The 57,051-nt window shown below is 56.7% G+C and carries 50 protein-coding genes and 4 tRNA genes (2 of these 54 cut by a window edge); 30 read left to right on the top strand and 24 right to left on the bottom strand.

Translation table 11 applies throughout. From position 1 onward, the window contains the following. Positions 1-426, top strand: the 3' portion of a protein-coding gene (locus tag C7H08_RS16285) for a PQQ-dependent sugar dehydrogenase (RefSeq protein ID WP_106673274.1). It extends 1,902 nt beyond the left edge of the window; 426 of the gene's 2,328 nt are visible here — the last part of the coding sequence; its start codon lies off the left edge, out of view; its stop codon occupies positions 424-426. Between the two features lie 34 nt (positions 427-460). Here the strand turns inward: C7H08_RS16285 and lpxH are convergent, their stop codons facing one another. Next, positions 461-1,192 carry a UDP-2,3-diacylglucosamine diphosphatase gene (gene lpxH / locus C7H08_RS16280; protein ID WP_106673273.1) on the bottom strand — a complete coding sequence of 244 codons (732 nt, stop codon included), beginning with the start codon at positions 1,190-1,192 and terminating at the stop codon, positions 461-463. After that, positions 1,189-1,689, bottom strand: coding sequence for a peptidylprolyl isomerase (locus C7H08_RS16275; protein WP_106673272.1), 501 nt, complete (start codon positions 1,687-1,689; stop codon positions 1,189-1,191). Before C7H08_RS16275 ends, lpxH begins: the two co-directional genes overlap by 4 nt. 158 nt (positions 1,690-1,847) lie before the next feature. Here C7H08_RS16275 and C7H08_RS16270 point away from each other — a divergent pair, with 158 nt between their 5' ends. From C7H08_RS16270 to C7H08_RS16260, 3 genes are all read left to right on the top strand, one after another. After that, positions 1,848-3,527, top strand: a complete 1,680-nt coding sequence (locus C7H08_RS16270; RefSeq protein WP_106673271.1) for a glutamine--tRNA ligase/YqeY domain fusion protein — start codon at positions 1,848-1,850, stop codon at positions 3,525-3,527. After that, positions 3,527-4,912, top strand: a complete 1,386-nt coding sequence (cysS, locus tag C7H08_RS16265; RefSeq protein WP_106673270.1) for a cysteine--tRNA ligase — start codon at positions 3,527-3,529, stop codon at positions 4,910-4,912. Before C7H08_RS16270 ends, cysS begins: the two co-directional genes overlap by 1 nt. A gap of 151 nt (positions 4,913-5,063) precedes the next feature. Next, entirely contained in the window at positions 5,064-7,235 is a 2,172-nt protein-coding gene (locus tag C7H08_RS16260; RefSeq protein ID WP_106673269.1) for a malate synthase G, read from the top strand. A gap of 74 nt (positions 7,236-7,309) precedes the next feature. Here the strand turns inward: C7H08_RS16260 and folD are convergent, their stop codons facing one another. After that, a complete protein-coding gene (gene folD / locus C7H08_RS16255) occupies positions 7,310-8,167 on the bottom strand; it encodes a bifunctional methylenetetrahydrofolate dehydrogenase/methenyltetrahydrofolate cyclohydrolase FolD (RefSeq protein WP_106673268.1) in 858 nt (285 codons plus the stop codon). 255 nt (positions 8,168-8,422) lie between these two features. Between folD and C7H08_RS16250 the strand changes: the two genes are divergently transcribed. The 10 genes from C7H08_RS16250 (at position 8,423) to C7H08_RS16205 (ending at position 17,720) form a co-directional block, all read left to right on the top strand. Then, positions 8,423-8,499: transfer RNA gene (locus C7H08_RS16250), tRNA-Pro, on the top strand. A 32-nt stretch (positions 8,500-8,531) separates the two neighbouring features. Then, positions 8,532-8,608, top strand: a tRNA-Arg gene (locus C7H08_RS16245). Positions 8,609-8,702: 94 nt separating this feature from the next. After that, positions 8,703-8,778, top strand: a tRNA-His gene (locus tag C7H08_RS16240). A gap of 64 nt (positions 8,779-8,842) precedes the next feature. After that, positions 8,843-8,927, top strand: a tRNA-Leu gene (locus tag C7H08_RS16235). Between the two features lie 219 nt (positions 8,928-9,146). Continuing rightward, a complete protein-coding gene (tig, locus tag C7H08_RS16230) occupies positions 9,147-10,451 on the top strand; it encodes a trigger factor (RefSeq protein ID WP_106673267.1) in 1,305 nt (434 codons plus the stop codon). 164 nt (positions 10,452-10,615) lie between these two features. Next, on the top strand, positions 10,616-11,251 hold the full coding sequence (gene clpP, locus C7H08_RS16225) for an ATP-dependent Clp endopeptidase proteolytic subunit ClpP (RefSeq protein ID WP_106673266.1): 636 nt from the start codon (positions 10,616-10,618) through the stop codon (positions 11,249-11,251). A gap of 76 nt (positions 11,252-11,327) precedes the next feature. Then, positions 11,328-12,611 (top strand): ATP-dependent Clp protease ATP-binding subunit ClpX, encoded by a 1,284-nt coding sequence (clpX, locus tag C7H08_RS16220; RefSeq protein WP_106673265.1) that lies wholly within the window; start codon positions 11,328-11,330, stop codon positions 12,609-12,611. Between the two features lie 173 nt (positions 12,612-12,784). After that, the gene (lon, locus tag C7H08_RS16215; RefSeq protein WP_106673264.1) at positions 12,785-15,202 is read left to right on the top strand and encodes an endopeptidase La; all 2,418 of its coding nucleotides are present in this window, start codon (positions 12,785-12,787) and stop codon (positions 15,200-15,202) included. A 237-nt stretch (positions 15,203-15,439) separates the two neighbouring features. Then, on the top strand, positions 15,440-15,712 hold the full coding sequence (locus C7H08_RS16210; protein ID WP_008174603.1) for an HU family DNA-binding protein: 273 nt from the start codon (positions 15,440-15,442) through the stop codon (positions 15,710-15,712). A gap of 154 nt (positions 15,713-15,866) precedes the next feature. Further along, on the top strand, positions 15,867-17,720 hold the full coding sequence (locus C7H08_RS16205; protein ID WP_106673263.1) for a SurA N-terminal domain-containing protein: 1,854 nt from the start codon (positions 15,867-15,869) through the stop codon (positions 17,718-17,720). Positions 17,721-17,774: 54 nt separating this feature from the next. On the opposite strand, the gene C7H08_RS16200 is transcribed toward C7H08_RS16205, so the two are convergent. Continuing rightward, positions 17,775-18,647 carry a MurR/RpiR family transcriptional regulator gene (locus tag C7H08_RS16200; RefSeq protein WP_106673262.1) on the bottom strand — a complete coding sequence of 291 codons (873 nt, stop codon included), beginning with the start codon at positions 18,645-18,647 and terminating at the stop codon, positions 17,775-17,777. A 195-nt stretch (positions 18,648-18,842) separates the two neighbouring features. Here C7H08_RS16200 and zwf point away from each other — a divergent pair, with 195 nt between their 5' ends. The 3 genes from zwf to C7H08_RS16185 are packed head-to-tail and all read left to right on the top strand — an operon-like array spanning position 18,843 to position 21,711. Next, on the top strand, positions 18,843-20,315 hold the full coding sequence (gene zwf, locus C7H08_RS16195) for a glucose-6-phosphate dehydrogenase (RefSeq protein WP_106673261.1): 1,473 nt from the start codon (positions 18,843-18,845) through the stop codon (positions 20,313-20,315). Beyond that, positions 20,302-21,021, top strand: a complete 720-nt coding sequence (gene pgl, locus C7H08_RS16190; protein ID WP_106673260.1) for a 6-phosphogluconolactonase — start codon at positions 20,302-20,304, stop codon at positions 21,019-21,021. Before zwf ends, pgl begins: the two co-directional genes overlap by 14 nt. Positions 21,022-21,054: 33 nt before the next feature. Then, a complete protein-coding gene (locus C7H08_RS16185; protein WP_106673259.1) occupies positions 21,055-21,711 on the top strand; it encodes a bifunctional 4-hydroxy-2-oxoglutarate aldolase/2-dehydro-3-deoxy-phosphogluconate aldolase in 657 nt (218 codons plus the stop codon). 12 nt (positions 21,712-21,723) lie between these two features. Here C7H08_RS16185 and pyk read toward each other — a convergent pair whose 3' ends face one another. Beyond that, a complete protein-coding gene (gene pyk / locus C7H08_RS16180) occupies positions 21,724-23,172 on the bottom strand; it encodes a pyruvate kinase (RefSeq protein WP_106673258.1) in 1,449 nt (482 codons plus the stop codon). A 121-nt stretch (positions 23,173-23,293) separates the two neighbouring features. Between pyk and edd the strand changes: the two genes are divergently transcribed. The 3 genes from edd to C7H08_RS16165 are packed head-to-tail and all read left to right on the top strand — an operon-like array spanning position 23,294 to position 26,696. Beyond that, positions 23,294-25,114 carry a phosphogluconate dehydratase gene (gene edd, locus C7H08_RS16175; RefSeq protein WP_106673628.1) on the top strand — a complete coding sequence of 607 codons (1,821 nt, stop codon included), beginning with the start codon at positions 23,294-23,296 and terminating at the stop codon, positions 25,112-25,114. Then, positions 25,111-26,079 carry a glucokinase gene (glk, locus tag C7H08_RS16170; protein ID WP_106673257.1) on the top strand — a complete coding sequence of 323 codons (969 nt, stop codon included), beginning with the start codon at positions 25,111-25,113 and terminating at the stop codon, positions 26,077-26,079. The genes edd and glk overlap by 4 nt, the downstream gene beginning before the upstream one ends. A gap of 14 nt (positions 26,080-26,093) precedes the next feature. Then, positions 26,094-26,696, top strand: coding sequence for a uracil-DNA glycosylase family protein (locus C7H08_RS16165; protein WP_106673627.1), 603 nt, complete (start codon positions 26,094-26,096; stop codon positions 26,694-26,696). On the opposite strand, the gene glpD is transcribed toward C7H08_RS16165, so the two are convergent. The 5 genes from glpD to C7H08_RS16140 form a co-directional block, all read right to left on the bottom strand. After that, entirely contained in the window at positions 26,688-28,256 is a 1,569-nt protein-coding gene (gene glpD / locus C7H08_RS16160; RefSeq protein WP_106673256.1) for a glycerol-3-phosphate dehydrogenase, read from the bottom strand. The genes C7H08_RS16165 and glpD overlap by 9 nt on opposite strands. A 145-nt stretch (positions 28,257-28,401) precedes the next feature. After that, a complete protein-coding gene (locus C7H08_RS16155; RefSeq protein WP_106673255.1) occupies positions 28,402-29,649 on the bottom strand; it encodes an ABC transporter substrate-binding protein in 1,248 nt (415 codons plus the stop codon). Positions 29,650-29,831: 182 nt separating this feature from the next. Beyond that, positions 29,832-31,556, bottom strand: coding sequence for a diguanylate cyclase domain-containing protein (locus C7H08_RS16150; RefSeq protein ID WP_106673254.1), 1,725 nt, complete (start codon positions 31,554-31,556; stop codon positions 29,832-29,834). 38 nt (positions 31,557-31,594) lie between these two features. Then, positions 31,595-33,397 (bottom strand): PHA/PHB synthase family protein, encoded by a 1,803-nt coding sequence (locus tag C7H08_RS16145; RefSeq protein WP_106673253.1) that lies wholly within the window; start codon positions 33,395-33,397, stop codon positions 31,595-31,597. Positions 33,398-33,469: 72 nt separating this feature from the next. Beyond that, positions 33,470-33,829 carry a phasin family protein gene (locus C7H08_RS16140; protein ID WP_106673252.1) on the bottom strand — a complete coding sequence of 120 codons (360 nt, stop codon included), beginning with the start codon at positions 33,827-33,829 and terminating at the stop codon, positions 33,470-33,472. A gap of 140 nt (positions 33,830-33,969) precedes the next feature. On the opposite strand from C7H08_RS16140, the gene C7H08_RS16135 reads away from it, so the two are divergent. From C7H08_RS16135 to C7H08_RS16110, 6 genes are all read left to right on the top strand, one after another. Then, positions 33,970-34,290 (top strand): TraR/DksA family transcriptional regulator, encoded by a 321-nt coding sequence (locus tag C7H08_RS16135; protein WP_106673251.1) that lies wholly within the window; start codon positions 33,970-33,972, stop codon positions 34,288-34,290. A 39-nt stretch (positions 34,291-34,329) separates the two neighbouring features. Next, the gene (locus tag C7H08_RS16130; RefSeq protein ID WP_106673250.1) at positions 34,330-35,793 is read left to right on the top strand and encodes an SLC13 family permease; all 1,464 of its coding nucleotides are present in this window, start codon (positions 34,330-34,332) and stop codon (positions 35,791-35,793) included. Between the two features lie 222 nt (positions 35,794-36,015). Beyond that, positions 36,016-36,816 (top strand): C39 family peptidase, encoded by an 801-nt coding sequence (locus tag C7H08_RS16125; RefSeq protein WP_106673249.1) that lies wholly within the window; start codon positions 36,016-36,018, stop codon positions 36,814-36,816. 56 nt (positions 36,817-36,872) lie between these two features. Next, positions 36,873-37,883: a flagellar protein FilC gene (locus C7H08_RS16120; RefSeq protein ID WP_106673248.1), complete on the top strand. Its 1,011-nt coding sequence runs from the start codon at positions 36,873-36,875 to the stop codon at positions 37,881-37,883. Positions 37,884-37,921: 38 nt separating this feature from the next. Then, entirely contained in the window at positions 37,922-39,547 is a 1,626-nt protein-coding gene (locus tag C7H08_RS16115) for an OmpP1/FadL family transporter (protein WP_106673247.1), read from the top strand. A 22-nt stretch (positions 39,548-39,569) separates the two neighbouring features. After that, the gene (locus C7H08_RS16110; RefSeq protein WP_106673246.1) at positions 39,570-40,592 is read left to right on the top strand and encodes a MalM family protein; all 1,023 of its coding nucleotides are present in this window, start codon (positions 39,570-39,572) and stop codon (positions 40,590-40,592) included. Positions 40,593-40,597: 5 nt separating this feature from the next. Here C7H08_RS16110 and C7H08_RS16105 read toward each other — a convergent pair whose 3' ends face one another. The 3 genes from C7H08_RS16105 to C7H08_RS16095 are packed head-to-tail and all read right to left on the bottom strand — an operon-like array spanning position 40,598 to position 43,010. Continuing rightward, entirely contained in the window at positions 40,598-41,626 is a 1,029-nt protein-coding gene (locus C7H08_RS16105; protein WP_188445276.1) for a polysaccharide deacetylase family protein, read from the bottom strand. Between the two features lie 46 nt (positions 41,627-41,672). After that, positions 41,673-42,338: a DNA-J related domain-containing protein gene (locus tag C7H08_RS16100; RefSeq protein ID WP_106673244.1), complete on the bottom strand. Its 666-nt coding sequence runs from the start codon at positions 42,336-42,338 to the stop codon at positions 41,673-41,675. Between the two features lie 18 nt (positions 42,339-42,356). After that, positions 42,357-43,010: a TetR/AcrR family transcriptional regulator gene (locus tag C7H08_RS16095; RefSeq protein ID WP_106673243.1), complete on the bottom strand. Its 654-nt coding sequence runs from the start codon at positions 43,008-43,010 to the stop codon at positions 42,357-42,359. Between the two features lie 73 nt (positions 43,011-43,083). Between C7H08_RS16095 and ttcA the strand changes: the two genes are divergently transcribed. Further along, complete coding sequence (ttcA, locus tag C7H08_RS16090; RefSeq protein ID WP_106673242.1) at positions 43,084-43,992, top strand: tRNA 2-thiocytidine(32) synthetase TtcA; 909 nt, start codon at positions 43,084-43,086, stop codon at positions 43,990-43,992. Positions 43,993-44,000: 8 nt separating this feature from the next. Here ttcA and C7H08_RS16085 read toward each other — a convergent pair whose 3' ends face one another. From C7H08_RS16085 to ccoN, 9 genes are all read right to left on the bottom strand, one after another. Next, positions 44,001-44,687, bottom strand: a complete 687-nt coding sequence (locus C7H08_RS16085) for a sulfite exporter TauE/SafE family protein (protein WP_106673241.1) — start codon at positions 44,685-44,687, stop codon at positions 44,001-44,003. Then, positions 44,688-44,921 carry a cbb3-type cytochrome oxidase assembly protein CcoS gene (gene ccoS, locus C7H08_RS16080; RefSeq protein WP_106673240.1) on the bottom strand — a complete coding sequence of 78 codons (234 nt, stop codon included), beginning with the start codon at positions 44,919-44,921 and terminating at the stop codon, positions 44,688-44,690. A 36-nt stretch (positions 44,922-44,957) separates the two neighbouring features. Further along, entirely contained in the window at positions 44,958-47,402 is a 2,445-nt protein-coding gene (locus C7H08_RS16075; RefSeq protein WP_106673239.1) for a heavy metal translocating P-type ATPase, read from the bottom strand. Further along, complete coding sequence (locus C7H08_RS16070; protein WP_106673238.1) at positions 47,399-47,914, bottom strand: FixH family protein; 516 nt, start codon at positions 47,912-47,914, stop codon at positions 47,399-47,401. The genes C7H08_RS16075 and C7H08_RS16070 overlap by 4 nt, the downstream gene beginning before the upstream one ends. 42 nt (positions 47,915-47,956) lie before the next feature. After that, positions 47,957-49,393 (bottom strand): cytochrome c oxidase accessory protein CcoG, encoded by a 1,437-nt coding sequence (ccoG, locus tag C7H08_RS16065; protein WP_106673237.1) that lies wholly within the window; start codon positions 49,391-49,393, stop codon positions 47,957-47,959. 133 nt (positions 49,394-49,526) lie between these two features. Further along, positions 49,527-50,417, bottom strand: a complete 891-nt coding sequence (ccoP, locus tag C7H08_RS16060; RefSeq protein ID WP_106673236.1) for a cytochrome-c oxidase, cbb3-type subunit III — start codon at positions 50,415-50,417, stop codon at positions 49,527-49,529. Further along, complete coding sequence (locus C7H08_RS16055; RefSeq protein ID WP_106673235.1) at positions 50,414-50,605, bottom strand: cbb3-type cytochrome oxidase subunit 3; 192 nt, start codon at positions 50,603-50,605, stop codon at positions 50,414-50,416. The genes ccoP and C7H08_RS16055 overlap by 4 nt, the downstream gene beginning before the upstream one ends. A 4-nt stretch (positions 50,606-50,609) precedes the next feature. Beyond that, positions 50,610-51,218, bottom strand: a complete 609-nt coding sequence (gene ccoO / locus C7H08_RS16050; RefSeq protein ID WP_106673234.1) for a cytochrome-c oxidase, cbb3-type subunit II — start codon at positions 51,216-51,218, stop codon at positions 50,610-50,612. Between the two features lie 13 nt (positions 51,219-51,231). Further along, positions 51,232-52,662 (bottom strand): cytochrome-c oxidase, cbb3-type subunit I, encoded by a 1,431-nt coding sequence (gene ccoN, locus C7H08_RS16045; protein ID WP_106673233.1) that lies wholly within the window; start codon positions 52,660-52,662, stop codon positions 51,232-51,234. Between the two features lie 222 nt (positions 52,663-52,884). On the opposite strand from ccoN, the gene C7H08_RS16040 reads away from it, so the two are divergent. Then, on the top strand, positions 52,885-53,553 hold the full coding sequence (locus C7H08_RS16040; protein ID WP_106673232.1) for an alpha/beta family hydrolase: 669 nt from the start codon (positions 52,885-52,887) through the stop codon (positions 53,551-53,553). Here C7H08_RS16040 and C7H08_RS16035 read toward each other — a convergent pair. Next, entirely contained in the window at positions 53,505-55,397 is a 1,893-nt protein-coding gene (locus tag C7H08_RS16035; protein ID WP_106673231.1) for a sensor domain-containing diguanylate cyclase, read from the bottom strand. The two genes, C7H08_RS16040 and C7H08_RS16035, sit on opposite strands and share 49 nt — an antisense overlap. A gap of 131 nt (positions 55,398-55,528) precedes the next feature. On the opposite strand from C7H08_RS16035, the gene rlmM reads away from it, so the two are divergent. Next, complete coding sequence (gene rlmM / locus C7H08_RS16030) at positions 55,529-56,605, top strand: 23S rRNA (cytidine(2498)-2'-O)-methyltransferase RlmM (protein WP_106673230.1); 1,077 nt, start codon at positions 55,529-55,531, stop codon at positions 56,603-56,605. Positions 56,606-56,615: 10 nt separating this feature from the next. On the opposite strand, the gene C7H08_RS16025 is transcribed toward rlmM, so the two are convergent. Next, positions 56,616-56,909 carry an antibiotic biosynthesis monooxygenase family protein gene (locus tag C7H08_RS16025; RefSeq protein WP_106673229.1) on the bottom strand — a complete coding sequence of 98 codons (294 nt, stop codon included), beginning with the start codon at positions 56,907-56,909 and terminating at the stop codon, positions 56,616-56,618. A gap of 82 nt (positions 56,910-56,991) precedes the next feature. Here C7H08_RS16025 and tusA point away from each other — a divergent pair, with 82 nt between their 5' ends. After that, on the top strand, positions 56,992-57,051 hold the start of the coding sequence (tusA, locus tag C7H08_RS16020) for a sulfurtransferase TusA (RefSeq protein ID WP_106673228.1). 183 nt of this gene lie beyond the right edge of the window; 60 of the gene's 243 nt are visible here — the first part of the coding sequence; the start codon lies at positions 56,992-56,994; its stop codon lies off the right edge, out of view.

The raw sequence follows: 57,051 nt of genomic DNA, 5'->3' as shown, positions 1-57,051 counted from the left end.
GTGGAGGCGCTGCGCGAGCTTCTCTACGCAACCCGCGGGCTTCAGGTGCGCTTTATCCAGGAGCGTGCGGACCAATCTCTCGATGCCGTGGTGAATGCTGCGCCTGTAGCACAGCAAACCGTCATCAGGGAGCGGCTGTGGCAACTGGGGCAAACCCCGGGCGGCGTATACGCCTTGATGGATTATGTGAACTTCAAAGGTGAAGGTCTGGCGCAGACGGAGCGTTATCAGGGCGAGGGCTGGGGCCTGCTCCAGGTACTGCAAGCCATGGATGGAGGCGCCGGGCAGACCGCTCTTGATCGGTTTCGGGAGGCGGCGGGCAAGGTGCTTGCCCGCCGAGCGGAGCTGGCGGAGAACCCGATCGAAAGGGAGCGTTGGTTACCCGGTTGGCTGCGCCGACTGGAAAGCTATCGGGAGCCGAAATAGCCACCGGATGATGATCAAGGCAGCCTCTGGGGCGCTATGGCTCCAGAGGCTGTTTTTTGAGTTCAACCGTTTGGTCGGGCTGGGCGTCCAGCCACCAGAGGTGACTGTGCCAGTCGCCGAGCACGATCCGTCGAGCCGGTCTGCCATTGGCTTCAAACCGATGCACGGCCGGCCTGTGGGTGTGGCCGTGGATCATCAGCTGCACGCCGTGGGCTTCCAGTTCTCTCACCACTTCTGCGGGCGTTACGTCCATGATGGCTTCAGCTTTGCCCTGATTTTGCGCCATCGAAACCTCTCGTAACTGCCTGGCCATTTGCTGGCGGTCTTTCAGGGGTCGGGCCAGCATCATCTGCTGCATCTGCGGGTTGCGCATGGCATTGCGGAATTTCTGGTAGTCCACATCGGCGGTGCACAGACTGTCGCCGTGCAGCAACAGTGCAGGGGTGCCGTACAGGTCGATCATAGTGGGATCGGCCAGCAGAGTGACGCCGGCGCGCTGGCAGAAGTCTTCACCGATCAGGAAGTCGCGGTTGCCGTGCATCAGAAAGATGTCGGTGCCGCTGTCACTGAGTGCTTTCAGGGCACCGGCGACCTGCTCCTGCAGCGGCGTGCGCTCGTCGTCGCCAATCCAGGCTTCAAAAAAATCTCCCAGAATGAACAGCCGTTCAGCCCCGGCCGCTTTTTCCTTCAGGAATGCCAGAAACGCGCCGGTAATGTCCGGGCGCGATTCTTCAAGGTGCAGATCCGAGATAAACAGCGTAGTCACGCGTCCTCCAGAACCTCGGCTTTGACAATAATGACGTCTTCTGCGGGCACGTCCTGGTGGCCTGAGCGCATAGCAGTGCGCACGCCCCGGATTTTGTTGACGGTGTCCATGCCTTCGGCGATTTTACCGAACACGCAGTAGCCCCAGCCCTCGGCATTTTTTGCGGTGTGGTCCAGAAAGCCGTTGTTCTCCACATTGATGAAAAATTGCGCGGAGGCGGAATGCGGGTCCATGGTGCGGGCCATGGCCACGGTGCCCACCATGTTGCTCAGGCCATTGTCGGCTTCGTTCTGGATCGGCTCGCGGGTCTTGCGTGGGGTCATGCCCGGCTCAAAGCCGCCGCCCTGGACCATGAAATTGCTGATCACGCGGTGAAAAATCAGGCCGTCGTAAAAACCGTCGCGAACATACTGTTCGAAGTTTTTGGCGGTTTCCGGCGCTTTTTCGTAGTCCAGTTCCAGTTTGATGTCACCGTGGTTGGTTTGCAGCAGAATCATCAGGGCTTCCTGTAATTTAGGGTACGTGAGTGTAATGAACCTATTGTACGCAAGAGTTTCGTCCGGTGCATGAGTCCGGCAAGCATTTGTGAGTATAATAGGCGGTTTAAGGGAGCACCTTGGTGCGCCCAGGACCCATTCCCTGTTGCAGAGATTGTATGAGCGCCGAGTCGAAGAAAGCCCATAATTTTATTCAGAGCCTGATCGAAGACGCCATCACCAAAGGTGAGCATTCCGGCAAGGTCGTTACCCGTTTTCCGCCCGAGCCCAACGGTTACCTGCACGTTGGGCATGCCAAGTCTATTTGTCTGAACTTTGGCATCGCTGAGACCTTCGGTGGTGAGTGCAATCTTCGCTTTGACGACACCAATCCGGAAAAGGAAAGTCAGGAGTATATCGACGCCATCAAGCAGGACGTCGAGTGGCTTGGCTATAAGTGGGTTGAGGAAGTGCGTTATGCCTCGGATTACTTTGACCAGATTTACGGCTTCGCCGAGGAGTTAATCGAAAAGGGCAAAGCCTACGTGTGCGCTTTGAGCGCCGATGACATGGCGGCCTACCGCGGTTCGCTGAAAGAGCCGGGTAAGAACAGTCCGTATCGTGACCGCCCCGTGGAAGAAAGCCTGCAGCTGTTCCGGGACATGCGTGCCGGCAAGTTCCAGAACGGTGAACTGGTGCTGCGAGCGAAGATTGATATGGCCTCGCCAAACATCAACCTGCGCGACCCGATCCTGTACCGGATCCGCTACGCCGACCACCATCAGACCGGCGACAAGTGGTGCATCTACCCGATGTACGACTTCACCCACCCGATTTCTGATGCGCTGGAAGGGGTGACCCACTCCCTGTGTACCCTGGAATTTGAAGATCATCGTCCGCTCTATGACTGGGTGCTGGATAACATCACCATTCCCTGTCACCCGCGCCAGATCGAGTTTGCCCGGCTCAACCTGAACTACACCATCACCAGCAAGCGCAAGCTCAAGCGCCTCGTGGACGAAGGTGTGGTTGATAGTTGGAACGATCCGCGCATGCCCACCATCTCCGGGATGCGTCGCCGGGGCTTCACCCCTGAATCCATTCGCACCTTCTGCGACATGATCGGGGTCAACAAGGCTGGCGGCACGGTGGATGTGGGCATGCTTGAACATGCGATCCGGGAAGATCTGAACACCCGTTCGCCCCGGGCCATGTGTGTGATGCGCCCGCTCAAGATCACCCTGACCAATTACCCGGCCGGGCAGACCGAAACTCTGACGCTGCCGGTACACCCGCAAAATCCGGACATGGGTGAGCGGGACGTGACCTGGAGCCAGACTCTGTACATCGACCGCGAAGACTTTGAAATGGAGCCGCCGCGCAAGTGGAAGCGGCTGGCGCCGGATCAGGCAGTACGCCTGCGTGGTGGTTACGTGATGACCTGCCGGGAAGTGGTGCGCGATGACTGCGGCGAGATCACCGAGCTCAAGTGCGAATACGATCCGAACACCCTGGGTGTCAATCCGGAGGGCTACAAGCCCAACGGCGTGATTCACTGGGTATCGGCGGACGACAGCGTTGAAACCGACATCAACCTGTACGATCGGCTGTTCAATCACGAATCACCGGACAGCGATAAAGACGGTGATCTTATGGATCACGTGAATCCGGAGTCTCTGGTGGTGCTCAGTGGAGCCCGGGTTGAGAAAAGTCTGGCGCAACCGCGTACCAACCTGCCGTATCAGTTCGAGCGGGAAGGTTATTTCTTCTGTGATCAGGAACTGACGGCGGCGGCCGGCAAGCCCGTGTTCAATCGCACCGTCACCCTGAGAGATTCCTGGGGCAAGGGAGGCAAGTAATGCGGATCTACAACACGCTGACACAGCAAAAGGAAGAGTTTAAGCCCATCGAACCCGGCAAGGTGCGGATGTACGTGTGCGGCATGACCGTCTACGACTACTGCCACCTTGGCCATGGCCGGGTGCTGGTGGCGTTTGATGTGATCAGCCGTTACCTGCGCCATCGCGGTTATGACGTGCACTACGTGCGTAATATCACCGATATCGACGACAAGATCCTGGCCCGGGCTGATGAAAACGGCGAGGTCTATTCCGATCTGACCGGGCGTATGATCCGGGCCATGCACGAAGACGAAGCCCGCCTGGGTGTGCTGTCACCGAGCGAGGAGCCCAGGGCGACGGCCTTTATCGATGAAATCATTGCGATGATTCATCAGCTTATCAGCGGTGGTCATGCCTACGCTGCCGACAATGGCGACGTGTACTTTTCGGTCGATTCCTTCCCGGATTACGGCAAGCTCAGCAAGAAGAAGCTGGAAGATCTGGTGGCGGGTGCCCGCGTCGGGGTGCAGGAAGCCAAGCGCAGCCCGGCGGATTTCGCGCTGTGGAAAGCTGCCAGGCCGGGAGAGGTAAGCTGGGCGTCACCCTGGGGTGACGGTCGCCCGGGCTGGCACATCGAGTGCTCGGCCATGTCCACCAAATGCCTGGGTGATACCTTTGATATTCATGGCGGCGGGCCGGATTTGTTGTTCCCGCATCATGAGAACGAGATCGCCCAGTCCGAGTGCGCCACGGGCCACAAATTTGTTCACACCTGGATGCACGCCGGTGCGATCCGTGTGAACAAAGAGAAGATGTCCAAGTCCCTGGGCAACTTCTTCACCATCCGGGAGATTCTGGAGACGTACCAGGCGGAAGTGGTCCGCTACTTCCTGGTGTCCAGTCACTATCGCAGTCAGGTGGATTATTCCGAAGACAGTCTGGCGGAAGCGGGTCGCACTCTGACCAAGCTCTATCATGCGCTGCGCGGCATTACCCCGGCCAAAGAAGGTGATGTAGCGGAAACCGAGCACGACCGCCGGTTTGCCGAGGTGATGGACGATGACTTCAACACCGCGGGTGCCATTGCCGTGCTGCACGCGGTGGCTAACGACATCAATCATCACCGCCGTGAGGGCAACGACGACCTGGCAGCCCAGAGCGCGGCCGTGCTGGTGCGTCTGGGCGGCGTTCTGGGCCTGCTGCAGCAGGACCCGGAAGCTTTCTTTCAGGCCGACACCGGTGGTGAGCTGAGCGCGGAAGACATCGAGGCGATGATTCAGGCCCGCGCCGACGCTCGTAAGGCCAAGAACTTTGCTGAAGGTGATCGCATCCGGGACGAGCTGCTGGAGCAGGGCATCATTCTGGACGACAGCCGCGAGGGCACCACCTGGCGTCGCGCTTGAGCCTGAAAATTCGCAGAAAGTCGCATTGTGCTGACCGGGAATGACCTTGTAGGGATTCTCACGTATAATGCGGCGCTCAAATCATAGTGTCCCCGCACTGTAAGGTGCACTGAGGGGAGTCGGGAAACGTAACCCATTGAGGCAAGCAACAATGACAGAACGCGTACAAATTGGCGGCATTCAGGTCGCGAAGAATCTGTATGATTTCGTAAACAACGAAGCGATCCCAGGCACCGGTCTCGACGCAGACAAATTCTGGGCAGAGTTCGACAAGATCGTGAACGAGCTGGCCCCGCGCAACCGTGAGCTGCTCGCCAAACGCGACGCCATTCAGGAAAAACTCGACACCTGGAACCGGGACCACAAAGGCCAGAAACTGGACATGGCCGAGTACAAGTCGTTCCTGAAAGACATTGGCTACCTGGTTGACGAGCCTGGCGAGTTCAAGATTTCCACCTCCAATGTTGACCCGGAAATCGCCACCATGGCCGGCCCGCAGTTGGTGGTGCCGGTAATGAATGCCCGGTTTGCACTGAACGCCGCTAACGCTCGTTGGGGCAGCCTGTACGACGCGCTCTACGGCACGGATGCACTGTCAGAAGAAAACGGCGCTGAGAAAGGTCGTGGCTATAACCCGGTACGTGGCGCCATGGTTATCGAGTGGGCCCGTAACCTGCTGGACAGCTCCGCGCCGCTGGCGTCAGGCAGTCACAAAGATGCCGCCTTGTACTATGTAGATGGCGGCAAGCTGGCGGTCAAACTGCAGAACGGCGACGTAACCGGTCTGAAAGACGAGTCCGGCTTTGCAGGTTTTGTCGGCGCTGCCAACGAGCCGACCGGGCTGTTGCTGGTCAAGAATGGCATGCACTTTGAAATTCAGATCGATGCCAGCCATCCGATTGGCAAGGATGACGGTGCCCACGTCAAAGACGTGCTGATGGAGTCGGCCCTGACCACCATCATGGACTGTGAAGACTCCGTTGCCGCGGTGGATGCGGAAGACAAGGTATTGGCCTACAAAAACTGGCTGGGCCTGATGAAGAGCAATCTGGAAGAGTCGTTCGAGAAGGGCGGGCAGCAGATGACCCGTCGCATGAATCCGGACCGCAGTTACACCGGCGCAGACGGCAGTGAGTTGACCCTGAAGGGGCGCAGCCTGATGTTCGTGCGCAACGTCGGCCACCTGATGACTAACCCGGCGGTTCTGCTGAAAGACGGCAACGAAATTCCGGAAGGCCTGATGGACGGTCTGCTGACCTCCCTGATCGCCATCCACGACCTGAAGGGCAAAGGTCAGTTCCAGAACAGCACCAAGGGTTCTGTGTACATTGTTAAGCCAAAGATGCACGGCCCGGAAGAAGTGGCGTTCACCAACGAGTTTTTCGGCCGTGTTGAAGATGCTCTTGGTCTGCCGCGCTTCACTCTGAAAGTGGGCATCATGGATGAAGAGCGTCGCACCACCGTTAACCTGAAAGCCTGTATCCACGCGGCCAAAGATCGTGCCGTGTTCATCAACACCGGCTTCCTGGATCGCACTGGCGATGAGATTCACACCTCCATGGAGCTGGGTCCGTTTATCCGGAAAGGTCAGATGAAGCAGGCGGCCTGGATCAACGCCTATGAGCAGTGGAACGTCGATATTGGTCTGGAAACCGGCTTCTCTGGTGTGGCCCAGATAGGTAAAGGCATGTGGGCCATGCCGGATCTGATGGCGGGTATGCTCGAGCAGAAGATCGGCCATCCGAAATCCGGCGCCAACACCGCCTGGGTTCCGTCACCGACTGCCGCTACTCTGCACGCGACACATTATCACCAGGTCAGCGTGTTTGATGTTCAGAAAGAGCTGGCCAGCCGTCAGCGCGCGGCTCTGGACGACATCCTGACCGTGCCGGTGATGGAAGACCCGTCTTCTCTGACCGCTGAAGAAATTCAGCAGGAGCTGGACAACAATGCTCAGGGCATCCTGGGTTACGTTGTGCGCTGGATCGATCAGGGCGTTGGTTGCTCCAAGGTGCCGGACATCAACGACATCGGCCTGATGGAAGATCGCGCAACTCTGCGCATCGCCTCCCAGTTGCTGTGCAACTGGTTGTACCACGGCATCTGCAGCGAAGAGCAGATCCTGGAAACCATGAAGCGCATGGCGGCGGTTGTGGATCGCCAGAACGCCGGTGACCCTGCCTACCGCAGCATGGCCCCGAACTTTGACGGCATTGCCTTCCAGGCAGCGCTGGATCTGGTTCTCAAGGGCCGTGAGCAGCCCAGCGGCTACACCGAGCCGCTGCTGCACGCGTATCGCCTGAAGGTGAAAGCTGGCCAGTAAGCAGTTCAGCTCATAAAAAACCCCGCTTCGGCGGGGTTTTTTATGAGGCAGGCTACAAAGGGGTCTGACCCTTGTCAGGCGCTGTGCAACACGTCAGCGGCGTACAGGGTGTTTTCCAGCAACGTGGCGATGGTCATGGGGCCCACGCCGCCGGGCACCGGGGTGATGTAGGCGGCGCGTTCAGCGGCGGCGGCGAAATCTACGTCGCCGCGTAGTTTGCCGTCTTCCATCCGGTTGATGCCGACATCAATGACGGTAGCGCCGGGTTTTACCCATTCGCCTTTTATAATGCCGGGTTTGCCCACTGCGGCAATCAGGATGTCGGCTTCGCCAACAAACTTTTCGAGGTTATCGGTAAACCGGTGGCATACCGTAGTGGTAGCGCCCTTAAGCAGCAGTTCCATGCTCATGGGGCGGCCAACGATGTTGGAGGCGCCCACAATCACCGCGTGCTGGCCTTTATAGGGTGTACCAATGGAGTCGAGCAGGGTAATCACACCGGCAGGTGTGCAGGGCCTCAGAGTGGGCTTGCGCTGCATCAGGCGCCCGATGTTGTAGGGGTGAAAGCCGTCGACATCTTTATCTGGCCGGATTTTCACCAGAATCGGGTCTGCATCGAGATGCGGGGGCAGGGGCAGTTGTACCAGAATGCCGTCTATCGCCGGGTTTTCATTCAGTTCATCGACCAGCGTTTCCAGGGCTGCCTGTGACGTGTCCTCTGGCAAATCGTAGGATAGGGACATGATGCCGGCTTGATCGCAGGCTTTACGCTTGTTACCGACATAGACCTGCGAAGCCGGATCGTTGCCGACCAGAACAACCGCCAGGCCGGGTGCTCGAAGGCCTTTTTGTTTGCGGGTTTCAACGCCGGCAGCAACGCGTTGCCGGACCTGAGTGGCTATTTCTTTTCCGTTAATCAGTTTGGCGCTCATGATTCCATCTTGTCGGTTGGGCATGAAGTAGAGGTTAAGTGAAGGGGGATCATTGTCTCATGCTTCGCCATGAACGCCAACGTGAGGGTAGAGGGTGTTGGTGTTGCAAAAGCTGTAAAAGCGCACGCTTGCAGAGGCGCTTACGACGAACAAAATCAACGAACTATGTATATTTTCCAAAATCCGTGTTGACGGATGCCGAAACCGCCGGTAATATGCGCGCCAACTTTGCTGAAGCACTTGTTGTTCAGTTTACGGGGTATAGCGCAGTCTGGTAGCGCGCCTGCTTTGGGAGCAGGATGTCGGGAGTTCGAATCTCTCTACCCCGACCATTTTCTGAATGTTCAGGTGGGTGAACGGTCAAGCGCCCGTAGCTCAGCTGGATAGAGCACCCGCCTTCTAAGCGGGTGGTCGCAGGTTCGAGTCCTGCCGGGCGCGCCATTAAGTCGTCGGTCTGGTAAGGGCCGAATTCGCCAAACCAGCAAAGTTGAATTAGCCAGTAGATGTAAGTGCTTTAACGCACTGCTTTGATGTGGTGGACGTAGCTCAGTTGGTAGAGCTCAGGATTGTGACTCCTGCGGTCGAGGGTTCGATCCCCTTCGTCCACCCCACTTTTCCCTCTGTTTTGATTTTTCCGCATGTTCTGTTACTTCGTTTCAGTGCAGTGCCGGATACGCGAGAGTGGCGGAATTGGTAGACGCACTGGATTTAGGTTCCAGCGGGGAAACCTGTGAGAGTTCGAGTCTCTCCTCTCGCACCACCCTTTCTTTTTCTCGTATTGCCCCCATATATTTTTGACATTTCGGTCGTGTTCCCGGTCTCAAACCATCATTGAGGCGTGCTGGGTGATTCTCTCGTCGGGGTAAACCGTGATAAACTACCGGCTTTTAATTTTGCATCCCTTTGGGGAGAATTGCTCCGTCCGGGATTTTAGTTTCATTTTCATCCACATACAGAATATGTAATTTGAGGAACCTCCATGCAAGTGTCTGTTGAAACGACATCCAACATCGAGCGTCGCATGACGATTGGTGTGCCCGCCCAGGAAATTGACCAAGCGGTCCAGAAACGCCTGCAGGATACTGCTCGCACGGTTCGCCTGAACGGTTTCCGTCCTGGCAAGGTGCCCATGAGCGTGGTCAAGCGTCGTTTCGGTGAAAGCGTTCGCCAGGAAGTGGTCGGCGAAGCTATGCGCGACAACTACATCAAGGCACTGCAGGAGCAAGACGTCAATCCGGCGGGCTGGCCGAAGTTTGAGCCGAAGACCATGGAAGAGGGTAAAGACCTCGAGTTCGTGGCTATCTTCGAAGTGCTGCCAGAAATTGAGCTTGGTGACCTGAGCAAGGTGAATGTCGAAAAGCCGGTAGCCGAAGTCACTGATAAAGACATCGACACCATGATTGACAACCTGCGTGGTCAGCAGGCAACCATGAAGGAAGTCAAGCGCAAGTCCAAGAACAAGGATGTGCTGACCATCGACTTCAAAGGGCTGATCGAAGGCGAAGAATTCGAAGGCGGTGCCGCTGAAGGTCATCGCTTGACCCTGGGCTCTGGCCAGATGATCCCGGGCTTCGAAAAAGCGATCGTTGGTGGAAAGGCCGGTGAAGACCTGGAAATCGAAGTGACTTTCCCTGACGATTACCACAACGAAGATCTGGCCGGTAAGCCTGCCAAGTTCGAGATCAAGATTCATAAGGTTGAAGAACCGCAACTACCTGAACTGAACGCAGAGTTCTTTCAGAAGTTCGGTATTGAAGCCGAAGATGAAGCCGCTTTCCGCGAAGAAGTGAAGAAGAACATGGAGCGGGAGCTTAAGCAGGCAGTGTCGAACAAGGTCAAAAATGATGTTGTTGACGGTTTGCTTGAAACCACCGAGCTGGATATTCCGGCTTCGCTGATTGATCAGGAAATCGATCGTCTGCGCCAGGATGCTGTTCAGCGTTTCGGTGGCCAGGTTGATTTTCAGCAGTTGCCAAAGGAAATCTTTGAAGAGCAGGCCAAGCGTCGTGTCAAGACCGGCCTGCTGTTCCAGGAAGTCGTCAAGAAAAACGACCTGAAAGCAGACTCTGCGCAAGTAGATGAAAAGATCCAGGAGATTGCATCTACGTATGAACAACCTGAAGAAGTTATTGCGCACTTCAGCAGCAATCCGGATCAGAAGTCTCAGATCGAGTCATCCGTCCTGGAAGATGCTGTGGTTGACTACGTACTTGGTCAGGCCAAAGTGACAGAGAAGAAAATGAAATACGAGGAAGCGGTTCAGGCCGGTCAGCCTCAGCGCTGATCGTTCCGGGCCTGGCCCGGAATCGCTTTCTGGAAACAGCCGGCGTGTCCGGCTGTTTTCATCTGGGCTCACTGGTGGCAGAGTATAGAGATAGTCCGATGATGATTTCCGGATATCCTGCCTCAGGAGTCCATGTCCATTGTCCATAAGGAGTTCAGGCGCACATGACGCAGAAACCGTTTGATGGCCCTACAATGATAACCAGCGCTGGCCTGGTGCCGATGGTAATTGAACAGACGGCACGCGGAGAGCGTTCCTTCGACATCTACTCACGCCTGCTCAAAGAGCGTGTAATCTTTATGGTAGGCCAGGTAGAAGACCACATGGCCAACCTGGTGGTTGCCCAGTTGCTGTTCCTGGAATCCGAGAATCCGGACAAGGACATTCACCTTTATATCAACAGCCCGGGCGGCTCAGTGTCTGCTGGCATGTCGATCTATGACACCATGCAGTTCGTGAAGCCTGATGTGGCCACCTTGTGTATCGGCCAGGCTGCCAGCATGGGTGCTTTCTTGCTTGCTGGCGGTGCAGAGGGCAAGCGTGCTTGTCTGCCCAACTCCAGAGTGATGATTCATCAGCCACTGGGTGGTTATCAGGGTCAGGCTTCGGATATCGAAATCCATACCCGCGAGATTCTGAAGATCCGAAATACCCTGAACACGATTCTTGCCCGGCATACCGGTCAGGATCTGGAAACCGTCGCCCGGGATACCGATCGGGATAATTTCATGGATCCTGACCAGGCCAAAGAGTACGGGCTGATTGATACAGTACTTGATAAGCGCGTACCGAATAAATAATACTGAAAGTCATCGCATCATCCCTGGTCGGCGTATTCATCTTTAGCGCCGGCCAATGAAGAATTGAGGTATTTCAATGGCAGATGAAAGAAACGGCAGGGGCGACGATAACGGCAAGTTGTTGTACTGCTCGTTTTGTGGAAAGAGCCAGCATGAAGTCCGTAAGCTCATTGCAGGGCCCTCGGTGTTCATCTGCGACGAGTGTGTTGATTTGTGCAACGACATCATTCGGGAAGAGATTCAGGAAAATGCCCAGGAGGAGGCGAGTGACCGTCTTCCGACACCGGCAGAAATCCGCGAGACTCTGAACGAATATGTCATCGGCCAAGATCGCGCCAAAGTTGTGCTGTCAGTCGCGGTTTATAACCACTACAAGCGCCTGCGCTGCGGCGAGGGCAAGAGCGACGTAGAGCTGGGCAAGAGCAACATTTTGTTGATCGGTCCTACCGGTAGCGGTAAGACGCTACTGGCAGAAACGCTGGCTCGCATGCTGAATGTGCCCTTTACCATCGCCGATGCCACAACACTGACTGAAGCCGGTTACGTTGGTGAGGACGTTGAGAACATCATCCAGAAGCTACTGCAGAAATGCGATTACGATGTCGACAAAGCCCAGCGCGGTATTGTCTATATCGACGAGATTGACAAGATCTCGCGTAAGTCAGATAACCCGTCAATCACCCGTGATGTCTCAGGTGAGGGCGTTCAGCAGGCTTTGCTGAAGCTTATTGAAGGCACGGTTGCCTCGGTTCCTCCGCAGGGTGGTCGTAAGCACCCACAGCAGGAGTTTCTGCAGGTTGATACCACCAATATGTTGTTCATCTGCGGTGGTGCCTTTGCCGGTCTTGAAAAGGTGATTCAGGAGCGCTCTGATCGTAGCTCTATTGGCTTTTCTGCAAATGTTAAGAGCCCGGATGACAGCAAGAACACCGGCGACATCATCCGTGATGTTGAAACCGAAGACCTTGTGAAGTTTGGCTTGATTCCGGAATTTGTGGGTCGTCTGCCGGTGGTTGCAACGTTGACCGAGCTGGACGAAGAAGCGCTGGTCCAGATTTTGACAGAGCCTAAGAATGCGCTGACCAAGCAGTACCAGAAGCTGTTCGACATGGAAGGCGTGGAGCTGGACTTTCGCCAGGAAGCGTTGCGTGCGGTGGCACGTAAAGCCATGGTACGCAAAACTGGAGCCCGTGGGCTTCGCTCGATCATGGAAGCGACTTTGCTGGATACTATGTATCAGATTCCGTCTGAGCATGATGTGTCCAAGGTGGTCATCGATGAAAGCGTAATCAACGGTGATTCTGAGCCGTTCAAGATCTACGCCAACAATGACCACGCCAAGGCCGTGCCGGACGACTGATATCGGTGATTTCGAGCAAACTGGTGAAAACTGAAAGGGGCGTTTAACGCCCCTTTTTCATTAGGCCGGAGAGGTCGGCTACCGGTTTTTCGTCGCTGTAAAAAGATTGCAATTTACGCCTGCGCCCCAATGATGGGTGATATGCTGAATTAAATGCTGTCAGAGGATTCCCTATGACCCGTATATCCGAAGAAGCTGTGCAGAACTATCCACTGCTGCCATTGCGCGATGTGGTCGTGTTTCCGCACATGGTGGTCCCGTTGTTTGTGGGCCGTGATAAATCTATCCAGGCCCTTGAGGCTGCGATGGAGGGCAGCAAGGAAATTCTTCTGGTCGCCCAGAAAGATGCTTCCACCGATGAGCCGGGTGCCGGCGACGTGTTTACCATGGGCACGCTGGCGACTGTGTTGCAAATGCTTCGTCTTCCCGATGGCACCGTGAAGGTTCTAGTGGAAGGCAATGCTCGCGCCAGCATCACCGATATCACCGAAGCTGAGTACTTGTCCGGTCAGGCCATTCTGATGGACGAGGAAGCTCTGCCAGAACGTGAAGAGGGCGTGCTCACCAAGACCTTAATGGATGAGTTCGAGAAGTACGTCAAACTGTCGAAGAAAGTGCCCTCGGAGGTGTCCAATGCGTTAACCGGAATCACCGAGTTGGAGCGCCTGGTCGATACCATGGCGGCCCACCTCGACATGCAGATTCCGGAAAAGCAGGAGTTGCTGGAGGCCTTGGATGTTCGCAAGCGCGTAGACCTGCTGCTGGGCAAGCTCGATGGTGAGATCGACTTGATCGAAGTTGAAAAGCGCATTCGTGGCCGGGTTAAAAAGCAGATGGAGCGCAGCCAGCGCGAGTATTATCTGAATGAACAAATGAAGGCTATCCAGAAAGAAATGGGTAACCTGGGCGAAGGCAACAATGATTTCGAAGAGCTTGAACAAAAGCTTGAAGAAGCCAGTCTACCCGAAGAAGCCCGCAAAAAGACTGAGGCTGAGCTTAACAAGCTCAAGATGATGTCGCCCATGTCTGCGGAGGCGACGGTAGTGCGTGGCTACATCGACTGGATGCTGGCTGTGCCCTGGAAGAAGCGCAGTCGTGTGCGTCACGATCTTGAGCAAGCGCGCGAAATTCTGGACAAAGACCATTACGGTCTTGACGAGGTCAAGAAGCGCATTCTCGAGTACCTGGCAGTGCAAAGCCGGGTCAAGAAGGTCAAGGGCCCGGTATTGTGCCTGGTAGGGCCTCCTGGTGTCGGTAAGACCTCGCTGGGACAATCTATCGCCAGAGCGACCAACCGTAAGTACACGCGGATGGCACTGGGTGGTGTGCGCGATGAGGCCGAAATTCGCGGTCACCGTAAAACCTATATAGGGGCCTTGCCCGGCAAGCTGCTCCAGAAGTTGTCAAAAGTCGGTGTCAAGAACCCGCTGTTCCTGTTCGATGAAATCGACAAGATGGGCATGGACCATCGCGGTGATCCCGCGTCCGCACTGCTGGAAGTGTTGGATCCGGAACAGAATCACACCTTTAACGATCATTATCTTGAGGTGGACTACGACCTCTCCGATGTGATGTTCGTTTGTACCTCCAACTCCATGGATATTCCGTCGGCCTTGCTGGACCGGATGGAGATCATCCGAATTCCGGGCTACACCGAGGATGAAAAGGTCAACATTGCGTTGCGTTACCTGTTGCCGAAGCAGATCAAGGCGAACGGGCTGCGCAAGAACGAGCTGAACCTTTCGGAGGCAACCCTGCGCGACCTGGTCCGTTACTACACCCGAGAGGCGGGGGTACGTGGTCTGGAGCGCGAGATTGCCAAGATCTGCCGGAAGGTGGTCCGGGAGCACGTTGAAAGCAACGACAAGGCTTCTGTCACGCTGACGCAAGAGATGCTGGAGGACTATTCCGGGGTCAAAAAATTCAAGTATGGCCTTGCCGAAGAAAAAAATGAGATCGGCCAGGTAACCGGGTTGGCGTGGACTCAGGTTGGTGGCGAACTACTGACTATTGAGTGTGCGTTAACGACCGGAAAAGGTCGGGTTGTCAAAACCGGTTCTCTGGGCGATGTCATGCAGGAATCGATTCAGACGGCTTTGACGGTTGTCCGTAGCCGGGCAGCCGGGCTTGGAATCAGCGATGATTTCCATGAAAAGCACGATCTTCACGTCCATGTTCCGGAGGGTGCAACACCAAAAGATGGCCCTAGTGCCGGTATTGGCATGTGTACGGCGCTGGTTTCGGCACTGACCAAAATACCGGTCCGGGCAGACGTGGCGATGACCGGAGAGATCACGTTGAGAGGCCGTGTATTGCCCATCGGTGGCCTGAAAGAAAAACTTCTAGCCGCGCACCGGGGTGGTATCAAGACCATCATTATCCCGGACGAAAATGTTAGGGATCTCAAAGAGATACCGGATAATATAAAAGAGTCTCTGGAAATTCTTCCGGTCAAGTGGATTGATGAGGTTCTGGATATTGCACTGGCTTATCCGCCGGAGCCACGCACGGCGGATTCCGCCGAAAAAGGCACTGCTTCGAAAACAAATGACGATGCCAGCGATGCCGCAGAGCGCATAAATACACATTAAACCCGGGATGAGTTGTTGACAGGCCTGAGAGCCCGTTGGTATAACTGTTTCGCCGTGAAGCAGCCAATACCAAGGGCTCCCGCGCAGTAAGTGCCTATTCCGAATGCCGGTTAAATACCGAATGGAATAAGAAAACTGAAGAATGGAATTCTCCGACCGCTTATGCGATAGTCGGGAACGTCCTCGAAAAAAAAACCGACCTAGAACATCTTCAACCTGAAATCGAAGGGGTTTAGTGTGAACAAGTCCGAACTTATCGATGCAATTGCAGAGTCCGCAGATATCTCTAAAGCGGCAGCTGGCCGTGCGCTGGATGCTATGACCAACTCCATTACCGGTGCTCTGAAAAAGGGTGACCAGGTAACGCTGATCGGCTTTGGTACCTTCTCTGTGAAGGAGCGTGCCGCACGTACCGGCCGCAACCCTCAGACAGGCGCTGAAATCAAGATTCCGGCCTCGAAAGTGCCTGGATTCAAAGCAGGCAAGGCCCTGAAAGACGCCGTTAAGTAAAGGCTCTTTTTTTGGCAGCTTTCGCTTGCGGGAGCTGCCACAAGAATTCAAGGCGCATTCCGTACAGGGTGCGCCTTTTTGCGTTAGAGAGGGGCAGCCAGCTTGCACCTTGCGACTACCACCAGCAGAACCTTGACAGGGATTCAGGAACAACATGCTTCAAGATATTCGGGATAATGCCCAGGGCACCATCGCAAAGGTTATTATCGGCCTTTTGATCGTTTCTCTGTCGATCTGGGGGATGGATGCCATCATTGGCGGATTTTCCGGAGAGCCGGAAGTGGCCACGGTAAATGGGGAGTCCATCACCGAGCGGGAATTTTTACGTACCGTTCAATTTGAAACCCGGCAGAGACTCACCCAGATGGATGAGCCGGATCCCGCCATGCTGGACGAAGATCAGATTCGCCAAGACGTGCTTGAGGCGCTGATCCAGGAGCGGGTACTGATTCTGGATGCTCAGGAGCAGGGCCTTGAGTTGTCCGACGCTGATATTGACGCGTTGATTACCCAGATGCCCCAGTTTCAGGTTGATGGACAGTTCAACCGGGATCGGTTTGTTAGCGCGGTACGTAACGTCGGCATGGGTGTGAGTGAGTTCCGCGAGAACATGCGCAAGAATTACGTGATCAACCAGATCCGGGCATCTATCGCCCAGAGTGGCATTGCCGCGGATGAAAATGCCGCACAGTTGCTTCGCATTCAGAACCAGACCCGGGATTTCCGGGTGCTGAGCGTCAACGCGGCGTCTTTGGCTAGCCAGATTACGGTGACAGAAGACGACATTCAGGCCTTCTACGACGAAAATGCAGACCAGTTCCGCGAGCCGGAGCAGGTGGATGCCGCCTATCTGAGTCTGTCGTTGGGTGCCTTGGCTGGTGCCATCGAAATTTCGGAAGAAGACCTGCGCGCCTACTATGAAGAGCGGGCCGAAGAGTATGCCCGTGAAGAACGTCGTGCGGCCCACATTCTGATTGAGTCGGGAGCCGAGGCGGATGCAACTTTGACAGCCATTCAGGAGCGACTTGCAGCCGGCGAATCGTTTGCCGACCTCGCTCAGGAATATTCGGTGGATACGGTTTCTGCACGGGAGGGTGGTGATCTGGGCTTCGCCGGGCGTGGTGTCTATGACGAGGCGTTCGAAAACGCTCTGTTTGCGCTGGATGAGGGCCAGATTTCCGGGCCGGTTGAAACCGGTTTTGGTGTTCACCTGATCCGACTGGACGATGTTCGTCGTTCTGATGTGCCCTCCTTTGACGAATTGCAGGCGGAACTACGAGATGAGCTGGCTCGTACCCGCGCCAGTGAGCGCTTTGCGGAAGCGCGGGCACAACTGGCTGACGCTGCCTATGCTGCTGACGATCTGGCTGGCCCAGCCGAGGAGTTGGGGCTTGAAGTTCGCATAGTGGAAGGCGTTAACCGAGACGGTGGTCCTGCTCCTTTCGACCACGCTGGCCTGGTGCGCCAGTTGTTTTCCGGTGATGTTCTGGAAGGCGGCTTTAATACCGAGCTGATCGATGTTGGCGATAACGTTTCCGTGGTGGCAAGGGTGCGGCAGTATCATGAGCCCCGTCAGCGGGAACTGGCCGACGTGCGTGAAGACATTGAGGCCATGCTGGAAGCCCAAAAAACCCGTGAAGCACTGGAAGCCCGGGTTGATGAGCTGGTGGCGGCGCTTGAGTCGGGCAATCAGCCTGAGGCTCTGGAGGCGGGAGGCTGGCAGCAGTTTGAAAATCAGGGTCGCGATGGCTCTGACCTGAGCCCGTTTGTGGTGCAGCGGGTATTTGCCATGCCGCGACCTGTGGCTGGCCAGCCTTCTGTGGGCAAGGCGGTAGGTCAACGTGAAGCCGCCATCATTCTGGTTGATGCGGTGAATGAAGGCGAAGTTGATGCAGAAAGTGCTGAGTTTCAGCAGTTGCGCCAGTTCCTGACACAGCTGGAAGGGCAGCGTGAGTATACTGCCTATCAGCAGTACCTCAGAAATACCGCTGAGGTAAGTCGGGACTGATACGGTCTGGCTCAGACATAAAAAAGGGTGCTTCGGCACCCTTTTTTATGTCTGTCAGTTCAGTGGGAAGCGGGTGGCTTTCAGGCTTTCTTTGATTTTCTTGAGGTGTTCCAGGAAGTCGGGACCGCGCTTGAGGGTGACGCCGGTGGCGAGGATATCAATCACCGTGAGGTGAATAATGCGGGACGACATGGGCATATAGACTTCGGTGTCTTCCGGCGCAGTGACCCCCAGTACCGCCGTGCAGGCTTCAGCCAGCGGCGAGTCCGGATTGGTGATGCCGATGACAGTGGCGCCGTTGGCGCGAGCCAGTTGCGCAATGTCGACCACTTCTCGGGTGCGGCCGGTATAGGAAATCAGCACGATGGCATCCCCGACGCCGGCCCCGGCGGCGATCATCCGTTGCATCAGGGCGTCATCGTAGGATGACACCGGAATGTTGAAACGGAAGAATTTGTGCTGGGCATCCATCGCGACCGAGGCCGAGCCCCCCATGCCAAAAAAACTGATTTGCTTGGCCTGAATCAGGTAGTCGATAACATGGGCAATTGCCTGCGGGTTCAAGGCCTGTCGGGCCTTGTCCAGATTGGCAATGGTGCTGAGCATGATCTTGTCTGAAAATTCGGCGGTGGTGTCGTCCGGTTCGATGTTCTGCCCGACGTAAGGGGTGCCGGTCGCAATGCTCTGGGCCAGCCGGATTTTGAAGTCTGGAAAACCCGTGGCGGAGAAGCCCCGACAAAAGCGGTTGACCGTGGGTTCGCTGACATTGGCGGCCCGTGCCAGTGCGGCGATGCTGTAACGGGTGGCGGCACTCGGATCACGGAGAATGGCTTCCGCAACCTTGCGCTCGGATTTGTTAAGGGTCTCCAGTCGGGTCTGGATATCTTCCAGCAGGTTGTCGTCTCTGTGTGACGCGTTTGCCGCCATGCCGTTTACTCCCTGATGTGCGGGCAATTAGGATTGAAAAACAGCCGGATTATACCGTGTTTAGAGGCTTCATCGGGTAGTAATTGTATCAGCATTGGCGGTCGTGCTTGGATTACGAGCTCGCTGGTGTCATTATTTGGGTAAAGTTACGACATGGCTGTCTCAGGGTGAATCGGAGCGGCCCGGAGAAAGGGAATGGCGGATAGTGTGCAGACGTCCTGCGATCTGATGGTGTTTGGTGCCTCCGGCGACCTGGCGCAGCGCAAGTTGTTCCCGGCACTGTACCAGCTGGACCGGGCTGGGCTGCTGGCCAGGGACAGTCGGATTCTGGCCATTGCCCGCACAGAGGCCAGCGAGCAGGAGATACGGGTCAGGCTCAAGGAAAGGCTGCAGGAACTGATCAAGCCTGACGAGTTTGATGACGCTCTGGCGACGACGTTTGTGCAGCGGATGAACTACCTGCAGCTGGATTTTACCCAGACCGAGGGTTACTCGGCGTTGAACGAGTGGCGTGCACAGAACAATCAACTGATTGTGTACATGGCGACACCACCGGCGATGTATGGCGTGATTGCCCGCAATTTGCGTGCTCAGAGTTGCTGCACAGAGCGTACGCGAGTGGTGGTGGAAAAGCCCATCGGCCACGATCTGGACTCGTCCAAAGTGATCAACGACGAGCTGGCCGAGGTCTATCGAGAAAGTCAGCTGTTCCGCATTGACCACTATCTGGGCAAAGAAACCGTCCAGAATCTTATCGCCCTGCGCTTCGCCAACAATCTGTTTGCCTCCCAGTGGGATCAGAACCACATTTCCCATGTCGAAATTACCGTCGCAGAGAGTATGGGCATTGAGGGGCGCTGGGGTTATTTTGACAAGGCGGGGCAGCTCCGTGACATGATTCAGAGCCACCTGCTGCAGTTGCTGTGTCTGATTGCCATGGACCCCCCGGCGGATCTTTCGGCCGACAGCATCCGGGACGAAAAGGTCAAGGTACTGAAAGCCCTGAAGCGGATCACACCGGATGTCATGGAGCAGACGGTGGTGCGCGGGCAGTACACCGCCGGCACCAGCGATGGCCAACCGGTACCCGGCTATCTGCAAGAGGAGGGCGCCATCAAAGGGAGCGAGACCGAAACCTTTGTGGCCTTGAAGGTGGAAATCGACAACTGGCGTTGGTCCGGCGTGCCGTTCTACATTCGAACCGGTAAGCGCATGCCCGAGAAGATGTCCCAGATCATTATTCATTTCAAGCCAGCCCCCCATTACATCTTTGATCCTGACCAGAAGCATCTGGCCAATAACAAGCTGATTATCCGGCTGCAGCCGGATGAAGGTATGGCCCTTAAAATTTTGACAAAGGACCAGGGCCTGGATAAAGGCATGAGGTTGCGCCAGGGGCCTCTGGAACTTACCTTTTCGGAAACCTTCGACACGGAACGGATTCCGGACGCCTACGAGCGGCTGCTGTGGGAAGTTATGCGGGGTAGCCAGTATCTTTTTGTACGCCGTGATGAAGTGGAACACGCCTGGCGCTGGGTTGACCAGATAATTCGCAACTGGCACGACAGCGGTGAGCCGCCCAAGCGTTACGCTGCGGGAACCTGGGGCCCGGTTGCCTCTATCGCCATGATTACCCGGGATGGCAGGAGCTGGTATGAAGACGCCTGACCTCAAACTGCCCGAGGGTATTGAGACCTGTTTTCTGGCGTCTGCGGATGCCGTGGCCGCTGAGCTTGCCCGGGATGTGGCGGACCGCCTGCGGCAAAGGCTTTCAGTGGCGCCAGGAGTCTCCCTGGTGGTCTCGGGTGGCTCCACGCCTTTGCTGTTTTTCCAGGCATTGAGGGGTGAAAGTCTGGACTGGGCCAGGGTCAGCGTTGTGCTGGCCGATGAACGCTGGGTGGCGGAAGATGATCCGGCCAGCAATACCTTGCTGGTCAAAAAGCATTTATTGCAGGAGGCGGCAGCGGGCGCCCGATTTATACCGCTCAAAGTGACGGGAAATGATGCCGCCCAGGCCCGACCTGCGATTGAGTCGGCCCTGGCTGAGCTGAATTTGCCTCTGGATGTTCTGGTTCTGGGAATGGGCAATGACGGGCACACCGCATCGCTGTTCCCGGACGCGCCGGAGCTCCAAGAAGCCATGAATGTGCACGCCGACCAACGGTTCGCAGTGATGACACCACCATCGCAGACCCACCAGCGAATAACTCTGAGCTTGCCGGTGTTGGCGGGGGCCGGTTTTACCGCGCTGCATCTCAAAGGCCAGGACAAGCTTGAAACTTTGTCGCGGGTAGTTGCTGATCTTCAGAACTGGCCAGCCATGCCGGTGCGGGCGTTTTTTAAGCCGGGTTTGAAGGTCTACTGGAGCCCCTGAGTCAGAGACTGCCTGTTGAACAAGGAGAGTGATATGTCACAAGTGTGTGTTGAGCATCGGGAACAGCTTGGGGCAGTGTTAGCGGCTTCGCCCTTGATACCGGTAATTACTGTCCACCATCTGGATGATGCTGTGCCGTTGTGCCGTGCCCTGGTTGAAGGCGGCCTCAAGGTATTGGAGATCACCTTGCGGACTGAGTTCGGTGTTGAGGCGATCCGTCAGGTACGCGAGGCACTGCCCGAGGCGTGGGTGGGTGCCGGTACCGTGACCAGCATTGCCCAGTATCGCCAGGTGGAATCCGCAGGTGCCCAGTTTGTCATCACCCCAGGCGTGACTGAGGCCATTCTGGATTTTGGGGTAACGTCAAAAGCACCCTTATTGCCAGGCATCGCGACGGCGTCTGAACTGTTGATGGGCTATGGCCATGGCTATCGGTATTTCAAGTTTTTTCCGGCCGAGGTGTCGGGGGGTATTCCGGCACTGAAGGCCTTTTCCGGCCCGTTTCCGGACGTGGTGTTTTGCCCGACCGGAGGCATCCGGCAGAACACTGCGGCTGATTATCTGGCCTTGGAGAACGTGGCGACGGTTGGCGGCACCTGGCTGACACCGGACGATGCCGTTGCCAGCAAAGACTGGGCGCGGATTACCGAGATTGTGCGCGCCAGTCTTGCCGGTCTGAAAGCCGGTTGATCGAATACGCGCTCAGCGAATATCCGTACCCACCCGGATGATTTTCATCGAGTTGGTGCCACCCTGGGCGTTGACATAGTCGCCTTTGGTGAGCACCACCAGGTCACCGTCTTTAACAATGCCGCGGCTCTCCAGTTCTTTGACAGCCAGTGCATTGACCTGCTCGTGAGCCAGCTTGGCGGAGTCAAAGGGGACGGTCTGCACGCCCCGGTACAGCGCGACCCGATGTTGGGTTGCGTGGTGCCGGGAGAAGGCAAAAATCGGCAGGCTGGATTTGATTCTGGACATCAGCCGCGGCGTTGATCCGGTTTCGGTCAGGCAGATAATCGCCGCTACGCCTTGCAGGTGGTTGGCTGCGTACATGGCCGACAGGGCAATGGCCTGGTCGACTTTCTCCATGCTTTCGTGAATCCGGTGTTTGGACTGGTGCATGGAGGGTTGGCGCTCGGCGCCCAGACAGATCCGCACCATGGCTTCGACGGCTTCCAGCGGATAGTCACCCACCGCGGTTTCAGCAGACAGCATGACGGCATCGGTATAATCCATCACCGCGTTGGCGACGTCGGAGACTTCCGCCCGTGTCGGCATCGGATTGGTGATCATCGACTCCATCATCTGGGTGGCGGTAATGACCACCCGATTCAGCACCCGGGCCCGGGCAATAATGTGTTTTTGCACACCCACCAGTTCGGCATCGCCAATTTCCACGGCCAAGTCACCCCGGGCCACCATGACAGCGTCGGAGGCTTCGATGACCGCATCCAGGGCGTCATTGTCATGGGCCAGCTCGGCACGCTCGATCTTGGCCACCAGGCCGGCGTCAGAGCCTGCCGCTTTGAGCAGGCGCCGGGCAACGTGCATGTCTTCGGCGGTGCGGACAAAGGAGACCGCCACATAGTCCGCGCCCAGCTGTGCGGCGGTGACGATATCGCGCTTGTCTTTGTCGGTCAGGGCCTCGGCCGATAAGCCGCCGCCACGCTTGTTCAGGCCTTTGTTGTTGGACAGGGGGCCGCCGATCAGCACCGTCGAGGTAATGCTGTGGGCATCAACGGCGTTGACCTCCATTTCGATGCGGCCGTCGTCCAGTACCAGAATATCGCCTGGGCTGACGTCGTTGATCAGTTCTTCGTAATCGATGCCGACACGCTGATCGGTGCCGGCTTCCTTGTCCATGGCCGCGTCGAGCACAAAAGTCTGGCCCCGCTGCAGGGTAACCTTGTTGTTAGCAAAGCGGGCGATCCGCAGTTTTGGGCCTTGCAAGTCGGCCAGCAAGGCAACATAACGCCCTTGAGCTGCAGCAACCTCACGCACCCGACGCGCTCGCTCCATGTGCTCTTCGGCGCTGCCGTGAGAGAAGTTCAGACGGGTAACGTCAACGCCTGCGGAAATAATGCCGGCCAGCGATTCCACGCTGTCGGTGGCGGGGCCTAGGGTGGCGACAATCTTGGTACGCCTGAGCATAGTGTGTGTCCTTAGAGTATATTCAAATCTGTAATTGGCTTTTGCTTTGCTGATTGAACCTGAAAGACTTCCTGCAAGGAAGTACACTTACGTAGCGTGTCCATCGTCAATGGAGGGAACCATGCAGCCCACAGTCTTGAAGGTCACAAACCGTATTATCGAACGCAGCCGGGCGACTCGCCAGGCCTATCTGACCAGAATGGCGGAGCTCCGGGGGCAGGAGCCGCATCGCGGTACCCTGTCCTGCGGCAATCTGGCCCATGGTTTCGCCGCCTGCGAGCAAGATGACAAAGATACTCTGAAGCTGATGAGCCAGGCCAATGTGGCGATGGTGTCTGCCTACAACGATATGTTGTCGGCCCATCAACCTTATTACCGTTTTCCGGATGTCATTCGCGAAGCCGCTCACGGCATGGGCTCGGTCGCCCAATATGCCGGTGGTACCCCGGCCATGTGTGATGGCGTTACCCAGGGCCAGCCGGGCATGGAGCTCAGTCTGTTTTCCCGGGACACCATTGCCATGAGTACCGCCGTAGCGCTCAGCCACAACATGTTCGATGCAGTCATGTTACTGGGGATCTGTGACAAAATTGTGCCAGGCCTGTTGATCGGCGCCCTCAGTTTTGGCTATCTTCCAAGCATTCTGGTGCCAGCCGGCCCCATGCCGTCCGGCCTCCCCAACAAGGAAAAACAGCGGATTCGCCAACTCTATGCCGAAGGCAAAATTGGCAAGGACGAACTGCTGGAGGCGGAAAGCAAGTCCTACCACAGTCCCGGCACCTGCACCTTTTATGGCACCGCTAACTCCAACCAGTTACTGGTGGAGGTGATGGGGCTACACCTGCCGGGTTCGGCGTTCGTGCACCCGGATACCCCGTTACGGGATGCGCTCACCCGCGCCGCCACCGAGCAGGTTATCCGTCTATCCCGGCCCCAGGGCGGTACCCTCGGGCTGGCGGATATGGTGGACGAGAAAGCCATCGTCAACGCCCTGGTGGCCTTGCTGGTGACGGGTGGCTCCACCAATCACACCATCCACTGGATCGCGATCGCCCGGGCCGCTGGCATTATTATCGACTGGAACGATTACTCGGAACTGTCGTCGGTGGTGCCGTCGATGACCCGGATCTATCCGAACGGTCAGGAAGACATCAACGCCTTCCATGAAGCCGGCGGCACCCCCTTCCTGATCCGGGAGCTGCTGGACGGCGGGTACCTGCACAACGATGTCAATACCGTGATGGGGCAGGGACTGGCGCAGTACGGCCAGATGCCCGAACTGGCAAACGGCAGTCTGACCTGGCAGTCGGCAGTCAAAACAAGTCTGCGCCCGGATGTGCTCAGCAGTGCTGCCGAGCCGTTCGCACTGGACGGGGGCCTGAAAGTGCTCGAGGGCAATCTGGGCCGGGGTGTGATCAAGGTGTCGGCGGTGGCTGCCGAGCACCACTGCGTGGAGGCCCCGGCGGTAGTGTTCAACGAACAGAATGAACTGAAGGCGGCGTTCGAAGCCGGGGACCTGGACCGCGACTGTGTGGTGGTGGTGCGATTCCAGGGACCCAGGGCCAATGGCATGCCGGAGCTGCACAAGCTGACGCCCTATCTGGGCGTTTTGCAGGATCGGGGCTTCAAGGTTGCCCTGGTCACCGATGGCCGGATGTCCGGCGCGTCCGGTAAAGTGCCGGCGGCGATACATGTCTACCCGGAAGCACTGGACGGCGGGCCCCTGGCCAGGATTCAGGCTGGCGATCTGGTGTGTGTGGACGCGACCCATGGCATCCTGACGGTCAGGGTGGATGAGGACACCCTGGCCGCGCGCGAGGTAGCCACTCAAGATCTGAGTGCGCACCGTCAGGGCTATGGCCGCGAACTGTTTGGCTGGATGCGCCGCGGTGCCAGCACCCCGGAGCAGGGCGCCAGTGTGTTCTGGAGTCCTGAGGTTTGAAGGCAAAAGACCTGGTCCTGGTTGGAGACATCGGTGGCACCCACGCCCGCTTTGCTCTAGTCGAACGGGGCTCGGCGGCGCTGATGCACGCGCGCACTCTGAAATGCCATGACTACCCTGGCCCGCAGGCAGCCATCAGGGATTATCTCGCAGGCGTTCGGGCGCCCATGGTTTCTGAAGCCTGTTTCGCCGTTGCCGCGCCGGTCGTTGGCAACACCGTTGCCATGACCAATAACCACTGGATGTTTGATATCGAAGACCTCCGAAACGCCTTTGGCTGGCGCTGGTTCCGGCTGGTGAATGACTACACAGCCATGGCGCTGGGTGTACTGCACGTGCCGCAGGACAAACTGGTGTCGGTGGGTGGCCCGGCCGAAAGGCAACACGGGCCGTTGCTGATCATGGGCCCGGGCACCGGGCTGGGTGTGTCAGCGTTAGTGCCGTCCCGACAGGGGTGGGTGCCTTTGTCTACCGAAGGTGGCCATGTCGACTTTGCGCCCACAGATGAGGTTGAAGATCAGATCCTGAACCAGTTGCGTCCGGAATTTGGCCGGGTGTCGGCGGAGCGCCTGCTCTGTGGTGAAGGGTTGATGAATCTGTACCGGGTTCTGGCCATCATCAAAGATTTGCCAGCGACGTTGGCCACGCCGGAGCAGGTGACGGATGCCGCGTTGACAGATTCGAATGAGCTGGCGCAGGAAACCCTGCAGCGTTTCTGCCGGATTCTGGGGCGGGTGGCAGGCAATGCTGCGCTGACTCTGGGCAGTTTTGGTGGCGTCTATCTGTGTGGTGGCATCCTGCCGGCCATCCTGCCGTTCTTTCTGTCCAGCGCTTTTCGGGATGAATTCGAGAACAAAGGCCGGATGCGGTCACTGCTGGCATCTACGCCGGTGTGGGTGGTGCAGGATCCGCTGACCGGCCTGTACGGTGCCGCTGCGGCGCTCAGTCAGGGCGAGGCGCGCTGATGAAGGTGCCGGTGATGACAGAGTCGGGCAGCGAACTGTGCAGCCTGAGTTTTGAGACGTTGATTGAACGGGTGCGGGCCTGCACCCTGTGTTGCCATATGCTGCCACGGGGGCCCCGGCCGGTGGTGCAGTTATCGGAGTCGTCCAGAATTCTGGTGGTCGGTCAGGCGCCAGGCCGCAAAGTTCATGAAACCGGGGTGCCCTTCAACGACCCCAGCGGAGATCGGCTGAGGCAGTGGATGGGGGTTTCCCGGGAGACCTTCTACGACGAACGCCGGCTGGCCATTCTGCCCATGGGTTTTTGCTATCCGGGCACCGGTAAATCCGGCGATCTGCCACCCCGGCCGGAGTGCGCCGACACCTGGCGTTCCGAGCTGCTGGCCAGGTTGACCAAGATAGAGCTGACTCTGGTGATCGGGCGGTTCGCGCACGCCTGGCATCTGCCCGACCGCCAGGGTTCGGTCACTGATAACGTCCGGGCCTGGCAGCAGTACTGGCCAGCCATTGTGCCGATGCCCCATCCGAGCCCCCGGAACAATCTCTGGCTTCGTAAAAATCCTTGGTTCGAACAGGAGGTGGTGCCACGGTTACAGGATCGGATCAGCCAGCTACTCTGACAGTGCCGGTCCCGCATGCTCGGCCAGGCGCCTGGGTGCCGTCTGGCAGATGTACATATCCAGTGATCGCTGCTGTTCCTCACTGATGTACAGTCCCTGTTTGGTCCGGCGCCAGAGAACGTCCTCAGCAGTCAGAGCCCACTCTTCAAAGATCAGGTAATCCACTTCTTTCTGTGACAGGGTCTCAGTGTACCAGTGCCCCAGGTCTTCCGGGCGCTGGCATCGGTCGAGAATCCGGTAGCTGTCGGTACCGTAACTGCGTGCGAAACGGCGAATGACGGCGTCGCTGAGCCATGGGACATCGTTGCGTAGCCGGGCTTCCAGTTCGGCGTGGTCACCGAAGTCACCACCCGGCAGGAGGGCTGTCTGGGTCCAGGATTTGCCCGAGCCAGAGAAGTACCGGCTTACTTGATCGGTAACTGCTTCTGCCAGTTTGCGATAGGTGGTGATTTTGCCTCCGAATACAGAGATCAACGGTGGCTGATTGTCTTTGTCGTCCACTTCATAAGAATAATCCCGGGACGCTGACTGAGCGGTGCCGCCTTCGTCGTCCATCAGCGGCCGTACGCCGGAATAGCTCCACACGACATCCTTCGGCGCCAGCTGTTTGCGGAAATACTGGTTCACGATGGCGAGCAGGTAGTCGGTCTCTTCTGGCGAAATGCTGGCTTCGCGCGGGTTGCCTTCAAAATCGACATCGGTAGTGCCGATCAGAGAAAACTGATCCTCGTACGGAATCACAAATACGATGCGATCATCTTCGTTCTGAAGAATGTAGGCCTCGTCGTCCTGATTGAGCTTCGGCACCACAATGTGACTGCCTTTGACCATCCGGATCTGCTTGGGTGCTTTCATGCCGAGGCTTTCGCCGAAAATACGGCTTACCCAGGGGCCGGTGGCGTTGACGATGACTTTGGCCTTCAGGGTGCGGCGGTGGCCGGCCAGAGTGTCTTCCAGCGTCGCGTGCCAGCCGTCTTGTTTGCGGTCGGTATGGATGCAACGGGTTCGGGTGAGTATCACACCGCCTTTCTGTTTGGCCTTGCGGGCAGATAATACCACCAGGCGGGCATCGTCGACCCAGCCATCGGAGTACTCAAAACCTTTGGTGATGCCAGGTTTAAGTGGTGAGTCCTTCCCGAAACTGATCGCGTTTGAGCCCGCCAGCAATTCCCGCTTGGCGAGGTGGTCGTACAAGAACAGCCCGGTGCGGATCATCCAGGCTGGGCGCAAGTGGGGCTGGTGTGGCAACCGGAAGCGCATGGGCCACATGATGTGAGGTGCGTTTGCAAGCAGCGCTTCGCGCTCCGCTAACGCTTCCCGCACCAGACGGAATTCGTAGTGCTCAAGATAGCGCAGGCCGCCGTGGATTAGCTTGCTGCTGCTGGAGGAGGTGGCGGAGGCAAGATCGTTCATTTCGCACAACACCACTTTCAGCCCACGCCCGGCGGCATCCATGGCAATGCCGGTGCCGTTGACGCCGCCACCGATAACCAGTAGGTCGCATTGGTCAGGCACAGCTGACGGATTTTCCGATTCCCTTCGTTGACTACTGCTTTCCATTGTCACGCGTCCGCTCCTGATCGTCCTTCATGATGACGTTCGATTATCAAAGAATGCGGCGGGTGGGTAAAGCGATGTAGTCACGATATGGCAAACCTGGCAACGTGTTCCTCGCCACCGGGCTTGCCATGAAGGGAGGGAGTGCTCAGAGCGAGACAGGCTTGCCCGCCGCCAGGCGACGTGCCTGCCATTCTTCCAGAGTCTGGGCTGCCTGGTCTCCCGACAGGGAGTCAATAATGTCGAAGTAGTCCGAGCTGAACGGGTCTGCCATGATGGTGTCGCGGGGTTTGACCTTAACCACATAGACCGTCTGAACGTTCTGGTGGTCGAAGGCGCGCCAGTGTTGCTCGTCTTTGAGGAAGCTGTAGCGGTGGCCTTCCAGTGAGCGGATGACGTTTCGGGTGTTGGTGGTTCCGGCTCGTTCTACGGCGTCTTTGTACTGGTAGATGATGCTGTAGGCTGAGGCTGCAGAAGACGACGGACGCAGTTCATAGCGGTTGGAGAATGCCTCGACAAACTCTTTGCCACGGGGGTAGTTGTTCTCATAAGGCAGGTTCCACACCCAGGGTGCGGCGCCCACCACGCCTTCCATGATTGTCGGGCCTACCTGCCGGGCCATGCCCAGGGTCAGATTGGGTACCACCACCTGCATGCGTTTGGTGAGTCCCATTTCATAGGCAGCATTCAGGGCACGCACCATATCGTCACCGAACAGCACCAGCATCAGAACTTCGGCATCGCTCTCGGCAGCTTGCTCAAGGGCTTGTCTGAAATCAGTGATCAAAGCCCGGGGGAACGGGGTTTTCACGCCCTGGTGTGCCTCGGTGTCTTCCGTATTGGAGAATTTCCGCACCGACTCCTCCACCGACCAGCCCCAAGTATAGTCAGCGGTAATGTAAAAATAGTTCTGGTCCGCATGGTGGCGATTCAGGTACTGGCTCAAAGCTTTCGCCGTCATCCAGGCATTGTATGGTTCCCGAAACATGTGGCTGTGGCCTTCGCTTCCGGTGGTAGCATTGGAGTAGGTCAGGGTGCCGAAGTAAATCCGGTTGCGGGCCTGGGCGGCCTTGCCCGAGGCAATGGCGACCGCACTGGACACACCCCCGAAGACCATCTGTACGCCCTCACTATCAATCAGCTCGGCGGTATTTGTGGCGCCCTGATCGGGTTCACCCCGGGAGTTACGGATGACCAGCTCCAGTGGTTGCCCCATAACGCCTCCGGCCCGGTTGATTTCATCCACCGCCAGGAAGGCACCCAGTCGTTGCTGCAGGCCCTGATCCTTGTAGCGACCGGTCTGAGGGTAATTCAGGCCGATCTTCATGGTTTCGGCATAGACCACGGCGCTGCCCAGCAGTAAGCAGGCCGCCAGCACAAGTTTGTTGAACATCATTACGGTTGGTCTCCAATGTGATGAACCCCGAGATCGGGTTATTTTTGTTGTTCAGGTCAATTGCAAAGTAGTGTCGGCGGTCGCTTACCGGCCAACAATGGGACTAAAGTGGAAATTCCCGTAACGATTTGTAGGCGATTGATATAAATCAGGTTGGGTGTATCTTCTGGGTCAGCCAGCGTTCAGGCTGTCTGGGGCACGTCAGGGTTGAACAGGTGATAGCGGTTGCGACCGTCCCGCTTTGAGCGATACATGGCGATGTCGGCACCATTGATGAGTTCCTGCACGGTGGTGCCGTCTTCCGGGTACAGACTGATACCGATACTGGATCCTATTTGAGCGTTATGCTCACGGATCCGATAGGGCTTACGGTTGATGTCGATCAGCCGCTCAGCTACCACCAGAACATCCTCCAACTTTTCCATTTCCGGCAGTAGCACGATAAATTCATCACCGCCCAGCCGCGCCAGAGTGTCGTCTTCTCGCAGGCAATCGTGAACTCGGTGGGTAAATTGCAGCAGGAGTTCGTCTCCCACGGCGTGTCCGAGGGTATCGTTCACCTCCTTGAACCGGTCCAGATCGATGAACATCACGGCCAGCAGCAGTTTTTTGCGGTGGGCATGGCGAATGGCGTGTTCAAGGCGGTCCTCCAGCAGTCTCCGGTTCGGCACTCTGGTCAGGGCATCGTAGTAGGCCAGTTGCCGGATCTGTTCTTCGTTTTTGTGATTTTGAGTGATGTCGGTAAACAATCCGGCGTAGTTGGTGGTGTTACCGTCATCGTCGGTGATTGCCGTAATAGTCAGTAATTCCAGATAGAGTTCGCCGGTTTTCCGGCGATTCCAGATTTCTCCGCGCCAGTAGCCATGGGTTGCCAGCGATTGCCACATGCGTTTGTAGAACTCGGTATCATGCCGTCCCGAGGACAGCAGCTCGGGTGTCCGGCCGATGGCTTCCTCGGCAGTGTAGCCAGTCAACTGGGTAAACGCCGGGTTCACAAATTCAACGCGGACGTCTTTGTCCGTCACCATGACGCCTTCAAACGAGGATTCGATCACCCGCTCTGCCAGCTGCAGCGTCCGGCGTGATTTGGCCAGGGCGTGGTCGCGTTGTTCCAGTGCTTTGCGAAGGTCGTCCAGATACATCTGCTCGGCGCCCGCGAGCATGTCGTGGTAGCCAATCAGGCCGGTCACCTCACCATTCTGATTAACCACAGCAAGGTGACGAATGTGGTGATCGATCAGTAAGTCTCGGGCATGAATTAACGGATCGTCTTCATGGACGGTATGCAAAGGACGCGTGGCCAGTTCACAGACCAGGGTGTTGCTGGTATGACGTGCGATGAAACGCACCATATCCCTTTCTGTCAGAATACCGAGGCCATGTTCTGGGCAGTGGACCACTACTGCATCGGCATGATGCCGGTGCATGTAAGCGGCAACCTCGGCCAGCGACTGGCTGCCGGGAACTAGAAGAGGAGGGCGGGGTACCGCTGTGCGCACTTCCCGGAGCCTAAGGTAAGGCTCCAGACCCTGGTTGAGTGCCAAGTCGGTTTGGGACAGTATACCCACCGGTAAACCGGCTTCATCGATCACCAGAAAATGTCGTTTGCCGCTGTCTTTCAGTTTGATGGCGGCTTCGCCTGCCTCCATGGAGCTGGGTATAGACAACACTGGCGCACTCATCACCAAACTGACGGGCTGATTGAAATGTTCGGGATTGGCAAAGTCGACAGCCAGTGCATCATGTTCTGTCCAGATGCCAATCACCTGATCGTTATCGCTGACCAGAATCGAGCTGACCGATTGCTCCGACATGCGCGCCGCTGCGTCGGCGATACTGGTCTCGGGGCTGCACTGCAGTAGCAGCCCGTTGTGCATAATGCGTGATATGGGTAGCGACTTCGCCATGGGCGATCCTGTGGTTGTTGCTCTTTCAGTGAGAAAGACTAGTCACGCCCGGCCTCGGCGGCTTTGACCTTCACGTAGCTACCCGGTGCATCTTCGATGATCGGGAGTTTGCCATCTCCGGGCTTCCGGGCAGGTACCTGCTCGCCCTCATAAGCCTGGATCCATTCTTTCCAGTGCGGCCACCAGGAACCGGGGTGATGTTCAGCCCCTTCGAACCAGTCGTCAGGATTTTCGCTCACCGAGTTGTTGGTCCAGTAACCATACTTCTCTTTGTAGGGTGGGTTGATCACACCGGCGATATGCCCGGAGCCAGACAGGACGAATGTCACGTCACCTCCGTACACTTTCGCGCCTTCGTAGGTGGTCTTCCACTTGGCAATGTGGTCCTGACGGGCGGAAAGGAAGAAAGAAGGTACCTGAATTTCGGACAGGTTAATGGTTTCTCCCGCCATGGTCAGCGTATTCGGCTCAACCAGTCGGTTGTGCAGATACATCTCTCTCAGATAGTAACTGTGCATGCGAGCGGGAAGGTTGGTGCCGTCGGTATTCCAGTACAGCAAATCAAAGGCGGCGGGTTTCAGACCTTTGAGGTAGTTGTTGGTCCAGTAAGACCAGAACAGGTCATTTTCACGCAGCAGATTGAAAGTGAAAGCCATGGCGCGGCCGTCCAGATAACCCTTTCGGTTCATGGCCCGCTCGATGCCGCGAATGGAATGATCAGTGATGAACACGCCAATGCCACCGGGGTCGGAGAAATCCAGCAAGGTGGTCAGGTAGGTCGTGCTGATGATCGGCTTGAGCTTTTTCTTCTCCAGCCAGGCCATGGTGGAGCCCAGCAGTGTGCCACCAATGCAGTAGCCAATGGCGTTCATCTGTTCCTCGCCAGTAGCGTCTTTCACCGCCTCAATGGCAGCCAGAGGGCCCAGCGCCATGTAATCGTCCCAGCCTTTGTCTTTCTGCATTGGCCCGGGATTGCGCCAGGAAACCACGAACACCGTTTGCCCCTGACTGACCAGCCAGCGGAGAAAGGAATTCTTTTCGCTCAGGTCCAGTATGTAGAATTTGTTGATCCAGGGCGGAACAATCAGCAGCGGGCGCTTGGCCACGGTTTTGGTGGTGGGCGAATACTGGATTAGCTGCATCAGCTCATTCTGGAACACCACTTTGCCCGGTGTGGTAGCCAGGTTGCCGCCGACCTCAAAGGCTGAGCGGTCGGTCATGCCGACGTTGAACAGGTTCGGGTTCTGGCGGATATCTTCAACCAGATTGCGGGCGCCATCGACCAGATTCATCCCCTTGCGCTCCCAGGTAATGCGCAGAACTTCGGGGTTCGACAGAGGGTAATTGGATGGCGACAGGGCACTGGTCAGTTGACGAGCGTAGAACAGCATCTGATTGCGGCTCGGGCCGGGCAGTGCTTCCATGTTCTCAACCCAATTCAGGAATGCTTTGGAATTGATCAGGTACGCCTGTTGAAGTACGTCAAACGGCAGGTGTTTTTGCCAGTCTTCGGCCAGGAAGCGGCGGTCGTCGGGGTCTGGCAATGTCACGGGTTCTGGCTGCTTACCAGTCAGCTTGGCCAGTGTGTAACGGGCCAGGCTAAGGTGTTTTTTGGCCAGATCGATTTCGGCACTGGCGAATCGTAAAGGGTGCAGCAGAAGATCTTCAGCCATGGTGCGGTAGGCATCGGAGGCCTCGCTCAAGGTTGAGAGTTTGGCATCGTCGATCATTCCGGTATCGCCGAGTAACTTCTCCACCTGTTGCTGACTTTGCCGAAAGTTGCCCTCAAAGGTCTTGACCAGTTGATTAGCGGTTTTGCTGATGAAATCCAGACCGAACATTGCATACTCCTGCCGAAAAGTAAAAACGGTCGGAACAGCGGTGCTGTTCCGACCAGGCTAGCATTGACCAGATCAGGCTGTGGTTTTGTTACCGGTACCTTTACTGGCCGGGGCCTTTTCTTTGGCGGGTTCGGCGTCGGCGTCGGCGGCAAAGACTTGCTGCACCTGCTCTCGGGTCTCGTTCAGATAGCCCTGCCACGCTTTCCAGTCACTGGTGAACTGCTCGCTAAGCGATTTCAGCGTTTCTGCCTGCTCGGAAGTTACCTGTTTCAGCCCGTCCAGATCACGGACTTCGGATACCTTACGGGCCTGCTCCATGGCAACGTCCGCATAGCGGCGGAAGGCCTCCATTTGCATCTCGGTGGCTTTGCTGAACTGGGTGAACAGAGTTTCATTCAGACGGTTGGCTTTTTCGAACATATCAGTGTTCATTGGTTACAACTCCTTTGTAAGGGGGATGACTGAATATTTAGTCTACCTCATGACGAATGACAAGATTTTGACAGGCGTCAAACGCTACTTCAGCATATTCTCTAGGGTAATGTTGATCAATAACACGAAGGGAGAACATCATGAACAATCGCATGTCTGAACTGGAAACCTTGCAAGCGGATCTTGAGGCCAGACTGGCCCGTTATCACGCCCACCAGCGCCGCGAAACCGGGGCGCTCGACAAAGATTCTGAAGAGCAGGCGACGCAGACACAAAACGATGAAGTGGTGGATTCGCTGGAACAGGAGGCCCGAAATGAACTGGTTCAGATAGCCCATGCACTGGAGCGCATCAACACTGGCTTGGGGGGAGAGTGCGAGCGTTGTGGCGAAGAGATCGACCCACGACGTTTGCAGGTATTGCCATATACCACGGTTTGTGTAAATTGCGCCGGTGACTGAGCACACCGACCCTCCTAAAACCAGCCAGAGTGGTATCACATGACCGATCAGCCGGCCGCAGAACACAATAAGCAGGGATTGCCTAGAAGTCAGGTTATTGGCCTGATTCTCGGGGCCTTTTTTTTGCTGGTCACCTGGATTGTACCGGCGCCTGAAACCATGGGCCAGGAAGCCTGGGCGGCGCTGGGCCTGATGATGTTGATGGCCACCTGGTGGTCGACCGAGGCTATTCCCATTCCTGCGACGGCCCTGCTGCCGATTGTGTTGGTGCCTGCCCTGGGCCTGGGCACCATTGGCCAGGCCACCTCGCCCTACGCCAACCCGATAATCTTTTTGTTTCTGGGTGGTTTTACGCTCGGTTTGGCCATGCAGCGCTGGAACCTGCACCGTCGGATAGCCTTGATGACGCTCAGAGCAGTCGGCGATCAACCGAAGCGTCAGATCGGCGGTTTTATGCTGGCAACGGCGTTTCTCAGCATGTGGGTCAGTAACACCGCCACCGCTATCATGATGCTGCCGATTGGTTTGTCGGTGGTGGCGATGATGGATGCCTCGAATCCTGATGGCGTCCGTCGTTATGCCACCGCGCTGCTGTTGGCCATTGCCTATTCCGCCAGTATCGGCGGCATTGCGACCCTGATCGGAACGCCGCCCAATGCGCTGCTGGCGGCCTATCTCAGCGAGAATCAGGGCATCGCCGTTGGCTTTGCTCAGTGGATGCTGCTGGGCGTGCCGGTGTCGGTGGTCATGTTGGTGCTGGCATGGTGGTGGCTGACCCGGAAAGACTTCGGTGTTGGTGGATCCGCAGACAGTGGTGAGATGATTCGTGAGGAACTGGCCAAACTGGGCTCCATGAGCCGGGGCGAAAAGCTGGTTGCGCTGGTGTTTTTAACCACCGCTAGTGCCTGGATCTTCCGCCCACTGTTGTCCGTCAACCTGATGCCCTGGCTCAGTGATACCGGTATTGCCATCGCGGCGGCAATCGCGATGTTCATCATTCCGGTCAACACCAAAGAGCGAATCTTTGTTCTGGATTGGGAGTCTGCGAACAAGCTGCCTTGGGGCGTGTTGTTGCTGTTTGGCGGCGGGCTGGCCATGGCCGGCGTGATCAGCAGCTCCGGGCTGGCCGAGTGGATAGCGGCAAGCCTGGGTGTTGCCGGGGTATTGCCAACCCTGGTGATGATAGCGTTGGTGGCAACGGTGATCATCTTCCTGACCGAGGTGACCAGCAACACCGCAACCGCCGCGGCGTTTTTACCGCTGCTGGGTGCGTTGGCAATGTCTCAGGGGGTATCGCCACTGTTGTTGACGGTGCCGGCGGCGATCGCGGCCAGTTGTGCGTTCATGATGCCCGTCGCCACGCCTCCGAACGCCATTGTCTTCTCAAGCGGTCATATGAAGATTTCAGATATGATTCGTGCCGGTTTTGCACTGAATCTGATCGGCGTGATTGTCGTCACCCTGATCAGCTACGTTCTGCTGGGCGTCGTTTTCACGCTCTGATTCTTTCTCGATTGATGGGCTCCGGACACCGATCCGGAGCCCGTCTAGTTTATTGCCTCGCCCGGGGCATGAACCAGTTCTCAAACCGCCCCTTCAAGGCCCCCTCTGCAGCGACAGATTTGAGGCACAGTTATCTTTAAGCCCATCATGATTTCGGTATCTTACCGTAACAACATGTAACCCGATAAGTTGCACGCCTAATAAAAACAGGGACTTTCCAAAATGCTGCTGGTGTTGGCTGGATCCATTCTCACGTTCGCCATGGTGCAGGAAGCAACCGAGGTCGAGCCATTTGATCGAGGGACCATCGTTATTCAGCAAAACGTGGATCCCTCTCCGGTCCATCTCCGCTCCGATATCCGTGTGGAACCCCTGGTGGAGCAAAAATTCCGGAACATTGTTCGTCAGGCCTACGACTACAGTTGCGGGAGCGCTGCGCTGACCACCGTTCTGAATTTTTATCTGGGCCGAAACCTGTCCGAACGGCAGGTGATGGAAGGGTTGCTTCATTACGGCGAGAGCGAGCGCATTGTCGAGCGGCGGGCGTTTTCCATGCTCGACATGAAGCGCCTGGTGACAGCGCTTGGTTACCCCTCGGGGGGCTTTCGGGCAAAGATCGACGACCTTATGGAGCTCGATCACCCCGCCATTGTTCCGATTGATCATGCCGGCTTCAAGCACTTCGTGGTGCTCAGAACCATTCGTGATGGCCGCGTGTACCTGGCGGATCCCGCGGTTGGCAACATCTCCTTTACCCTCGCGCAGTTCAAGGAGAAGTGGGACGACAACGTCTTGTTTATCGTTTTCCCGGGTAGCGACAAGCCTCTGGATAACCTCGAACTCAAAGAAGAAGACCTGCGGTTGGTGGATGACCAGACCATGACACTGCTTGCCTTGCAAAAAATGCCGGTGTTTCACGAATCCACAGAAAGGCGCATCCAGAATGTGCTCGAACGTCAGAAAAATAATCCGGACGGTAGCGTAGAGAATACCCGCAAACAGCTGTACTACCGTCGTAACTAATTTTTCGGGTGCATAACCCGGATCAGGAATAAAACTAATAAGAGTAGGGAGTCAGGATGAATCGTTGGTTTGTGCGAGGCTTTATCCTTGTTTCCGCTGCCGGCCTGCTTCCGGGCATGGCGCTGGCGCAGGAAGGCAATGTGGACCAGGCGCGCGAGGCGCTGTCCCGGCAGGAAGGGGATGAGGATGCCACCAGGCAGCTGGAGGAGGTGTTCCAGGCTGCGGAGAAAAACTATTCGCTGCAGAGAAAGGGCTCCCACTCCCTGAATTATTCATTCGATTACTCCTACACCGCTGACCAGCGCCTGGACCTGGCCATCACCAATGGCTCCGTAAGAAACCTGGATGTGGTGCCGTCGGCAACCCATAACTTCACCAATGCCTTTTCGTACGATTACGGCTTGCTGGATAACCTGACGGTCGGCACCCGCATCCCGCTGGTAGTGAAGTACGACACCGAAGACGATCTTTCAGCGTATGACTTTGGAGATATTTCCTTCACTGGTCGCTGGCAACCGTTTGCGTATGTGCCGGGTAAGGTCTCCACAACGTTCTTCAGCACTTTCAGCTCCAAGACCGGTGTCAGTCCCTATGAGATCGACATCAAGGAACAGTTGTCTACAGGGAGTGGCTACTACTCTCTGGGTGGCGGGCTCAGCATGTCCAAGGTGTTGGATCCGGTGGTGGTGTTCGGCTCTGTGAGCGCCACCTACAACCTGACTGAAGACGACCTGCAACAGGTACGTGGTGCCCGCTTGCTGAACAAGGTCGAGCCAGGCTTCAGCCTGTCCGGTTCAGCGGGTTTTGCCTATTCGCTGTCCTACGACATCTCGCTCAGTATCTCTGCCCAGCTTAGTTACAGCGATGAAACCGTGCTCACCTTCCGCAATGGCGATCAGGCGGTTGCCAAGGATCAGATGACCGGTTTTTTGAGCATGTCTCTGGGTACCCGGGTGAGCGATACCACCATTGTGAATACCAGTCTGGGTATCGGTCTGACCGAAGATGCCCCGGATTTCTCTCTGGGTATATCCCTGCCCATTAATTTCTCCGGCCTCAAAGAGTGATTGAAGCCGCAGACGATTTAAGGGAAGGGAAGGACGTCATGGCACATTTCAGCCCAAAACGGCAGATTCTGGGAGCCATTATCGCTGCGACCGTGTCGTGCGGTGCTCAGGCCCAGCTCGCCCAGAACCTGACAATTCACCCGAAGGCGCTGGCACTGGGTAACGCGGTGACGGCGGACCCCCCGGGCATAATGGCAGTTCACTATAACCCGGCAGGCCTGACCAAGCTGAAAGATCGACAGTTTGAAGTGAACCTGCTGAGTATCTATCTGGACGTAGATGCTGATTTTATCGCGCCGGATGGCTACGAGATTTTCGGTATCGACGGCCTGGAGATCGACCCTAACACCGGCAAGCAGCGTGATCCGGTAGCCAATACCCACAGCCATACCAACAACGTCGCGTTGTATTTGCCTGGGTATGGCATTCTGAAAGCGCCCCCCGGGCCCGCGGTGGCCCCGTCTGCAGGCATCAGTATCAATCGGCCGGGGTCAAAACTGACCTTTGCCAACGCCTTCTATCTGCCGCTGGCGGCAGGCTTTTATCGTGAGAAAAACGACCCCGGTCGCTATCAGCCACAGGCCACGGCCTTGCAGCGAACCACTTATCTGTCGCCGTCAGTGGGCTATGAGATCAACGATGAGTGGTCGGTGGGGGCTGGTATTCATCTGTCGCACATGGGTATCGCGGCGGATCAGTATATGCGCGCTCCCAACATGCTGCTGGGGGTGGCCGAGGTGCTGCAGGATGCCTTCAACTGTGAGAGCGGTGACGAGCCGCTGCAACCCTGGCTTGCCCTGTGTGGCGGCAACGTCGGGCCCTGGGACGACATAGGGGCGCTCAGCATCAACGTGCAGGAAACCATCTCGCCAACCTATTCGCTGGGTGTGCTCTGGGAGCCGACGGACTGGTTCAGCTGGGGCGCAAGCTACACCTCCGAGGCTGATATGAATCTCAAGGGTACCTTCGAGATTCAGTACACCGACGATTGGTCCGGCTTCTGGCAGAGCGTGAACGGCTCGGTACTCGGCGCCATTACCTCGGCGATTCTGAGCCTGCCATCCGGCGCGCCCCGAGAGGCGGGTAACGTCAGTATGGATCTGGTTTACCCGCAACACTTTCAAACCGGTGTCAGTGTGGATGTGCACCCCAAGCTGACTCTGAATGCCGATATAGGCTGGACCGACTACGCCCAGTGGGATGCCTTTGTATTCCGCTTCGACCGTAATCTGGAATTCCTTAACGCCGCGCGCATTCTGTCACCAGACAACGCAACGCCCAACACTCTTCGATTGCCCCTGGGCTTCAAGAGTCAATGGAACTGGGCGTTTGGTATGGAGTTTCACGCCTCGTCCCGGCTGGATTTGCGGGCCGGCGTGGAGATCCGGGACTCGGTCATTCCCGATGACCAGCGTTCGATCATGGCACCCTTCGGTGGCGCCAACCTCTATAGTGTCGGTATGGGGTATAAGTGGGATAAAAACACGGAGATCGACATGAACCTGTCGTATCTGCACTCGATAGAAACCATTCCGGCCGATACCAGCTGTAACGTGAACTGTGACAACATCACCAACATCATCTATAACCCTTATGCCGGTCTTGATATCAAAACCTCACTGCGGGTCGTCATGGCCGGGTTAAGCTTCCGAAAGAAGTTCTGAACCACGTTGGCTGGACACGCTCATGACAACCAGTGAACTGAGATACCTGGCGGGCCCTTTGTTTGCAGCGTTGCTGCTGGCGGGTTGCCAGTCGGCGAGCGCTCCGGTCGGCGAACGGGAGGGTTACTTTTCCTGGGTGGATGAGCAGGGTCGGGTTCAATATACGCGAATTCCGGAATCAGAACGTGAGGCGGCACGATCCCGGGCGGATGGCCATGCCGAGTCTGGAGCGGCCCCGACACAGTCTCTTGAAGAAGAAACTGAATACACTCTGGACAACTTCCCGGACGGCGACAAACTCGCCAAGGCTGGAAATGTCCGCCCCGGACAGCGTCAGCCGTACTTCACCTGGCGCGATGCCGATGGCAACGTTCGCGTCAGTTATTACACACCCGATGCCCGAACGGATGTGGAAAAAGGTTTGATTGCCGCCCCCGTGGAATTGACGCCAGCGAGTGTCTATCACCGCACGGAAAGCCACTACACCGAGCCGGTAGAAGGCTACGATCCGGATGCCTTTGCGGTATTGGGTATCGATCAGGAACCGGAAGACGAGTTCACCGCATTCAGTCGCAGCTGCTGTGAGCAGCTCGCAGGAAGATCGTCCCAGCCGTGGCAGGAAGGACGGGAATTTGCCGTCAGGCTGGAACAGGAATCCTCAGAGCATGACTTCAGTTCGGGGCGCTCGCCGTTCCAGTTGATTGCCCTGCCAGCCGATGTCTCGGCCCCGGCGTTCGTCGCTCGCCTGCGTTCCTATGCCCACAATGGCCTTGTTGTGCCGTCCCTCGCGTTTCTGGATGAGGATTTAAGGCCTGTCCGGCTGGTCACCGATCTGGTGCTGGATTACACCCCGGAAACCTGGCGCCAACGCGGCTACCTTGAAGCCTGGGTGCCGGTATTTCCCGGCCAAGGCGAACGCTGGTTGATCGTCTTTACCAAGGCGCAGGATCTGCAAGGCCAGACGGTTATTGAAACCCGGCATGGCCCCAAGACGATACCACACGTCCGGTTTGGGGAATTGGGTATCGCTACCTTCGAAGACTAGCGAGCTCAGTCTTCCGGCTTGTCGCGGTCCAGCCATTGCTGAGACAGCCAGTAGAAACTGCCCTGGCCAGCCGGATGCGTGCAGTTGTAGCGGAAGCGACGACTTTGCGAGGCCTTGGGTGCCTGCACATGCACGGTATCTCCGGTTACCGTAAAGTTGATACGACCCTGACCGGAGGCAAAACAGGTGAGCCGATTGGCGTCCAGCTGTTCGCCCAGTGGAAAGCTCAGCGCTGGTGGGTTACTGGCCAGAATGCCGTCTGGCAGATCTTTCACAGGTACCGGGAAGGCTTTGCTCAGCAACTTGTCTTTCAGGGTTCCGAGTTGGCCGTACGCGTTGGCCATCGGGAATCTGGGCAGCCGGGTATCGTGAGACCAGCGGCCGACCGCTCCGGATTGCTGGCCATAGCCGTACCATCCCCGGTCAGCCAGTTTGGCCTCCAGCGCTTCGTCGAATTCACCGTACGGATAGGCAAACATGGGCTCTTCGATCCCAAGGCGGTCACTCAGTACCTTCTGGGCCTCATCAAGACTGCGGTTCACCCGGGTTTGCCAGTGCTCTGCCGGTTCGCCGGTTCTGCGCGCCATATGGTCATGGTCGGTGCTGTGGTTGGCGATGGTGACACTTTCGTGCTGGCCAAGTTCCCGGAGCTCGTCCCAGGTCATATAGCCACGCGAGCCGATGGCGTCGGTGTTGACAAAAATGGTGTAGGGCATGCCGAAGCGCTCAAGAGCAGGCGCCGCGGCGCTGTAGACCGATTCGTAGGCATCGTCGAAGGTAATGGCAATCTGGCTTGAGTTCTCGAGCTCGCCCGCCAGGGCCTGTCTGGTGCCCGCCAACAGCGGAACAACCTCCAATTCCAGGTCCTTGATCATCTGCAATTGTGCTTCGAACAGGGACCGCGAGGTGCTGGTTGCCGCCGGGGTGCTGTCATCCACATGATGGTATTGCAAAATCACGAGGTCAGCTTTGGTAGCGGTGGTAGCCACCATCAAGAGGGCAGTGATCATGGTCAGGAGCTTTAGTCGTTTCATTGCGATCATGGTCGTCTTGGGTCCTGCATATCAGTAATGAAGTGAATTATGCGTAGTGTGCTTTCAAGACCGAAAAGGCCTCGTTAAGTTTCTGAATGGTTTCAGTGTCGCCGCCGCGATCCGGGTGTGCTTGCATTACCCGTTTTCGGAACTGTTGTTTGACCGGCGCAAACTGTTCCGGCAATACCGGGAAACCGAGAGCCATTGCGGCCTCTGAAACGACCGGCAAGGGCGGTCTTGATCGAGTTTGCCCGTTCCAGAAATCGTCCATCATTCGTTGGATGGCGGCGTCTGACAGGTGATATTGAGACAGGTCCAGATAGAAGGCCCGGAGTTTGTCCTCTGCCCCCGGCAAGCCATTGCAGGCAACGGTTGGTTGGGGACTGATGATCATCCGTAACGGCGAAATGGACAGCGCCTCTCCGGATGTAGCGAGCTGGTCTCGTAGCGTGTAGAGCACGTGAAACAGCAGAAAATGCACCGGATAGAGTTGGTCAGGTGTGTGGAAGTTAACCGCTCCAATCAGCTCCCAGGGCTCTTTCTGCAGTGATTTGATCAGCTCAAGCTCACTCAGCCCTTTCGGCCCGGCAATCCTCAGTTCATGCTCAACGGCCACCAGCAAGTGCTGGATGTGCTGGTTAAGCCAAGCATTCTCGTGGTCAGCCGAGACCGGGCCCGGTTTCGGGTTTGTTTCTTTCGGGGGTGTCGTCATAGCACCATGGTAAGCGAGTCAGCGTTGGCTTGAAAGTTCTGCCAGCGCTGGCAGCCCGCCCAGAAACAAGGTGGTCGAGAAGCGGGCGGCCTTTTCCGCTTCGCGCTGCCCCTGCTCGGGGTGCTGATGTACGCGCCTGGCGACCGACATGCTGATGTCATAGGCAACGCCGAAAAATGCCGCACACAGGTACTCCGGGTCCAGGTCCGGGAGCAGTCCCCGGGCGATGCCGTCGTGGACATCTTCCTCCAGTGACAACATGGCCAGGCCCAGAATGTCGGAGCCGAACAGGTTGCGCAGGGCGCGCTGATTCTGATGAGCCAGTTCATAGATCACCGGGTCTCGGGCGGTGGCCGTGTAAAGCGCCAGGTAGGCATGGTGGATGAAGTCGCGGGTGGAGCTGGCGGTGCGTCGGTGCCGGCTCATGTTGTGATTAAGGTGCGTGAGGAAGTCGGCAAGCAGGGCGGCAAAGATGTCCTGTTTGCTGGAAAAATAGTTGTAGAAGGTGCCGGCGGCCAGGCCGGTCCTGCGAACAATGTCGCGGATGGTGGAGTTGTCGTAGCCGTTTTCGCGGAAGCACTCCCGCGCGGCGGTCAGTATGGCGTTGCGATTGCGAATCCGGTTCAGTGCCCGTTTTCCGCTGACATCTTCTCGTAAACTCAACATATCCATGTTGCTGTCCTGTCCCTGAAACTGTGTGACGCGTATAATTGCCCGCTCACCTATCCTGTGCACGTGCAAGAGTATGTCCCAAGCAATGACCGCCAATCCCGAACAGCTACCTGCCTCAGAGCAGGACCGTCGCCAGAAACTGGAACTGAACAAGCTGCAAAAGCGCTTGCGCCGTGATGTCGGTCAGGCGATTGCCGATTTCTCAATGATCGAGGCCGGTGACAAGGTGATGTGCTGCCTGTCCGGTGGCAAGGATTCCTACGCCATGCTGGATATCCTGCTGAACCTGCAGAAAAGCGCCCCGGTCTCTTTCGAGCTGATTGCCGTCAACCTTGACCAGAAACAGCCTGGTTTTCCTGAGGAAATTCTTCCGGAATACCTGAAGGCTCTCGGTATCGAATATCACATCATCGAGAAGGACACCTACAGCATTGTTAAGGAAAAGGTGCCGGAAGGGAAGACCACTTGTGGGCTGTGTTCACGGTTACGGCGGGGAATTCTTTACAATTTTGCCGAAGAGCACGGTGTCACCAAGATTGCCCTGGGTCATCACCGGGACGATTTGCTTGAAACCCTGTTTCTGAACATGTTTTACGGCGGCAAACTAAAGACAATGCCGCCGGTTCTACACAGTGACGATGGTCGCAACACCGTGATTAGGCCTCTGGCGTACGCTCGCGAGAAAGATATTGCCCGCTATGCTGCGCTTCGGGAATTCCCGATTATTCCCTGCAACCTGTGCGGGTCTCAGGAGAATCTCCAGCGCCAGGTGATCAAGGACATGTTCAAGGGTTGGGACAAGCAGCACCCGGGCCGGCTGGAAACCATGTTCCGGGCGATCTGCAATGTCGAACCGTCGCATCTGGCTGACCCGAATCTGTATGATTTCCGGGAAGGTGAGCGGCTGGGTGGTAAGCGCCAGGCGGTGCAGACAGCCAGTCCGGAACCGGATTTTGGCCGGCTCGATGTCCTGAACCTCTGATCTCAGGATCAGTGGATCAGCGCCTGCAGGGGCAGGGTCCATAAGCCAAACAGGATCAGCAGGGCGCCGCTGATTTTCCGGAATCCCCGGTTGCCCTGAAGATTGCGAATCCAGTTAGCGGCGTACCCGGTCGCCAGCATGGACGGCAAAGTACCGAGGCCGAAGAAAAACATCGTCAGAGCGGCCGCGGGTACGGTCGGCTGCAGTGCCGCCCAGCCTAGTGTGCTGTACACCAGTCCGCAGGGTAACCAGCCCCACAGTGCCCCCAAAGCCAGGGCTTGCCCCGGGCTGTTCACCGGGATGAAGCGTTTGGTCAGCGGCGACAGCAACCGCCACACTGGCGCTCCTAGTTTTTCCACAACGCGGATTCCTTGCCACCACTGGCCCATGGACAGTCCCATGAAAATCAGTAGCACCCCTGCCAGTGTCATCAACAGCATGGCGGCCCATCGGCCCTGGCTCGCCATGCTGGTACTCAGGATGGCAATCATCGCAGCAATCAGTGCGTAACTGCCAACTCGCCCCAAATTGAAGGCCAGCAGCATCAGTGACTGCCGAAAGCGAAAGCCTTTGCCGACCGGCAGTGCCATCGACAGCGAGGCGCTGATGCCCCCGCACATTCCAAGGCAGTGGGCGCTGCCCAGCAACCCGATCAGGAAGGCGCTGGAGTAACTGATGTAGAGTTCTGCTGGCATTCAGGCTTTATTTTCCGGGTCGGTGCTTCGGCCGATCTTTTCTTCGGTGGTGTCGTCTGACTCCGGCTGGCGAGACTCTTCAGGAATCATATCCTTGTCGTCATCGTAAAGAATGCGGTGGCCAGGGCCTTCGAGATCGTCGTACTGACCGTTTTTGACCGCCCAGGAAAACAGGACCAGCCCCACAACCAGTAACATTAGCATCAGCGGCACCAGGAACATGACTATTTGCACGTTGTGCTCCTTACAAAACAATAGAACTTTACGGTATCAAGCGACAGCTTGAGAACCAAGCTGATCCGTGGTCGGACTTTGCCGTGAGGATGAACCCAGGCGCAGAGCGTTAAGAACCACCACCAGTGAGCTGAGCGACATGCCAATAGCAGCAAGCCAGGGTGGTACCAGGCCGGCTGCCGCAAGGGGCAGGGCGGCCAGGTTATAGCCAAAGGCCCAGATCATGTTCTGACGAATGACTTTCCGGGTTTGCTGGCTGGCCTTGACGGCTTCCATCAGCTGCATCAGCTGACCGTTCAGCAGCACCGCATCGGCCTTGAGCTGGGTCAGGTCCGCAGCGGCACCCATGGCCACCGAGATACCGGCACCCGCCATGGAAGGTAAATCATTCAGGCCGTCACCCACCATCATGACCTTGTGGCCTTCAGCCTTCAACTGTTCAAGCACTTCCAGTTTCTGCTCTGGCGAGGCTTCGCCAATGGCTTTTTCAATGCCCAGCGTGCGGGCAACCTGCTGAACATGACCGGATCGGTCGCCGCTGAGAAGCAGGGTCTGAATGCCGGCGTTGTTGAGTGCCTGAATGGCCTGAGCAGCATCTGCACGGATCTGGTCATCCAGCTGGAAACTGGCCAACCACTGATCGTTAGTAGCGAGCCAGATTTCCATGCCGGTGGCGGTTTCGGCTTCCGGTGAAGGGGCGTTTGAATGTTCCGCAACAAAGGCTTTGTGGCCGATGAACACCGGCTGTCCGTTGAACTGGCCAGACAGCCCTCCGCCCAGGTGGTTGGTGACGGCATCCACTGAAACCGAGGACCGTTCGTGAAACACCCTGGCGATCGGGTGCTCAGAGTGCTTTTCCAGTCCCGCCGCCAGGCGCAGGGCCTGGGCTTCGCCCATGGCACCGAAAATTCGGGTTCCGGTGAGCGTCAATTCGCCACGGGTCAGGGTACCGGTTTTATCGAACACCACGGTGTCTATGCTGTTCAGGGATTCCAGCGTATGTCCGCGAGTTGGCAGAAAACCGAGTTTACGCAAGCGCATGGAAGCGGCAGTAATGGCGGTTGGCGTCGCCAGAGACAACGCGCAAGGGCAAGTGACGACAAGCACGGATAGGGTGATGTCAAACGCGTTGTCGGCTCCTGCAAGTGCCCAACCAATCCACACGATGGGTGCCAGGATGAGAACCCGGCCGACAAACTTGCCGGCGATACGGTCCGCCATGCGCGCAACCGGCGGTTTTTCTGACTGAACCCGGTCCAGTATCCGAAGAATACCGGACAGTCGAGTTTCCGCTCCGGCTTTGACTACCCGGATGTCGAGCGGGTTTTCGCCATTGATACTGCCGGCGTGCACGGTATCACCCGGACCACGGGATTCAGGCAGATATTCACCGGTCAGGGCGGCTTCGTTCAAAGTTGATTCGCCGCTGACGATCTCGCCGTCGATGGGCAGCGTTTCGCCCGGTCGCACCCGGATTATATCGCCGGGGCGAACCTGATGAGCCGGTACGATGTCGGTTTCGCCATTGCGGACCATGGCAGCGATCGTCGGCTGGAAACCTGCCAGCGCACTACCGGTCAGACCAGCACGGTATCTGGCCTGAACTTCCACGTAGCGCCCGAGAAGCAGGAAAAAGGTGAACATGCAGACCGATTCGAAATACACCTCTTCGCCGCCAAAAGCGGTTACCCAGGCGCTGGCGCCGAAGGCCAGACCGATGGCGATGGCAACCGGAACGTCCATGGTGAGGTGACGTGAGGCAAGGTCACGCCTGGCATTCTCGAAAAACGGTCGGGCACTGTAGAGAACCACCGGTGTGGCCACCAACAGGCTGAACCAGCGGAAGAAGCTGACAAACTCCGGTGACAGCTCGCTGATCAGCTCAAAATATAGAGGAAAGGCCAGCATCATGGTCTGGAACGAGCCAGCGCCAGCTACCACCAACCGGATCAGCATGCTGCGGTGTTCCGCTTTCAGTGCCTGTTCGGCTTCGTCAGCCTGGTAGGGGCGGGCGTTATAGCCCAGTTCATAGATGGCTACCAGCAGTTCGCTCAGTCGGACCTGGTCCTGCGCCCACACCAGTCGTGCCCGTTGGGTGGTGTGATTGACCGAAAACGAAATTACTCCTGGCTGCCTTTTAAGATGGTTTTCCAGCAGCCAGATACAGGCTGCACAGGTGATGCCGCCAATCAATAGTTGCGCTTCCTGACCGCCTTTTACAGGCGCGACAAAGGATTGCTGAACCAGAGGGTGGTCCAGTTCCTTGATGCGGGAGAGCTCGGAGCGAGTCAGCTGCCTGGGGGTTATGGCAGGTTCGGTGCGGAAGTCGTAAAAGCCGGTCAGACCCTCGCTTCGAATAGTCTCGCAGACAGCCTTGCAGCCCTGGCAGCAGAAATGCCGGTCTGTGCCGTCCAGTTCCAGAATGATCGGCGGGTTACCGTCCGCTGGCTCGCCGCAATGGAAACAGTTCAGGTGGTTCACCCCTGGGTAGGGTTCGTCGCTTTAACTGCGTGAGTATTCTCGACCGGGAGCCAGACCTCGCCCTTCACGCGCCAGTCATTATCCGGGCCTTGAATGTCGTAGTACCAGCGGCCATCCATATTGCCAGCCATGGAACCGGTGTACTCGCCATCAGAGACCCGGCGAAACTGCACGATGCGATCTCTATCTGCCTTGGTCGGATGGTAAAAACTCATGATCAGATAGGGATAATCCGCTGGCCCTTCGGCTTTATTCAGGGTCAGACTGGCGTTGCGGCCATCTATCGACAGACCGCCTTTGATGCCCAGGTCCAGGGCCTTCTGGTCCCTGGCAATTGCCATGTTGATGCCTCGCCCCTCTTTCGAGTAGTCGTCAGTCACCATTGAACGATCAACACTGGAGCCAATTATCAGTATGGTCGTGCCCGAAAAAATGGCTGCAATCGGGAATATGGTCAGAAACCAGAACCAGGGCTGCCGAAACCAGGGAGCTACAGATGTATCTTCAGTCATGTCTAAACAATCTCTGTTTGATGTGTTTATCCAAAGCCCGGACTATTGTCGGGGTCTTGGACCAACAAAGCGGCTTTCAGTTTCCAGAGACAGAGACGGATCTGTCTTGGAAACTGCATAGAATCGAATAGTACTGTTGGTATCTGTGATCGATTCCGGTGGAACATCCACGACCGTGGGCAGTGTGCGGTTTTCGCCACTGTTAACGACGACAGTGGTGGTGGTCAGAATACGGATATCATCCATGCCCTCGACAGCCAGGTTAAAGGTATGAGGTATTTCTGACATGTTCTGAATCTTGACGGTATAAGAATTTTCCACCCGGCCTTCGCCGTTGAAGCTGAACAGGGCGCCCCGGTCACGCAAGATGTCCAGTTGAGCGGGCACACGTGTTGCAATCGTAAAAATGATGGCACCAATCATCAGTGCAAGTACTGCGCCGTAGCCAAAAGTTCGTGGTCGCAGCAGTTTGGACGGTTTGCCCTCCAGCTCATTTTCAGTGGTGTATCGGATCAGGCCCTTGGGATAGTTCATTTTTTCCATGACGTCATCGCAGGCGTCAATACACAATGCGCAGCCGATGCACTCGTACTGGAGGCCATCGCGAATATCGATGCCGGTGGGGCAGACCTGCACGCAAAGACCGCAATCAATGCAGTCACCAAGGCCGGCTTCTGCTGGATCAACCGACTTTTTACGCCCTCCACGGGGCTCACCCCGGTTTGGGTCGTAAGACACTATCTTGGTGTTTGGATCGAACATCACGGACTGGAAGCGAGCGTATGGGCACATGTACAGGCACACCTGCTCGCGCATCCAGCCGGCATTCAGATACGTGGCGATGGTAAAGAATCCAACCCAGAAATAGGCCCAGCCGTTGGCATCGAGAATGAAGATATCAACAATCAATTCCCGGATAGGATAGAAGTAACCCACAAATGTCAGGCCGGTGGCCAATGCCAGAAACAACCATAAGCCGTGTTTGATGGTTTTTTTTATGACTTTCTCTGAAGAGTTGGGCGCCTTGTCCAGCTTTATCCGCTTATTGCGGCTGCCTTCTACCTTTTCCTCGATCCACATGAAGATAAAGGTCCACACCGTTTGCGGGCAGGTGTAGCCACACCAGACTCGTCCGAACAAAGTGGTAATAAAGAACAGACCAAAGGCAGAAATAATCAGCATGCCCGAGAGCAGGAAGAAGTCTTTCGGAAAAAAGGTGACCCCGTACAGGTGGAATTCACGCGCCGGTAAATCAAAGTGGATCAGCGGTTGGCCATCCAGGGTCAGCCACACGAACAGAAAATACATGCCCATGAGCAACGTCAGACTGACATTGCGGATCTTCTGGAAAAAGCCTTTGACTTCTTTGACATAGATCTTCTCGCGGCTTGCGTAAAGGTCTACTGTTTCCGGCTTGCTTTTGTTATTGGAGGGCTCGGAGGAGGGGTCAATCTGCTTGACCGGAATGTCATTGCTCATCTGTATCTCCCGAAAGGTGATAATACTGGGAGCGGGCCTCGGAGGGTCTGCTGATCTTCTCAAGCCTGCACCCGCAAGGCGCAGATGCAGGGTTGAGAAGACGTGGCCGGAAATCGTTCCCGGCCGGTCTGACTCAGTTTGACAAGCTATACACGTAGGCAGCCAGGATCTGGATCTGATCGCTGGTCAGGCGACCTTCCTGAGCGGGCATTTCGTTTTGACGACCATGCTCGACCGTCTCACGAATCCACTCGTAGGTAGAGCCGTACAGCCAGATGTTATCGGTCAGGTTGGGCGCGCCCATAGCCGTCATACCTTTACCGTCAGCGCCGTGACAGGCAGCGCAAGCCTGGGCGAACACCTGGGCGCCGGCTTCTGCGGCCTGAGCGTCACGTTCACGATCGCTGTAGCTCAGAACAAAGTTAACCACCTGATCAACCTGTTGAGCGGTCATATTGGGCATGACGCCTTTAGCCGGCATATTGCCCTGACGACCTTTTACCAGGCTGTGCAAAATCTGATCCGGCTCACCGCCCCACAACCAGTCATCATCGGTCAGGTTGGGGAAGCCGACCTGGCCGCGAGCTGCGGTGCCGTGACAAACAGAGCAGTTGTTGGCATACAGGCGCTGACCGATTTTCATGGCATCGCCGTTTTGTGCCAGTTCCGGAACAGGTGTGCTGCCGAACTGTGCGTAGATTTCGCCAAATTTTTCATCAGCGTCTGCTACCTCGGCTTCCCACTGATTGGTCGAGGTCCAGCCCAGCAAGCCCTGGAAGTTGCCCAGGCCTGGGTAAAGTGCCAGATAGCCCAGCCCGAATACGCAGGTCGCGAGGAACATGTAAAACCACCACTTAGGCAGTGGATTATCATATTCTTCAATGCCATCAAAAGAATGGCCCATAGTACGGTCGGTTTCGGTGTCCGTCGTTTGGCTCTTGCGAGTGGCCCAGAGGAGCCAGACACAGCCGAAGATGGTACCGAGCACGATCACACTGATCCAGATGCTCCAGAAGGTACTCATTGTTTCTTCTCCGTTTTGTCCTGTTCGAGAGTACGCTTTGCTACTTCATCGTCATCGTCTGAGAAGGGCAGCTGAGATGCCTCTTCGTTGGCTTTCTTGCGGTGGGCACTGAATGCCCACCAGACGATTCCGAGAAAAACCGCCATGATCACAAGTGAGTGAACGCCGCGTAACTCGTAAATATCCATGGGATTACCGCCTATCCGAAATCACAGTACCCAGCTGCTGCAGGTATGCGACAAGTGCTTCGATTTCAAACTTACCCTCGATATCTGAGGCGGCACTGGCAACTTGCTCGTCGGTGTAGGGAACGCCGAGTGTTTGCAGTGCTTTCATGCGGGCTTCAATACTGTTGTGGCTTACGCGGTCCTCAAACAACCAGGGGAATGCTGGCATGTTGGACTCGGGTACGACGCTGCGAGGATCGTACAGGTGCTGGCGCTGCCAGGCATCGGAGTAACGACCGCCAACGCGGGCCAGGTCAGGACCGGTGCGTTTGGAGCCCCACAGGAACGGACGGTCATAAACGAACTCGCCCGCAACGGAGTAGTGGCCGTAACGCTCGGTTTCCGCCCGGAAAGGCCGGATTTGCTGCGTGTGACACACGTGGCAGCCTTCGCGAATGTAGATGTCCCGGCCTTCCAGTTCGAGAGCCGCGAGAGGCTCAAGCCCCTCAACCGGCTGATTGACATCCTTCTGGAAAAACAGGGGCACTACTTCCGCCAGGAAGCCGCCACTGATGACCACGATGATCAGTACGATCATCAGGCCAAGGTTCTTTTCTACAATTTCGTGTCTCATCTGATCTCTCCCCTTACGCCGCTTGAACTGCAGCGTTGTCCTGCGCTGCGGCTTCTTTCTGGCGTACGGTCATGTAAACGTTGTACGCCATGATCAGCATGCCGCTCAGGAAGATGACACCGCCGATGAAGCGAACAAAGTAGCCCGGATAGGAAGCCTCGAGAGATTCGACGAAGCTGTAGGTCAGCGTGCCGTCTTCGTTGACTGCGCGCCACATCAGGCCCTGCATAATACCGTTGACCCACATCGCAACGATGTAGAGAACCGTACCGACGGTCGCCAACCAGAAGTGCACGTTGATCATGGCGCTGCTGTACATGGCCTGCAGACCCCAAAGTTTGGGAACCAGGTGGTAAATAGCACCGATACTGATCATGGCAACCCAGCCCAGAGCACCGGAGTGAACGTGACCAATGGTCCAGTCAGTATTGTGAGACAACGCGTTCACCGTCTTTATAGACATCATCGGACCTTCGAAGGTAGACATGCCGTAGAAAGACAGTGACACCACCAGGAAGCGCAGAATCGGATCTGTGCGCAGTTTGTGCCATGCGCCAGAGAGGGTCATCATACCGTTGATCATGCCACCCCAGGACGGAGCCAGCAGGATCAGGGACATGACCATGCCTGCAGTCTGCGCCCAGTCAGGCAGGGCTGAGTAGTGCAGATGGTGACCACCGGCCCATACATAAGTGGTGATCAGGGCCCAGAAGTGGACGATGGACAGGCGATAGGAGTAAACCGGACGATTGGCTTGTTTGGGAACGAAGTAATACATCATGCCCAGGAAACCGGCGGTCAGGAAGAAGCCTACGGCGTTGTGACCGTACCACCACTGCATCATGGCGTCGGTGACACCAGCGTATGCCGAGTAGGACTTGAAGGCGGTTGCCGGCATCGCCAGGTTGTTACCGATATGCAGAACTGCAATGGTAATAATGAATGCGCCGTAGAACCAGTTAGCCACATATATGTGGGGCGTGCTGCGCTTCATGATGGTGCCGAAGAATACCAGCGCGTAAGCGACCCAGACAATGGTGATGGCGATGTCGATTGGCCATTCCAGTTCAGCGTACTCTTTGGAAGACGTCAGGCCCAATGGCAGGGTGATGGCGGCAGCCACAATAATGGCTTGCCAGCCCCAGAAGGTGAATGCCGCCAGGCCGTCCGAGAACAGCCGGGCTTGACAGGTCCGCTGAACCACGTAATACGCGGTGGCAAACAGGGCACTACCGCCAAAGCCGAAGATGACGGCGTTGGTATGCAGCGGTCTAAGTCGACCGAAGTGGGTCCAGGGCAGATCGAGGTTGAGGGATGGCCAAACCAGCTGCGCTGCAATCAGCACACCCAGAGCCATGCCTACAATACCCCACACCACTGTCATGATGGCGAATTGTCTCACCACCTTGTAGTTGTATGTCAGGTTTGCATTTACTGTGCTCATAGCCTTACCAATGGGTTTAGGATGGGGAAATATGCGGGGGCAAGTATGGAGAAACCATTAGGCCTTTGCAATGATTCAGGTCAACTCCTGACATTCGTCAAATTGGCCGGAATCGGCAGGTTGGCCAGTAACTTGCACTGTTAATAATAGCTTGGTTAAAGGGGGTTGGAGGTTTCATCCGAGGTCACAATTATACTCTCTCAAAGTAGTGAGGTGAACGATATGAACAGGATTACGACCAATAGCTATGACTGCTCCGCCAAAAGGGTCGTGTTGCTGGCCCACGGAGCCGGTGCTCCGATGGATTCTCCGTTTATGGAGCAGCTGGCCGCAGCGCTTGACCGACAAGGTATAGCCACTGTGCGGTTTGAGTTTCCTTATATGAGCCGTCGCAGGCAAGACGGCAAGAAGCGGCCACCTGACAGGATGCCGGCGTTGCTCAAATCGTTTCGGGAGGAGGTAGGCCGTGTACGACAGGAAACTTCGCCGGATTGCAGAATAATTGTGGCGGGGAAATCCATGGGCGGGCGGGTTGCTTCGATGCTTGCCAGTGAAGATGCAGAAGAGCTTGCCGCGGTGATCTGCTTTGGCTATCCCTTTCACCCGCCAGGCAAGCCCGACCGATGGCGAATTGATCATTTGTCGTCTGTTGGTTGCCCGCTAATGATAGTGCAAGGTACCCGTGACCCTTTTGGTAAGCCCGACGAGATACAATGCCGGGAGGACATTGCAGGCGTTTCCCGTTGGTGTTGGCTCGTTGGCGGCAATCACGATTTTCAGACTCTGGTTAAACAGTCCGAGAAACAAGCGGATCTGATCGAGCGTTCGGCACTGGAATCGCGTCAGTTTCTGGATGATGTTCTGACGCCCTCTTCCGACAGTTCCGGTTGAGCCAGCGTGACGGTATCGCGGCCGGCATCTTTAGATTGATACAGGGCCTTATCGGCTCTTCGAAAGAGGTTCTCCGGCTGTTCTTCTGCATTGAATTCCGCAATCCCCGCGCTGACGGTTAACTGGGTAATGTCTCCGTCGGGTGTGCGAATCTCGGAACTCCTGATGGTATCAAGGATGTTCTGGCACAGTTGCAAGGCGCCATCGCTTTCGGTGCCAGGTAGTAGAAGCGCGAACTCCTCTCCGCCAAAACGAATCGCCACATCCCGAGGGCGTCTGACCTGCTGGTTCAGGCAATCGGCAATGGACTTGAGGCATTGATCACCAAAATCATGGCCCCAAGTGTCGTTGATACGCTTGAAATGATCGGCATCCACCAGGGCGAGTGTCATGGGTTGGCGGGTTCTGCGAGCCTCCAGGCACATCTCCGGCAGAATGCTGTCCATGTGCCGGCGATTATGAAGCCCGGTCAGGGCATCCTTTACGCTGAGTGTGGCCAGTTTCTGGTTGGCCTGCTCGAGTTCCCGCATGGTGTTCCTGAGCTGGGCAGTGCGCTCATGCACTTTCAGTTCGAGTTCGGTGCGTGCCTGATGCTCGACGTCCAGCAGCTTCTGGTTTAGCAGGCGCCATCGCTGCACCAGCGCGTAGTTCAACAGAATGACCTGGCCCCCGATAGCGGCCTGCATCATGACTTCGCGGGCCAGGTAGTCACCCAGATACCCAAAGGCGGCCATGGCATAAGCCAGAGCGCCAACCACCGTGACTATCCAGGCAGCGAGATACCAGGCCGCTGGCTGATACCCCTGTCGCCATCGGGCAGTTGCAATCACCGACAGACTGACGATGACGGTCAAAGCCATCACAGTATTGAGCAGGATGGACTTGCTGTACGGCAGTAAAAACGTCAGCGCTAGAAAACCTGCCGTAGACCACGCCAGCCCTCGCAACACGGATTCGGAGATGGTTTTTGTGCGCACCTCCAGGAACGACCGGCCAAACAGGGCCATTGCCAGTGCACAGAGAGCCAGGGTCAGCGGGATGGAAGAGTTGGCAAGGTCAGTGCTCTCTGGCCAGAAATACTGGTTGGCAAAACCGCCCATGGCAAACAGAAACATCGCCATAGAGCCGATGTAAAAAGCGTTGTAAAAGTAATATCGGGTGCCTGAGCTTAAAAATAATAGCAGGTTGAACATGGCCAGGATTAACAGCGCGCCGTAGAACAGGCCATGAATCAGCGTCAAGTGATTGCTTTCGGCAATTACCTCGCCGGGTGTCATCAACGCCAGGGGCACATTCAGGGCGCCGCTGCTCTGGACCCTTATGGTAATGATTCGGCTTTCGGAGGCGTCAAGGGTGACCGGGAGCAAAAAATACCGGTAATCTATACCCCGCGTGGCAAACGGGTACAGGTCGCCTGTCACCAGGGGCGTTGCCGCTTCTGTCGGGCGACCGTGCGCCCCCGGGTGCTCGTGTTCCTGCCAGAACGTAACTTCATCCAGCAGCGGATAGTTTAGTTTCAGGTACCAGAGACCTTGGTGATCGCCGGTGTTGCGTACCCGTAACTGCACCCAGTACACGGAATCGGTATGGCTGAAAACCAGATCGTGTCCATTGGCTGGCTGCCAGGGCAGATCCGCCTGCAGCTCTTCCGGGGAGACTGCCTGGTGAGCAGGTTCGCCCGGGCGGGCGGTGTAAAAGCACAGGTGATCGGTGATGGCCTGGCGGGCACCCGGGCTTGCGGTATCAAGGGCCGGGCAGAGCTCCGACGCCGCGCTTTGGCCGGGCAAGATGCCGGCGAACGCCAGCACGCCAAGCAACCGCAGGGCAAAGGATCGGAGCGTCATCAACACGGTCTCGCTGAGAATGAAGGCGGAAGTGTAGCTAATGTAAACAAATACTGCTGTTAAACAGATTCAAGTTTCTTGTTCGTCAGTGTGTCCGTTTACTGACGATTGTTGGTGCAAACAGGTGATTAATGCAACAGGTACTGCTGATATGCCGGCCCGGCTTCGAAACCGAGGCGGGCCAGGAAGTGACCGATAAGGCCGCCGCCTTGGGAATGTTTGGCTATTTTCAGCCAGTCCGCAACAGCGGTCTGGTGCGGTTTTCAATAGGGAGCGAGGAAAGCCCTGAGCAGCTGATGAGGCGCCTCTCTCTGGATGAGCTCGTGTTTGTCCGGGACTGGTTTGCCATTCTGGGCGACTGCCAGTTGCCGGCGCAGAATCGGGTCGGCGCCGTGGTGGATTTTCTGCGGAATCAGGGCTGGGATGGTAATCGCTGTGCTCGCATTGAGGTGCGGCTGCCGGAAAACAACAATAACCGTGATCTGGGAAACTTTTCCAGGAAGTGGATGGCTCCGCTCTCAAAAGGTTTACGTGGTGCCGGACAGCTTCGGGACGACGCCAGCGCCGATGCCAGCGCCCGGCTCGAAATTCTGTTGATGGATTTCGAGAGTGCGGTGATCGGTTTCAGTCTGGCCGGCAATCGATCACCCTTTGAGGGAGGGGTGCCCCGGCTCAGGCTATCAGCTTCCGCCCCAAGCCGGTCGGCGTTAAAGCTTGAAGAGGCATGGAAGGTGTTTTTGCCCAAGGAGCGCTGGCTGGATTACTTGGGTGGTGGCAAGAAAGCCGTTGACCTGGGTGCTGCTCCGGGTGGCTGGACGTGGCAGTTGGTCAACCAGGGCATGATGGTGACAGCGGTTGATAACGGGCCGATGCAACCGGAATTGATGGCGAGTGGCCACGTTGAGCATGTCGAGGCAGACGGTTATGCCTGGCGGCCGAAGCGCGCGGTTGACTGGATGGTTTGTGATATTGTCGACAAGCCTCGCCGGACGGCTCGGTTAGTCGTGGACTGGATGGCCGGCAAGCTCTGCCGTTATGCGGTGTTTAACCTGAAGCTGCCCATGAAGAAACGCTATGACGAGTGGCTGATGTGTAGGGAACTGCTGATTGATGGGCTGGAAGAGGCGGGCCTCAATTGCCGGTTAAAGGCCCGCCATCTCTATCATGATCGTGAAGAAATCACCTGTTTTATCGAGCGGTTGGACTGAGCCCGCTGGCTCAGCCGGCCTGGCTCTGCTCGAGCACAGTGATGATCTCGTCCCGGTCCATCATCGGGACCAGTTCGGCCATCAACTCACGTCGTTCACGGGAGTGCAGCCAGCGATTCCAGTCGGCCTCTGACCGCCAATTGGCCAGGGTAAATCGGTGGTTCGAGTCGTGGCTGTCGACCAGTGTTTCGCCGGAAACAAAACCTGGTGTGGCGACGGCCTGTTGCAGTACCTTTCTGGATCTTTCCTCGTAAGCGGATTCCAGTGATTCTGCGATGTGGCGTTCAATTAAAACCCGGATCATGCAATTCGTCCTTTCTTTTCGTTGCTGTAAACAATAATTTAGCACTGGAATCTGTAAATCACGAGAACTGGAGGGTGCTGTTTTGACAGCTTTGGATTTCAACGCAGAATTGGATACCCGGGGGCTGTTCTGCCCGGAGCCT

This window comes from Marinobacter halophilus (assembly GCF_003007685.1).
GTDB classification, from domain to species: domain Bacteria; phylum Pseudomonadota; class Gammaproteobacteria; order Pseudomonadales; family Oleiphilaceae; genus Marinobacter; species Marinobacter halophilus.
This window is presented reverse-complemented; position numbering and strand designations above follow the sequence as displayed.

Excerpts from the sequence above, each read along its gene's own strand:
- ccoN (WP_106673233.1), bottom strand. The coding sequence starts at position 52,662 with ATGAGCACAGTAAATGCAAACCTGACATACAACTACAAGGTGGTGAGA.
- C7H08_RS16120 (WP_106673248.1), top strand. The coding sequence starts at position 36,873 with ATGAATCGTTGGTTTGTGCGAGGCTTTATCCTTGTTTCCGCTGCCGGC.
- ccoO (WP_106673234.1), bottom strand. The coding sequence starts at position 51,218 with ATGAGACACGAAATTGTAGAAAAGAACCTTGGCCTGATGATCGTACTG.
- ccoP (WP_106673236.1), bottom strand. The coding sequence starts at position 50,417 with ATGAGTACCTTCTGGAGCATCTGGATCAGTGTGATCGTGCTCGGTACC.
- C7H08_RS16040 (WP_106673232.1), top strand. The coding sequence starts at position 52,885 with ATGAACAGGATTACGACCAATAGCTATGACTGCTCCGCCAAAAGGGTC.
- pgl (WP_106673260.1), top strand. The coding sequence starts at position 20,302 with ATGAAGACGCCTGACCTCAAACTGCCCGAGGGTATTGAGACCTGTTTT.
- pyk (WP_106673258.1), bottom strand. The coding sequence starts at position 23,172 with ATGCTCAGGCGTACCAAGATTGTCGCCACCCTAGGCCCCGCCACCGAC.
- C7H08_RS16150 (WP_106673254.1), bottom strand. The coding sequence starts at position 31,556 with ATGGCGAAGTCGCTACCCATATCACGCATTATGCACAACGGGCTGCTA.
- tig (WP_106673267.1), top strand. The coding sequence starts at position 9,147 with ATGCAAGTGTCTGTTGAAACGACATCCAACATCGAGCGTCGCATGACG.
- C7H08_RS16200 (WP_106673262.1), bottom strand. The coding sequence starts at position 18,647 with ATGGCGGCAAACGCGTCACACAGAGACGACAACCTGCTGGAAGATATC.
- edd (WP_106673628.1), top strand. The coding sequence starts at position 23,294 with ATGCAGCCCACAGTCTTGAAGGTCACAAACCGTATTATCGAACGCAGC.
- C7H08_RS16275 (WP_106673272.1), bottom strand. The coding sequence starts at position 1,689 with ATGATTCTGCTGCAAACCAACCACGGTGACATCAAACTGGAACTGGAC.
- C7H08_RS16155 (WP_106673255.1), bottom strand. The coding sequence starts at position 29,649 with ATGATGTTCAACAAACTTGTGCTGGCGGCCTGCTTACTGCTGGGCAGC.
- C7H08_RS16095 (WP_106673243.1), bottom strand. The coding sequence starts at position 43,010 with ATGGATATGTTGAGTTTACGAGAAGATGTCAGCGGAAAACGGGCACTG.
- C7H08_RS16025 (WP_106673229.1), bottom strand. The coding sequence starts at position 56,909 with ATGATCCGGGTTTTAATTGAACGCCACATCGCAGAATCACTGGAATCC.
- C7H08_RS16165 (WP_106673627.1), top strand. The coding sequence starts at position 26,094 with ATGACAGAGTCGGGCAGCGAACTGTGCAGCCTGAGTTTTGAGACGTTG.
- ccoG (WP_106673237.1), bottom strand. The coding sequence starts at position 49,393 with ATGAGCAATGACATTCCGGTCAAGCAGATTGACCCCTCCTCCGAGCCC.
- C7H08_RS16110 (WP_106673246.1), top strand. The coding sequence starts at position 39,570 with ATGACAACCAGTGAACTGAGATACCTGGCGGGCCCTTTGTTTGCAGCG.
- C7H08_RS16125 (WP_106673249.1), top strand. The coding sequence starts at position 36,016 with ATGCTGCTGGTGTTGGCTGGATCCATTCTCACGTTCGCCATGGTGCAG.
- C7H08_RS16270 (WP_106673271.1), top strand. The coding sequence starts at position 1,848 with ATGAGCGCCGAGTCGAAGAAAGCCCATAATTTTATTCAGAGCCTGATC.
- C7H08_RS16205 (WP_106673263.1), top strand. The coding sequence starts at position 15,867 with ATGCTTCAAGATATTCGGGATAATGCCCAGGGCACCATCGCAAAGGTT.
- glpD (WP_106673256.1), bottom strand. The coding sequence starts at position 28,256 with ATGGAAAGCAGTAGTCAACGAAGGGAATCGGAAAATCCGTCAGCTGTG.
- clpX (WP_106673265.1), top strand. The coding sequence starts at position 11,328 with ATGGCAGATGAAAGAAACGGCAGGGGCGACGATAACGGCAAGTTGTTG.
- C7H08_RS16145 (WP_106673253.1), bottom strand. The coding sequence starts at position 33,397 with ATGTTCGGTCTGGATTTCATCAGCAAAACCGCTAATCAACTGGTCAAG.
- zwf (WP_106673261.1), top strand. The coding sequence starts at position 18,843 with ATGGCGGATAGTGTGCAGACGTCCTGCGATCTGATGGTGTTTGGTGCC.
- clpP (WP_106673266.1), top strand. The coding sequence starts at position 10,616 with ATGACGCAGAAACCGTTTGATGGCCCTACAATGATAACCAGCGCTGGC.
- cysS (WP_106673270.1), top strand. The coding sequence starts at position 3,527 with ATGCGGATCTACAACACGCTGACACAGCAAAAGGAAGAGTTTAAGCCC.
- C7H08_RS16100 (WP_106673244.1), bottom strand. The coding sequence starts at position 42,338 with ATGACGACACCCCCGAAAGAAACAAACCCGAAACCGGGCCCGGTCTCG.
- C7H08_RS16085 (WP_106673241.1), bottom strand. The coding sequence starts at position 44,687 with ATGCCAGCAGAACTCTACATCAGTTACTCCAGCGCCTTCCTGATCGGG.
- C7H08_RS16130 (WP_106673250.1), top strand. The coding sequence starts at position 34,330 with ATGACCGATCAGCCGGCCGCAGAACACAATAAGCAGGGATTGCCTAGA.
- C7H08_RS16185 (WP_106673259.1), top strand. The coding sequence starts at position 21,055 with ATGTCACAAGTGTGTGTTGAGCATCGGGAACAGCTTGGGGCAGTGTTA.
- C7H08_RS16035 (WP_106673231.1), bottom strand. The coding sequence starts at position 55,397 with ATGACGCTCCGATCCTTTGCCCTGCGGTTGCTTGGCGTGCTGGCGTTC.
- C7H08_RS16135 (WP_106673251.1), top strand. The coding sequence starts at position 33,970 with ATGAACAATCGCATGTCTGAACTGGAAACCTTGCAAGCGGATCTTGAG.
- folD (WP_106673268.1), bottom strand. The coding sequence starts at position 8,167 with ATGAGCGCCAAACTGATTAACGGAAAAGAAATAGCCACTCAGGTCCGG.
- C7H08_RS16055 (WP_106673235.1), bottom strand. The coding sequence starts at position 50,605 with ATGGATATTTACGAGTTACGCGGCGTTCACTCACTTGTGATCATGGCG.
- ttcA (WP_106673242.1), top strand. The coding sequence starts at position 43,084 with ATGTCCCAAGCAATGACCGCCAATCCCGAACAGCTACCTGCCTCAGAG.
- rlmM (WP_106673230.1), top strand. The coding sequence starts at position 55,529 with ATGCAACAGGTACTGCTGATATGCCGGCCCGGCTTCGAAACCGAGGCG.
- C7H08_RS16115 (WP_106673247.1), top strand. The coding sequence starts at position 37,922 with ATGGCACATTTCAGCCCAAAACGGCAGATTCTGGGAGCCATTATCGCT.
- C7H08_RS16140 (WP_106673252.1), bottom strand. The coding sequence starts at position 33,829 with ATGAACACTGATATGTTCGAAAAAGCCAACCGTCTGAATGAAACTCTG.
- lon (WP_106673264.1), top strand. The coding sequence starts at position 12,785 with ATGACCCGTATATCCGAAGAAGCTGTGCAGAACTATCCACTGCTGCCA.
- C7H08_RS16070 (WP_106673238.1), bottom strand. The coding sequence starts at position 47,914 with ATGACTGAAGATACATCTGTAGCTCCCTGGTTTCGGCAGCCCTGGTTC.
- C7H08_RS16105 (WP_188445276.1), bottom strand. The coding sequence starts at position 41,626 with ATGAAACGACTAAAGCTCCTGACCATGATCACTGCCCTCTTGATGGTG.
- C7H08_RS16260 (WP_106673269.1), top strand. The coding sequence starts at position 5,064 with ATGACAGAACGCGTACAAATTGGCGGCATTCAGGTCGCGAAGAATCTG.